At 73.8% G+C, this 45,307-nt stretch carries 42 protein-coding genes; 21 read left to right on the top strand and 21 right to left on the bottom strand.

Annotated elements, in window-relative coordinates; translation table 11 throughout:
- From G5C62_RS07205 to G5C62_RS07170, 8 genes are all read left to right on the top strand, one after another.
- Positions 1-683, top strand: a 683-nt coding sequence (locus G5C62_RS07205; protein ID WP_241175759.1) for a methyl-accepting chemotaxis protein, incomplete at its 5' end; no start/stop codon positions are given.
- Between the two features lie 153 nt (positions 684-836).
- Positions 837-1,748, top strand: a complete 912-nt coding sequence (locus G5C62_RS07200; protein WP_164700475.1) for a hypothetical protein — start codon at positions 837-839, stop codon at positions 1,746-1,748.
- Positions 1,749-1,857: 109 nt separating this feature from the next.
- A complete protein-coding gene (locus G5C62_RS07195) occupies positions 1,858-2,997 on the top strand; it encodes a chemotaxis response regulator protein-glutamate methylesterase (RefSeq protein WP_164700474.1) in 1,140 nt (379 codons plus the stop codon).
- Positions 2,994-3,818, top strand: coding sequence for a protein-glutamate O-methyltransferase CheR (locus tag G5C62_RS07190; protein WP_036336033.1), 825 nt, complete (start codon positions 2,994-2,996; stop codon positions 3,816-3,818). Before G5C62_RS07195 ends, G5C62_RS07190 begins: the two co-directional genes overlap by 4 nt.
- A gap of 2 nt (positions 3,819-3,820) precedes the next feature.
- Entirely contained in the window at positions 3,821-4,216 is a 396-nt protein-coding gene (locus G5C62_RS07185) for a response regulator (RefSeq protein ID WP_164700473.1), read from the top strand.
- Positions 4,213-4,713: a chemotaxis protein CheX gene (locus G5C62_RS07180; protein ID WP_164700472.1), complete on the top strand. Its 501-nt coding sequence runs from the start codon at positions 4,213-4,215 to the stop codon at positions 4,711-4,713. The genes G5C62_RS07185 and G5C62_RS07180 overlap by 4 nt, the downstream gene beginning before the upstream one ends.
- Positions 4,710-5,072, top strand: coding sequence for a response regulator (locus G5C62_RS07175; RefSeq protein WP_036336039.1), 363 nt, complete (start codon positions 4,710-4,712; stop codon positions 5,070-5,072). The genes G5C62_RS07180 and G5C62_RS07175 overlap by 4 nt, the downstream gene beginning before the upstream one ends.
- Positions 5,069-5,554: a hypothetical protein gene (locus G5C62_RS07170; protein ID WP_036336041.1), complete on the top strand. Its 486-nt coding sequence runs from the start codon at positions 5,069-5,071 to the stop codon at positions 5,552-5,554. The genes G5C62_RS07175 and G5C62_RS07170 overlap by 4 nt, the downstream gene beginning before the upstream one ends.
- Positions 5,555-5,645: 91 nt before the next feature.
- On the opposite strand, the gene G5C62_RS07165 is transcribed toward G5C62_RS07170, so the two are convergent.
- The 3 genes from G5C62_RS07165 to G5C62_RS07155 form a co-directional block, all read right to left on the bottom strand.
- A complete protein-coding gene (locus G5C62_RS07165) occupies positions 5,646-6,581 on the bottom strand; it encodes an alpha/beta fold hydrolase (RefSeq protein ID WP_036336043.1) in 936 nt (311 codons plus the stop codon).
- A 73-nt stretch (positions 6,582-6,654) separates the two neighbouring features.
- A complete protein-coding gene (locus G5C62_RS07160; protein ID WP_164700471.1) occupies positions 6,655-7,845 on the bottom strand; it encodes an ATP-binding protein in 1,191 nt (396 codons plus the stop codon).
- A gap of 204 nt (positions 7,846-8,049) precedes the next feature.
- Positions 8,050-8,784 (bottom strand): TVP38/TMEM64 family protein, encoded by a 735-nt coding sequence (locus G5C62_RS07155; RefSeq protein ID WP_241175758.1) that lies wholly within the window; start codon positions 8,782-8,784, stop codon positions 8,050-8,052.
- A 253-nt stretch (positions 8,785-9,037) separates the two neighbouring features.
- Here G5C62_RS07155 and G5C62_RS07150 point away from each other — a divergent pair, with 253 nt between their 5' ends.
- From G5C62_RS07150 to G5C62_RS07140, 3 genes are all read left to right on the top strand, one after another.
- Positions 9,038-9,427 (top strand): phage holin family protein, encoded by a 390-nt coding sequence (locus G5C62_RS07150; protein ID WP_231558187.1) that lies wholly within the window; start codon positions 9,038-9,040, stop codon positions 9,425-9,427.
- A gap of 146 nt (positions 9,428-9,573) precedes the next feature.
- On the top strand, positions 9,574-14,457 hold the full coding sequence (locus G5C62_RS07145) for an NAD-glutamate dehydrogenase (protein ID WP_164700470.1): 4,884 nt from the start codon (positions 9,574-9,576) through the stop codon (positions 14,455-14,457).
- 68 nt (positions 14,458-14,525) lie between these two features.
- Positions 14,526-14,978, top strand: coding sequence for a PGPGW domain-containing protein (locus G5C62_RS07140; protein WP_164700469.1), 453 nt, complete (start codon positions 14,526-14,528; stop codon positions 14,976-14,978).
- Positions 14,979-15,047: 69 nt separating this feature from the next.
- Here G5C62_RS07140 and G5C62_RS07135 read toward each other — a convergent pair whose 3' ends face one another.
- Both G5C62_RS07135 and yaaA read right to left on the bottom strand, forming a co-directional pair.
- On the bottom strand, positions 15,048-16,466 hold the full coding sequence (locus G5C62_RS07135) for an amidase (RefSeq protein WP_164700468.1): 1,419 nt from the start codon (positions 16,464-16,466) through the stop codon (positions 15,048-15,050).
- Positions 16,467-16,508: 42 nt separating this feature from the next.
- On the bottom strand, positions 16,509-17,267 hold the full coding sequence (yaaA, locus tag G5C62_RS07130; RefSeq protein WP_164700467.1) for a peroxide stress protein YaaA: 759 nt from the start codon (positions 17,265-17,267) through the stop codon (positions 16,509-16,511).
- A gap of 129 nt (positions 17,268-17,396) precedes the next feature.
- Here yaaA and G5C62_RS07125 point away from each other — a divergent pair, with 129 nt between their 5' ends.
- Positions 17,397-18,248, top strand: coding sequence for a PP2C family serine/threonine-protein phosphatase (locus G5C62_RS07125; RefSeq protein WP_052091170.1), 852 nt, complete (start codon positions 17,397-17,399; stop codon positions 18,246-18,248).
- 13 nt (positions 18,249-18,261) lie between these two features.
- Here G5C62_RS07125 and G5C62_RS07120 read toward each other — a convergent pair whose 3' ends face one another.
- The 3 genes from G5C62_RS07120 to G5C62_RS07110 form a co-directional block, all read right to left on the bottom strand.
- Positions 18,262-19,380 (bottom strand): spore photoproduct lyase family protein, encoded by a 1,119-nt coding sequence (locus G5C62_RS07120; RefSeq protein ID WP_241175757.1) that lies wholly within the window; start codon positions 19,378-19,380, stop codon positions 18,262-18,264.
- A gap of 70 nt (positions 19,381-19,450) precedes the next feature.
- Positions 19,451-20,002 carry a hypothetical protein gene (locus G5C62_RS07115; protein ID WP_164700466.1) on the bottom strand — a complete coding sequence of 184 codons (552 nt, stop codon included), beginning with the start codon at positions 20,000-20,002 and terminating at the stop codon, positions 19,451-19,453.
- Positions 20,003-20,115: 113 nt separating this feature from the next.
- Positions 20,116-20,391, bottom strand: coding sequence for a hypothetical protein (locus G5C62_RS07110; protein WP_164700465.1), 276 nt, complete (start codon positions 20,389-20,391; stop codon positions 20,116-20,118).
- Between the two features lie 276 nt (positions 20,392-20,667).
- Between G5C62_RS07110 and G5C62_RS07105 the strand changes: the two genes are divergently transcribed.
- The 4 genes from G5C62_RS07105 (at position 20,668) to G5C62_RS07090 (ending at position 24,108) form a co-directional block, all read left to right on the top strand.
- A complete protein-coding gene (locus tag G5C62_RS07105; RefSeq protein ID WP_164700464.1) occupies positions 20,668-20,934 on the top strand; it encodes a metal-sensitive transcriptional regulator in 267 nt (88 codons plus the stop codon).
- Between the two features lie 148 nt (positions 20,935-21,082).
- Entirely contained in the window at positions 21,083-22,459 is a 1,377-nt protein-coding gene (locus tag G5C62_RS07100) for a rhodanese-like domain-containing protein (protein ID WP_164700463.1), read from the top strand.
- 255 nt (positions 22,460-22,714) lie between these two features.
- Entirely contained in the window at positions 22,715-23,332 is a 618-nt protein-coding gene (locus tag G5C62_RS07095; RefSeq protein ID WP_164700462.1) for a rhodanese-like domain-containing protein, read from the top strand.
- Positions 23,329-24,108, top strand: a complete 780-nt coding sequence (locus G5C62_RS07090) for a sulfite exporter TauE/SafE family protein (RefSeq protein WP_241175756.1) — start codon at positions 23,329-23,331, stop codon at positions 24,106-24,108. The genes G5C62_RS07095 and G5C62_RS07090 overlap by 4 nt, the downstream gene beginning before the upstream one ends.
- A 1-nt stretch (position 24,109) precedes the next feature.
- Here the strand turns inward: G5C62_RS07090 and G5C62_RS07085 are convergent, their stop codons facing one another.
- Entirely contained in the window at positions 24,110-24,946 is an 837-nt protein-coding gene (locus tag G5C62_RS07085; RefSeq protein WP_164700461.1) for an exodeoxyribonuclease III, read from the bottom strand.
- Between the two features lie 31 nt (positions 24,947-24,977).
- A complete protein-coding gene (locus tag G5C62_RS07080) occupies positions 24,978-25,940 on the bottom strand; it encodes an acyl-ACP desaturase (RefSeq protein WP_036336051.1) in 963 nt (320 codons plus the stop codon).
- A gap of 244 nt (positions 25,941-26,184) precedes the next feature.
- Here G5C62_RS07080 and G5C62_RS07075 point away from each other — a divergent pair, with 244 nt between their 5' ends.
- Positions 26,185-27,774 (top strand): LCP family protein, encoded by a 1,590-nt coding sequence (locus G5C62_RS07075; RefSeq protein ID WP_164700460.1) that lies wholly within the window; start codon positions 26,185-26,187, stop codon positions 27,772-27,774.
- A gap of 5 nt (positions 27,775-27,779) precedes the next feature.
- On the opposite strand, the gene G5C62_RS07070 is transcribed toward G5C62_RS07075, so the two are convergent.
- From G5C62_RS07070 to G5C62_RS07055, 4 genes are read right to left on the bottom strand one after another with little or no spacing between them, the layout of a single operon-like run.
- On the bottom strand, positions 27,780-28,412 hold the full coding sequence (locus G5C62_RS07070; protein WP_164700459.1) for an LUD domain-containing protein: 633 nt from the start codon (positions 28,410-28,412) through the stop codon (positions 27,780-27,782).
- A 55-nt stretch (positions 28,413-28,467) separates the two neighbouring features.
- Complete coding sequence (locus G5C62_RS07065) at positions 28,468-29,949, bottom strand: LutB/LldF family L-lactate oxidation iron-sulfur protein (RefSeq protein WP_164700458.1); 1,482 nt, start codon at positions 29,947-29,949, stop codon at positions 28,468-28,470.
- Positions 29,946-30,719 carry a (Fe-S)-binding protein gene (locus G5C62_RS07060; RefSeq protein WP_164700457.1) on the bottom strand — a complete coding sequence of 258 codons (774 nt, stop codon included), beginning with the start codon at positions 30,717-30,719 and terminating at the stop codon, positions 29,946-29,948. The genes G5C62_RS07065 and G5C62_RS07060 overlap by 4 nt, the downstream gene beginning before the upstream one ends.
- A gap of 15 nt (positions 30,720-30,734) precedes the next feature.
- Positions 30,735-31,757, bottom strand: coding sequence for a LacI family DNA-binding transcriptional regulator (locus tag G5C62_RS07055; RefSeq protein WP_164700477.1), 1,023 nt, complete (start codon positions 31,755-31,757; stop codon positions 30,735-30,737).
- Between the two features lie 111 nt (positions 31,758-31,868).
- Here G5C62_RS07055 and G5C62_RS07050 point away from each other — a divergent pair, with 111 nt between their 5' ends.
- The 4 genes from G5C62_RS07050 to G5C62_RS07035 all read left to right on the top strand — a co-directional run bounded on the left by G5C62_RS07050 (position 31,869) and on the right by G5C62_RS07035 (position 37,050).
- Positions 31,869-32,228: an L-rhamnose mutarotase gene (locus tag G5C62_RS07050; protein WP_036336061.1), complete on the top strand. Its 360-nt coding sequence runs from the start codon at positions 31,869-31,871 to the stop codon at positions 32,226-32,228.
- Entirely contained in the window at positions 32,225-33,397 is a 1,173-nt protein-coding gene (gene rhaI / locus G5C62_RS07045) for an L-rhamnose isomerase (RefSeq protein ID WP_164700456.1), read from the top strand. The genes G5C62_RS07050 and rhaI overlap by 4 nt, the downstream gene beginning before the upstream one ends.
- Before the next feature lie 96 nt (positions 33,398-33,493).
- Positions 33,494-35,530, top strand: coding sequence for a bifunctional aldolase/short-chain dehydrogenase (locus tag G5C62_RS07040; protein WP_164700455.1), 2,037 nt, complete (start codon positions 33,494-33,496; stop codon positions 35,528-35,530).
- Between the two features lie 14 nt (positions 35,531-35,544).
- Positions 35,545-37,050 (top strand): rhamnulokinase family protein, encoded by a 1,506-nt coding sequence (locus G5C62_RS07035; protein ID WP_164700454.1) that lies wholly within the window; start codon positions 35,545-35,547, stop codon positions 37,048-37,050.
- A gap of 75 nt (positions 37,051-37,125) precedes the next feature.
- Here the strand turns inward: G5C62_RS07035 and G5C62_RS07030 are convergent, their stop codons facing one another.
- From G5C62_RS07030 to G5C62_RS07000, 7 genes are all read right to left on the bottom strand, one after another.
- On the bottom strand, positions 37,126-38,013 hold the full coding sequence (locus tag G5C62_RS07030) for a sugar phosphate isomerase/epimerase (protein ID WP_164700453.1): 888 nt from the start codon (positions 38,011-38,013) through the stop codon (positions 37,126-37,128).
- Positions 38,014-38,086: 73 nt separating this feature from the next.
- Positions 38,087-40,132 carry a bifunctional rhamnulose-1-phosphate aldolase/short-chain dehydrogenase gene (gene rhaD / locus G5C62_RS07025; RefSeq protein WP_164700452.1) on the bottom strand — a complete coding sequence of 682 codons (2,046 nt, stop codon included), beginning with the start codon at positions 40,130-40,132 and terminating at the stop codon, positions 38,087-38,089.
- Positions 40,133-40,187: 55 nt separating this feature from the next.
- The gene (locus tag G5C62_RS07020; protein WP_206330509.1) at positions 40,188-41,663 is read right to left on the bottom strand and encodes an FGGY-family carbohydrate kinase; all 1,476 of its coding nucleotides are present in this window, start codon (positions 41,661-41,663) and stop codon (positions 40,188-40,190) included.
- 2 nt (positions 41,664-41,665) lie between these two features.
- Complete coding sequence (locus tag G5C62_RS07015) at positions 41,666-42,361, bottom strand: HAD family hydrolase (RefSeq protein WP_164700451.1); 696 nt, start codon at positions 42,359-42,361, stop codon at positions 41,666-41,668.
- The gene (locus G5C62_RS07010) at positions 42,358-43,134 is read right to left on the bottom strand and encodes a class II aldolase/adducin family protein (protein ID WP_164700450.1); all 777 of its coding nucleotides are present in this window, start codon (positions 43,132-43,134) and stop codon (positions 42,358-42,360) included. Before G5C62_RS07010 ends, G5C62_RS07015 begins: the two co-directional genes overlap by 4 nt.
- Entirely contained in the window at positions 43,131-44,246 is a 1,116-nt protein-coding gene (locus tag G5C62_RS07005) for an ABC transporter permease (protein WP_241175755.1), read from the bottom strand. Before G5C62_RS07005 ends, G5C62_RS07010 begins: the two co-directional genes overlap by 4 nt.
- Positions 44,243-45,172: an ABC transporter permease gene (locus G5C62_RS07000; RefSeq protein ID WP_241175754.1), complete on the bottom strand. Its 930-nt coding sequence runs from the start codon at positions 45,170-45,172 to the stop codon at positions 44,243-44,245. Before G5C62_RS07000 ends, G5C62_RS07005 begins: the two co-directional genes overlap by 4 nt.
- Positions 45,173-45,307: the final 135 nt, after the last annotated feature.

Below are 45,307 nucleotides of genomic sequence, written 5' to 3'. Positions count from 1 at the left end.
TGTCCGCGGCGGCCGAGGAGGTCAGCCGGAACGTGGCGACGGTGGCGGCGGGCGCGGAGGAGATGGGGGCCTCGATCCGGGAGATCAGCCAGAACGCGAACGAGGCGGCGCGGGTGGCGGCGTCGGCGGTGAGCGAGGCGGAGGCGACCACGGCGACGATCACGAAGCTGGGGATCTCCTCCAAGGAGATCGGTGCGGTGGTGAAGACGATCACTTCCATCGCGGAGCAGACGAACCTGCTGGCGCTGAACGCCACGATCGAGGCGGCACGGGCCGGTGAGGCGGGCAAGGGGTTCGCGGTGGTCGCGAACGAGGTGAAGGAGCTGGCGCAGGAGACGGCGCGGGCGACGGAGGACATTGCGCGTCGGGTGGAGGCGATCCAGGGTGACACCGGGAAGGCGATCGAGGCCATCGGTGGGATCAGTGAGGTGATCGGGTCGATCAACGACTTCCAGCTGACCATCGCCTCTGCGGTGGAGGAGCAGACGGCGACGACGAACGAGATGTCCCGGTCGGTGCAGGAGGCGGCCGGCGGGTCGACGGAGATCGCCACGAACATCACCGGCGTCTCGGCGGCGGCCAGCTCCACCACCCAGGCGCTGGGGCAGACCCGGCAGGCCGTGGACGAGCTGTCCCGGATGGCCAGCGACCTGCGGGGGAGTGTGGCCCGCTTCACCTATTGAGCGAGCAGTTTGAACAATCCGTGACGGGGCACTGACCGTCCGGCTGCAACGCGCGGAGGTCACCCGCTCGCCGTCCCGCGAGCGGGTGACCTCCGCATGGCGTTGCGGCCCGGGCCCCCAGCACGATGGCCTGACCACTTCCTTGGAGGCGACGTGCCCTACTCCCTGGTCAGCGCTGCGACGCTCGGCTTCGACCTCGTCCGACTGCCCGCCGGTGGCCAGGTCGCCGACGTCCTGGTGACCGGCATCGGTGCCGACGCCGCCACCCTGCACCGGATCGCTGCCGCGCACCCCGCCGCCGGCCGCCCCGACGACGAACGCGCGGCCCTCGCCGTCCGCGCCCGCCGGGCCCACGAGCTCGCCGCCGGTGGCGTCCCCCAGCTGCGCGACCTGACCGACCCGGGTGGTGGCGAGGACCGGTCCGCCCGCCTCGTCGCCCTGCTCGAGCGGGGCACGATCGGCAACACCCCGGCCCTGGAGCGGCTGGTGCGCGACGACGTCCTCGGCCCGGAGCACCCCGTCGTGGCCGACCTCGACCCGGCCGTGGCCGCCCAGGCCGCCGACGTGCTGGCCGACGCCGCCACCGGCTGGTGGGCCTCGGACGCACTCGACGCCCCCACGCGGCAGGAGCTGACCGGCCCGTTCGCCACCGCGACCGCCTGGGAGCCCGGCCCGCGGCCCGACCTTGGCCCGGCTGCCCCCGGTGTCGCTGCGTTCTTCGCGGAGCTGCGCGACCTGGACGAGGCCGGCCGCCGGCGGTGGCGGCTGGCCGTCGACGCCGGGCGCGCGCAGCGCCGTCCCTGGGCCGCGGCGATGCACGGCGCCGCGTGGGCCGCGCACGTCTCCGGTCGCACCCGCACCCTCGCCGCTGTCCAGCTGATGACCGTCGGGGTCTTCGCCGAGGCCGGCTTCTCCCCGCGGGACGGCGCCGAGGGCGTCTGGAACGCGCTGGCCGGCTGCGTGCAGGGGCTGGCCATGGCCGACCTGCTCGACGAGGAGTCCCTCGCCGTGCTGGGTGGCCCGTGGACCACGGTGACCGGGCGGTCCCTCCCCCTCGCGGGGTGAATCCCGATCGATCCGTAGTACACGCCTGAATCCGCTCAAGGCCCGGCCCCCGATGCCGATACAGCTCTAGAGCGGCCCACCGGCCGGCACATCGGCTGCGGGGGAACGCGTGGAACAGATCAGGGTGATGGTCGTCGACGACTCCGTCGTCGTCCGCAAGATCGTGACGGACGTGCTGTCCGAGGACCCGATGATCACCGTCGTCGGCACAGCGCCGAACGGTCGGCTGGCCGTGGCGAAGCTCGAGCAGCTCAGGCCCGACCTGGTCACGATGGACATCGAGATGCCGGAGATGAACGGCATCGAGGCGGTGCGCGCCATCCGCAGTCGTGCGGGCGGCCAGACGTACAGCCGGGTGCCGATCATCATGTTCAGCACGCTGACCGAGCGCGGGGCCTCCGCGACCCTGGACGCGCTGTCCGCCGGCGCCAACGAGTACGTGACCAAGCCGGCCAACGTCGGCAGCGTCGCGCAGTCGATGGAGAGCGTGCGCCAGCAGCTCATCCCGAAGATCAAGGCCCTCACCGGCCGCCCGCAGACCAGTGGCCCCGCGGCCGCCGCGGTCGCGGCGCCGGTCGCCGTCCGCCCCCCGGTGGCGCGCACCCGCGCCCCCAAGGAGCCGGCGGTCCTGGTGATCGGCTCCTCCACCGGTGGCCCCGAGGCGCTGACCAAGGTGCTGCCGCTGCTGCCGGCCTCGCTGCCGGTGCCGGTGCTGCTGGTGCAGCACATGCCCCCCGTCTTCACCCGCCAGTTCGCCCAGCGGCTCGACCGGCTCTGCCCGCTCACCGTGGTCGAGGCCGGCGACGGCACTCCGCTGGCGCCCGGCACCGTGCACATCGCCCCCGGCGACTTCCACCTGACCGTGGGCACCAGCGGGGCCAGCAAGCGCACCGCGCTGAACCAGGCGCCGCCGGAGAACTTCTGCCGTCCGGCCGTCGACGTCCTCTTCCGGTCGGCCGTGGCCGCCTACGACGGCGCCGTGCTCGGCGTCGTGCTGACCGGCATGGGCTCCGACGGGCGCGTCGGCGCCGGCCAGATCCGGGACGCCGGCGGCACCGTCGTCGCCCAGGACCAGGCCACCTCCGTGGTCTGGGGCATGCCCGGTGCGGTCACCCAGGCCGGCTTCGCCGACGAGGTGCTGCCGCTGGGCCGGATCGCCGAGGCGATCGTCCGACTGCTCCCGACCCCCCGCCCGGCCGCCAGCTTCGCCGCTGCCCGGGCCGCTGCCCCGATGGGAGGCCGGCGATGACCCTCACCGCCACGAGCTTCGACTGGGTGCGCCAGCTGGTGCACCGCGAGAGCGCGATCGTCCTGCAGCCCGGCAAGGAGTACCTGGTCGAGGCCCGGCTGCTGCCGATGGCCCAGCAGCGCGGCCTGTCCGGGGTCAGCGAGCTCGTCGAGTCCGTCCGCAACCGGCCGGACCCGGCGACCACCCGGCGGATCGTCGAGGCGCTCACCACGAACGAGACGTCCTGGTTCCGCGACGGCGACCCGTTCACCTCGCTGACCAGCACGGTGCTGCCGCAGCTGCTGGCCGCGCGCCGGCCCGACGAGCGGCTGCAGATCTGGTCGGCGGCCTGCTCCAGCGGGCAGGAGGCGTACACGATCGCCATGCTGCTGGCCGACGCGATGCCCAACGCCGCCACCCGGGTGTCGATCACCGCGACCGACCTGTCCCAGAAGATGGTGGAGCGCACCCGCGCCGGCCGGTTCAGCCAGCTGGAGGTCAACCGGGGGCTGCCCGCCACCATGCTGGTGCGGCACTTCACCCGCAGCGGGAACGAGTGGGAGATCGCCCCGGCGCTGCGCCGGATGATCACCGCGACCGAGTGCAACCTGGCCGCTCCGCTGCCCCGGATGGGCCCCTTCGACGTGGTCTACCTGCGCAACGTCCTCATCTACTTCGACCTGCCCACCAAGCAGGCGATCCTCACCCGAGTCCGCCAGCTCATGCGCCCTGACGGGTGGCTGTTCCTCGGAGCTGCGGAGACCACGCTCGGGGTCGACGAGAACTGGGAGCGGGTCGTCCTCGGCCGCGGCTCCGCCTACCGCCCGCGAAAGGGAGCCTGACCGTGCGAGCTCTGGTGATCGACGATTCCCGCGCCATGCGGCGCATCGTCGGCAGCATCCTCAAGGACTTCGGATACGAGGTGCGTGAGGCCGGAGACGGCCAGCAGGCCCTTGACGCGCTGCGGCAGGGAAAGGCCGAGGGCTGGGTCCCCGACCTGTGCTGCATCGACTGGAACATGCCGGTGATGGACGGGCTGCAGTTCGTCATGGCCGTCCGCGCCAACCCCGACTTCCGCCAGGTGACGCTGATGATGGTCACCACGGAGAGCGAGACCGGCCAGATCGTCAAGGCGCTGGCCGCCGGTGCCCACGAGTACCTGATCAAGCCGTTCACCGCCGACGCGCTCCGCGACAAGCTGGCGCTGCTCGGCCTGCTCCCCGAGGAGGTGTCCGCGTGACCCTGCAGGAAGCCCAGCCGATCACCGCGCTGCTGGACCAGGAGACGGTGCAGAGCATCGCCGACGAGATCTGGCCGGCGCTGGTCGGTGACGGCGAGGCGTTCGTGCCCGTCCCGGTCGCACCGCCGGCCGAGGTCGTCAGCGCGTGGGTGACGATCAGCGGCCCGTGGGACGGCGCCGTCGTCCTCACCTGTGCGCCGGCCACCGCCGAGGCGCTCGCCGAGAGCGTCCTGATGACCCGGCCGCCCACGGTCGTGGACGACGAGGACGTCGCCGACGCGCTCGGCGAACTCGCCAACGTGCTCGGCGGCAACATCAAGTCCGTCCTGCCGGGGCCCTCGAGCCTCGGCCTCCCCCAGATCGGTTCCGCGCCCACCACCGGGCGGCTGGACGACGTCCGCCGTGTCAACGGTCAGTGGCGCGGACAGAGCCTGACCATCACCGTGCAGGGCGCCACCCCGGCGCTGCACCCGAGCGGAACTGAGGTGCCGCAGTGAAGATCCTGGTGACCGACGACAGCCGTGTCATGCGGCAGATCGTGATCCGCACCCTCCGACAGGCGGGCTACGACGACCACGACATCGTCGAGGCCGTCGACGGACGCGACGCGTTCGACAAGGTCGGTACGGAGAAGCCCGACCTGGTCCTCTCGGACTGGAACATGCCCGAGATGACCGGCATCGAGTGCCTGGAGGCGCTGCGCGCCTCCGGCTCGCAGGTGCCCTTCGGCTTCGTGACCTCGGAGGGCTCGCCGGAGATGCGCGAGAAGGCGGCCAACGCCGGCGCCCTCTTCCTCATCGCCAAGCCGTTCAACGAGGACACGTTCAAGGACGCACTGGACGGGGTGATCGCATGACTGCGCCCGCACCGGCGCTCCTGCCCAACCCCAAGCACGTCCGCGACCTGCTCGAGGGGCTGTTCGGCAAGGACGTCACCGTCGCCCCGGGCGACCCGGTGTCGCTCAACGACAAGCCGGCCGTCGCCGTCTACGTCGACCCGACGATGGCCACCACGGCCCTCTGCCTGGTCGACATCCGCCTCGCCGCCTGGCTGGCCGGGGCGCTGGCCCTGCTGCCCAAGGGCGGGCTCGAGGACGCCATCGACGAGGGCGAGCTCTCGGAGATGCACCTGGAGGTCGTCTACGAGGTGGTGAACGTGGCCGCCGCGCTCTTCAACGGCGGGGGCGTCAACCACTCGAAGCTGTACAAGCTGCACGCACCGGGGGAGTCGATCCCGGGGGACATCGCCGGCCTGGCTGCGGCGTTCAACCGGCTCGACCTCAAGGTCGACGTGGCCGGCTACGGCTCGGGCAACATGTCCATCGTGATGGCGCACTGAGCTCCACGTCCCACGAGCAGGACCCGAACGACCAGGGGAGCGGGACCGGTGCGCGAGCACCGGACCCGCTCCCCTGGTCGTCCGTCCGTGGTCAGCGACCGCGGGCGGCCGCCTCGCGCACCGCGTCGGTGATCGCCCGGATGCCCTCCGTCGTCCAGAGCAGGGAGTCGTGGTCGGTGCCGGGGACCTCGCGGGCGGTCACGTGGGTCTCGCCGAGCTGCATCGGCTCCAGCCGCACCTCGTCGTAGAGGCCGGGCACCTCGCCCTGCATGCCGCGGGTGGCCCAGAGCAGGGTCGCCGGCACCGGGAGGTCGGTGGTGGCCTCGAGCACCGCCTGGTTGCGGAGCATGTCTGCGCCGTCGACCCGGACCGCCTCGTGCACCACCGCGCTGCGCAGCTCCGGGGGCGTGCCGGTGAGGTCGCGGACGAAGAACGCGGACACCGGCGGGTCGTCCACCCAGCGGCCCACCGTCGGGTGCCCGGACCAGAAGTCCCGGACGGCGGGGAGGTCGGGGAACGTGCGGTCCAGCCGGTCCAGGGTCGGCCCGAGGAAGGCGCCCAGCATCGCGTCGGTGTCCGCGGCCGGCGGGACGGCGAAGGGGAGGCCGCCGTCGACCAGCACGAGCCCGTGCACCATGTCACGGGCCACCCCGGCGGTGGCCAGCGCGGCGACGAACCCGCCCATCGAGTGGCCGACGAGCACGGTCGCGTCCGCCCCGGCCTGGGCGTCGGCGCCGAACCGGTCGAGCAGCGCGGCGAGGTCCGCGGCGTGCACGGACAGGCCGTAGGGGCCGGGGAGCCCGGCGCTGCCGGCCCGTCCCCGCAGGTCGGGGGCGACCACCTCGCACTCACCGGCCAGGGCCGCCGCGACCGGGCCCCAGACCGCGGCGTTCCCGGTGATGCCGTGCACCAGCACCACCAGCGGGGCTCCCGGGGCGTCGGCCGCCCAGTACAGGGCGGCGAGGTCACCGCCCTCGACCGGGACGGTGATCTCCTCGGGGGAGCGGACGTCGGGAGGGGTGCTCACCCGAGCCACCCTGCCGTCCCGGCCCCGAGGTCGCACGTGGAACACCACCGGACCCCGACGCCGGGGCGCCCGGCTACTCGGGGGCGTGCCGGAGCAGGTAGCGGCCGAAGTGCGGGACGGTGAAGGCGATCTGGCCGCGCTCGGCGGAGTAGACCAGGCCCTTCTTGATCAGTGAGTCGCGGGCGGGGGAGAGGGAGGCGGGCTTGCGGCCGAGGGTGACCGCGACGTCGGAGGTGCCCACCGCGGCGCCGGTCGGCCCGCCGAGCTCGGCCATCGCGTGCATGTACTCCCGCTCGGCCGGGGTGGCCCGGTCGTAGCGGGAGCCGAAGAAGCCCACCGCGAGCTCGGCCTCGGCGGCCGGTGCGGCCATCGCCACGTCGTCGGCGGTGATCGGCGAGGCGGCGGCGACGTCCCAGGTGACCTTGCCGTAGGCCTGCACGAAGTAGGGGTAGCCGTCGGCGGCGGCGTAGAGGGCGTCCAGCGCGGCGGTGTCGAACTCGACGTCCTCCCGCTCGGCCGGCGCCAGCAGCGCCCGGTCGGCGGCGGACCGGTCCAGCCGGTCGATCCGCAGGTAGCGGAAGAGCCGTTCGGAGTAGCTCTTCGAGGCGCTCAGGACGGCGGGCAGGTGGGGGAGCCCGGCGCCGACGACGATCAGCGGCGAGCCCTGCTGGGAGAGCTCGTGGCAGGCGGCGCAGATCGCCGAGACGTCGTCGGTCTGCACGTCCTGCATCTCGTCGATGAACAGCGCGACGCCCTTGCCCACGTCGGCGGCGAGGCCGGCTACGTCGCTGAGCAGCTCGACCAGGTCGATCTCCATGTCGCCGGAGTCGGCACGGCCGGTGGTGGCCGGCACGTCGATGCCGGGCTGCCAGCGGTCGCGCACCTTCGCATCAGCAGGTGCCTGACGCTGGGCGAAGGCCTTGAGCGTGCCCAGGACGGCGTCGGTGGACTCCTGGTCGGGGTGGCGCAGCTCGCGCAGCGCCATGTGCAGCGCGGCCGACAGCGGCCGGCGCAGCGACTGGTCCGGGCGGGCCTCGATCTTCCCGGTGCCCCAGCCGCGGGTGATCGCCGCGGAGCGCAGCTGGTTGAGCAGCACGGTCTTGCCGACCCCGCGCAGCCCGGTGAGCACCAGTGAGCGCTCCGGCCGTCCGCGTGCGATCCGTTCCAGGACGACGTCGAAGGCCGACAGCTCGGTGTCCCGGCCGGCCAGCTCGGGCGGGCGCTGGCCGGCGCCGGGGGCGTACGGGTTCCGGACGGGGTCCATGTCGAGCACCCTATGCCGGTGTCTTGCTGTCGGGGTAGAGACCGTTAGACGACGGCATCGACCGCCGTCTCGACTCCCGTCTGACCGTCTCTAGCGACGAAGCTAGACAGGCCGATACGGCGTCAGACGGACCTCGAGGAGTCGCGGCGACGGCGATGACGCTACCACGGCGTTCGAACAGACGTTCGAACGAGCAGCTCCTCGTCAGGCTCCGGGCCCGCCGGCGTCGGCCGTCCGCCGACGACGCTGGGTGGCCACGCCGAGGACCACGAGGGCCACGGTGAGCGGGGCCAGGCTCGCCAGCAGTGGGACCCCGCCGCGCCCGGACGCGCCCACCGTCGCCCCGATCGACACGTGCAGCACGGTGCCCGGCACCAGGCCGAGTGCACTGCCGGCCAGGAAGTCGCGCCACCGCATGCCGGACAGTCCGGCGGCGTAGCTGACCACGGTGAACGGCACGATCGGCGTCAGCCGGCCGATCAGCACGGCGAGGAGCCCGCGCTCGGACAGTCGGGCGTCGGCCCGGGCCAGCCGCGGCCCGGCCAGCCGGGTGACCACCTCCCGGCCGAGCCGGCGGGCGAGCAGGAACCCGGCGGCGGCGCCGAGGACGCCGCTGGTCAGCGCCAGGGCGAGGCCGCCCCAGAACCCGGCGAGGACGCCGGCGAGCAGGGAGAGCGCGGTACGGGGCACCGGCGCGAGCGTGGCCAGCGCCAGACCGGCGACGAGGGCCGCCCAGCCGAGGAGGCCGATGTCGGCGAGCCAGTCGCGCAGGGTGGCGACGTCGGGGAGGTCGGCCATGAGCGCGACGGCGCCACCGGCCACGATCAGGGCGACCAGCAGCAGGGCGCGGCACAGTGTCCGGGCGGGCAGCCGGCGCAGCCGGGCGACCGGCCGACGGGACGGTGGCGCCGCGGCTGGGTCCTGCGGCGGCGCGCTCACCGGCCCAGTCTCCCAGCGCAGCGCCCCGCCGGGGGGCGACTTCCGGCGGGGCGCGCGATGACCAGTCCGGGCGGGCGCCTCGCGGCGACCGGACCGGCACCCAGGACAACGAGCGGCGGGCTCGGTTGTTCCCCACCGGATAGTGTGACATGCAGCTCTGTCGGGCCATCTACCGACGTCTAGCGGCGACGCGAGAATCGGTTAGACGGGGGGAGTCCCGCCGATCGTGATCAGTGCGCGTTACCGTGCCGCCGTGGCCACGATCGGCAAGTTCGCCGTCCGCGTCGTCGTGCTGGCGGCGATCATCTTCGCCGTGACCCGGCTCGTCGAGGGGATCGAGGTGATCGGCAACCCGACCGGCTTCTTCGGCGAGACCGGCACCTACCTCTGGGTCGCGCTGCTGTTCGCGCTGGTCAACTCCATCATCGGGCCGATCGTCCGGCTGCTGGCGCTGCCGTTCGTGATCCTCACCCTCGGCCTGTTCCTGCTGGTGATCAACGCGGCGATGCTCGGCCTCACCGCAGCGCTGTCCGACCGGTTCACCGTCGACGGCTTCCTGGCCGCTCTGTTCGGCGGGTTCCTCATCGCCCTCTTCAGCTGGATCGCCGAGCTGGTGCTGCCGTTGAAGGTGCGCGGCCACTAGCGTCGGTGAGCATGGCTCGTCTGGGTTCGGAGTCGGAACGGTCCACACGCATCCCGACCGGTCCGGGGGGTGACCGCGCCCACGTCCCCCCGGGTGACGGGACCGGTGACGCGCCCGTCGACGGCCTCGTCGACAGTCCCGGCGACATGGCCTCGCTGGAGGCAGCGCAGGAGGAGAAGCGCCGGCTGCTGGACCGGGCGGCCACGGCGGCACGCGGGCTGCTGACCGGCCAGGGCGCCCTCCCGGCCGGCGTCCAGTCGGCCGACACCCCGGTCCTGCTGCACCGCTTCTACGCCGGTGAGCCGGCCGCCGAGGTCGTCGGCCACGACCCCGCCGACCTGGCCGCCCTCGCGCTGGGGCACCTCCGGCTGGCGGCCTCCCGCCGCCCGGGCACCCCGGTCGTCGACGTCCACCGCACCGACGGCGGACGGGCCGTGCTCCGCGTCGTCGTCGACGACATGCCCTTCCTCGTCGACTCGGTGACCGCCGAGGTGACCCGGCAGGGCATCGCCCCCGACCACGTCGTGCACCCGGTCGTGGTCGTCCGGCGGGACACCGACGGCGGGCTGGTCGCCTTCTGCGACAGCGCCGACGCCGCCACCTGCGGTGCCGACGCGATCGCCGAGTCCTGGATGTCCGTCGTCCTCTCCGGGCAGGTCGACGAGGAGGCCGCCACCGACCTGCTGGCCGGCATCCGTACGGTGCTCGACGACGTCCGCCGCGCGCACACGGACGCCGCCGCGCTGGCCGAGCGGGCCGAGGAGATCGCCGACGTCCTGGACCGACTGCCCGCCCCCGAGGACGCCGGCCACCCCGCCGACGACCCGGCCGAGGCCGCGGCGCTGCTCCGCTGGCTGGCCCGGGGCAACTTCCTCTTCCTCGGCGCCCGCGCCGTCGAGCTGGTCGGGGACTCCGCCGAGCCGGCGGTCGACGTGGTCGCCGGCTCCGAGCTCGGCATGCTGCGCAGCTCCCCGGACCGCGCCACCTCGGTGGCGCCGGCCGCGCTGGCCGCGCCGGGTGCGAGGACCGCCCGCCGGGTCCGGATCACCAAGGGCGACGCCCGCTCCACGGTCCAGCGCCCGGCCTGGCTGGACCTCGTCGTCGTCGACCTGCCCAGCGACTCGCCGGGCAGCCGCGGCCGCCTCCACCTGCTGGTGGGCCTGTTCCCGAACGAGGCGTACACCAGCAGCGTCCGGGACGTGCCGCTGGTCCGGCGGACCGCCGCCGCCGTCCTGGCGCGCTCGGGGGTGCCCGCCGACAGCCACTCGGGCAAGCAGCTGCTCGACGTCCTGGAGACCTACCCGCGCGACGAGCTGCTGCAGGTCGACGTGGACGAACTGCTGCCGGTGGCGCTGGCCGTGCTGCACCTGCGCGAGCGCCGGCAGACCCGGTTGTTCCTGCGCCGCGACCCGTTCGGCCGGTTCTTCTCCGCCCTCGTCTACCTCCCCCGCGACCGGTACACGACGCAGGTCCGGCTGACCATGCAGCGGTTGCTGCTGGAGCACCTGGGCGGCACCCACGTGGAGTTCACGGTCAGGTCCAGCGAGTCGGTGCTCACCCGCCTGCACTTCGTCGTCCGGGTGCCGGTGAGCCGGCGGGGTGGCCCGTCGCTGCCCGACGTCGACGTCCCGGCGCTGGAGGAGGCGCTGGCAGCGGCCGCCCGCAGCTGGACCGACGACTTGGCCGACGCCCTGGTCGCCCGGCACGGGAGCGACGCACCCCGGCTGCTGGCCCGGGTCGCCGACGCCTTCCCCGCGGCCTACCAGGAGGACTTCCCGGCGGAGGTCGCCGTGGAGGACCTCGCGCGGCTGGACCGGCTGGCCCCCGGTGGGCTGGACCTGCGGCTGCGGGCGCCGGTCGGCCCGGAGGGCGAGCGCCGGCTGACCGTGTACCGGGTGGGGGAGCGGCTGCTGCTGTCCGACGTGCTGCCGGTGCTGCAGCACATGGGCGTGGACGTGCTCGACGAGCGGCCCTACGAGGTCGACCGGATCGGCGCCCCGCTGGCCTGGGTGTACGACTTCGGCCTGGCGTCGCCGACCGTCGAGGTGCCCTTCGCCGGCACGCTGCCCGAGCGCTTCACCGACACGATCACCGCCGTCTGGGCCGGCCGCGCGGAGGACGACGCCCTGAACTCCCTGGTGCTGCTGGCCGGGCTGACCTGGCGGCAGGTGGCCGTGCTGCGTGCCTACGTGCAGTGGCTGCGCCAGGGTGGGCTGCCCTTCGGCCAGTCCTACGTGCAGGAGACCCTCGCCGCGCACCCGGGGATCGTGGCCCGGCTGGTCGCGCTGTTCGAGACCCGGTTCCACCCCGACCGCTCGGCGGGCCGCGAGGCGCGCACCACCGCCCTGGTCGAGTCGCTGACCACGGCGATCGGCGAGGTGGCCTCGCTGGACGCCGACCGGGTGCTGTCCTCGCTGCTGGCCGCCGTCCGGGCGACCCTGCGGACGACGGCGTACACGGCCGGCGTCTTCACCGAGGGCGCCCCGCTGGCGCTCAAGCTGGACCCCTCCGCCGTCCCGGACCTGCCCGAGCCCCGCCCGGCGCGGGAGGTGTGGGTCAGCTCGCCGCAGGTGCTCGGGGTGCATCTGCGCTTCGGTGCGGTGGCCCGCGGCGGGCTGCGCTGGAGCGACCGGCGGGAGGACCTGCGCACCGAGGTGCTCGGCCTGGTCAAGGCGCAGACGGTGAAGAACACCGTGATCGTGCCGACCGGGGCCAAGGGCGGCTTCGTGGTGCTGCGGGGACCGGGGGAGGGCGCGTCCCGCGACGAGGTGCTCGCCGAGGGCAAGGCCTGCTACACCCAGTTCATCGGCGCGCTGCTGGCCCTCACCGACAACCTGGTCGACGGGGCCGTCGTCCCGCCGCAGCGGGTCGTCCGGCACGACGGCGACGACACCTACCTGGTGGTCGCCGCCGACAAGGGGACGGCGACCTTCTCCGACCTGGCCAACTCGGTGGCGATCGAGCGCGGGTTCTGGCTGGGCGACGCGTTCGCCTCCGGTGGCTCGGTCGGCTACGACCACAAGGCGATGGGCATCACCGCCCGCGGCGCCTGGGAGTCGGTCACCCGGCACTTCCGCGAGCTCGGCGTCGACGTGCAGGCCCAGGAGGTGACCGTCGTCGGCATCGGCGACATGTCCGGCGACGTGTTCGGCAACGGCATGCTGCTGTCCGAGCAGCTGCGGCTGGTGGCCGCCTTCGACCACCGGCACGTCTTCGTCGACCCGACCCCGGACGCCGCCGTCTCCTTCGCCGAGCGCCGGCGGCTGTTCGAGCTGCCGCGTTCCTCCTGGGCCGACTACGACCGCTCGCTGATCAGCGCCGGCGGCGGGGTGTGGCCCCGGACGGCGAAGTCGGTGCCGGTGTCCGCGCCGATGCGCGCGGCGCTGGGCCTGGCCGACGACGTGGAGGCCCTGAGCCCGCCCGAGCTGGTGCGCGCGGTGCTGCTGGCCCCGGTCGACCTGTTGTTCAACGGCGGGATCGGCACCTACGTGAAGGCCGCCGGGGAGAGCGCGCTGGACGTGGGGGACAAGGCCAACGACGCGGTGCGGGTCGACGGCGGCCAGCTGCGGGTCCGGGTGGTCGGGGAGGGCGGCAACCTGGGCCTGACCCAGCGGGGGCGGATCGAGTACGCGCTGGCCGGGGGGCGGGTGAACACCGACGCGATCGACAACTCCGCGGGCGTCGACACCTCCGACCACGAGGTCAACATCAAGATCGCGCTGAACCGGGTGGTGGACGACGGCCGGCTGGACTCCGACGGCCGGGCCCGGCTGCTGGAGGAGATGTCCGACGAGGTCGCCGCGGCCGTGCTCGGGGACAACTACGCGCAGAACGCGGCGCTGGCCACCGAGTGCGCCGCGTCCCGCGGGCTGCTCGACGCCCACCAGCGGTACCTGCGTGCCCTGGAGCGCTCCGGCCGGCTCGACCGGGCGGTGGAGCACCTGCCCGACGACCGGGCGATCGCCGAGCGTCGCCGCGACGGTCAGGCCCTGACCGGCCCCGAGCTGTCCGTGCTGCTGGCCTACGCCAAGATCGAGGCCGGCGACGCGGTGCTGGCCTCTGGCCTGCCCGACGACCCGGCGCTGGCCGAGCTGCTGGAGGAGTACTTCCCGACCGCACTGCGCGCCCGGTTCCCCGCCGCCCTGGCCAGTCACCCGCTGCGCCGGGAGATCGTGGCCACGGTGCTGAGCAACCGGGCGGTGAACACCGCCGGGGTCACCGGGTTGTTCCGGCTGGGTGAGGAGACCGGTGCCCCGGTCGCCGCGGTGGTGCGGGCGCACACCGTCGCCCGGGCGGTGTTCGACGTCGACCGGCTCTGGGACGCCCCCCGGGACCTGGACAACCGGGTGCCGGCCGCCACCCAGGTGCACCTGCGCACCGAGGCCACCCGGCTGGCCGAGCGGACCACCCGCTGGCTGTTGCGGATCCCCGAGCTCACCGCGGAGCCGGCCGCCACGCTGGCCCCGGTGATCGAGCGGTTCGCCGGGCAGGTCGCCGAGGTGCGCGCCGGCCTGCCCGGCTGGCTGCTGGGCGCCGACGCCGAGGCCTACGCCGAGCGGGCCGCGGAGCTGCGGGCCGCCGGCGTCTCGCCGGAGCTGGCCGCCGAGGTCGCCGCGGCGCCGCTGCTGCCGACGGCGCTGGACCTGGCGGTGGTGGCCGAGGGCACCGGTGCGCCCATCGCGCTGGCCGCGCAGGTGTCGCAGTGCCTGGCTGAGCGGCTGGGCCTGGTGCCGCTGCGGGAGCTGGTCATCGAGCTGCCCCGGGACCGGCGCTGGCCGTCGATGGCCCGGGCGAGCCTCCGGGACGACCTGGCCACCGAGCAGGCGACGCTGACCGCCGACGTGCTCGGCCTGCGGAGCTCCGACGGCGAGGAGGCGGCCGAGCTGGTCGAGCGGTGGGTCGACGCCTGGGACGTCGCCCAGCAGCGGGCCGCGGCGCAGCTGGCCGACCTGGCCTCCGGTGACCGCCACGAGCTGGCCGAGCTGCTGGTCGCCGTCCGCACGCTGCGCGGGCTGCGCAGCCGCCGCTGAGGCCCCGCCTGCTCGCGACACGCCGAGGAGAGTGAGTGGAGCACTGATCGGTGGGGCACAACCGGCCCGTGAAGACCGTTGTGATCGCCGCCCTCGGCGGACTGCTGACCCTCGCCGGCATCGCGCTGCTGGTGCTGCCCGGCCCGGGGTTCGTGCTCGTCGCCGCCGGGCTGGCGGTGCTGGCCACCCGCTTCGCCTGGGCGAAGAAGCCGCTGGACTACGCCCAGGACAAGGCCGTGGCGGGCGTCGAGGAGGTCGGCCGCAGCCCCTGGCGGGCCGCCGGCGCCGTCCTCGCCGCCCTCGCCCTGGTCGCCGTCGGGGCGCTGGTGCTCGCCGGGGTGGAACTGCCGTTCACCAATGCCTTCACCGCCCTCGTCCTGGTGATCTCCGGGCTGTTCCTCGTGGGCACGGTGGTCTTCGCCCGCCGGCACGAGAAGGTCATGGTGGCCCGGGCGCACCGCCCGGCCGGGGTGGCAGGCGCCGACGGCGCCTACCGCGTCGCCCCGTCCACCCAGGACTGACCTCCGGCAGCGTCTCGCCCGGGGGTGAGGCGCTCCAGCGTCAGGCCGCCCGGCTCGACCCGGCCGGGGTCAGAGCTCCGGACGACGCCGGCCGAAGCCGGTGGCCTGCTCGAACGCGTGCCCGACCTCCAGCACCCGACGGTCGGCCCGGGGTGCACCGATGACCTGCAGGCCCACCGGCAGCCCGTCGGATGTGAACCCGCCGGGCACCGACAGTGCGGGGCACCCGGTCGCCGAGATCAGCGTGCAGGAGCGCATCCAGCCCAGGTAGTCGTCCTGGGGGACGCCGGCGACCTCGGTCGGGTACTCCTGCTCGACCGGGAACGGCAGCACCTGCGTGGTCGGCGCCAGCAGCACGTCGTAGCGCTCGAAGAACGCCACGACCCGCTCGAAGAGCGCCGTGTGCGCCACCTCCGCGCGGCCGACGTCGGCGCCGGTCAGTGCGGCCCCGCGGGCGGCGTTCCAGCGGATCGTCTCCTTCACCTGGTCCGGGTGCTCGCGCACCAGGTCACCGAAGCTCGCCTCGAACAACCAGGCGCGCAGCACGCCGAACGCCTCGTCGGCGCCGGCCAGGTCGGGACAGTCCTCCTCGACGGTGGCGCCCAGGTCGCGGAACACCCCGAGCTGCTCCATCAGCACGGCGGTGATCGCCGGGTCGACCGGCACCTGACCGCCCAGGTCGGGGGCCCAGGCCACGCGCAGGCCGGTCAGCTCGGTCGGCAGCGGAGCGGCGAACGGGGCGCCGGGGTCGCTCAGCGAGATCGGCACCCGCGGGTCCGGGCCGGCCAGTGCCGACAGCCCCAGGGCGACGTCGGCGACGGTGCGGCCCATCGGCCCCTGCACCGACAGCTGCGACCAGCCGATCGCGGCGGGGTGGGTGGGCACCCGGCCGGGCGTGGGGCGCAGGCCGACGACGTTGCAGAACGCCGCCGGGTTCCGCAGCGAGCCGCCCATGTCGCTGCCCTCGGCGATCGGCACCAGGCCGGCGGCCAGCGCTGCGGCCGCACCGCCGGAGGAGCCGCCGGCGGTCAGCCCGTGCCGGTAGGGGTTGTGCGTGGCCCCGAAGAGGGTGTTGAAGGTGTGCGAGCCGGCCGCGAACTCCGGCACGTTCGTCTTGCCGACCCGGATCGCCCCGGCAGCCCGCAACCGGGCGACCACCAGCTCGTCGCGGGCCGGGACCGTCTCGGCGTGCAGTGGCGAGCCCCAGGTGGTGCGCATGCCGCCGGTGGCGTGGGTGTCCTTGTGCGCGACCGGCAGCCCGTGCAGCGGGCCGACCGGTCCACCCGCGGCGAGTCGGGCGTCGGCGGCGTCGGCCGCGGCTCGCGCGCCCTCGGCGTCCAGGGTGACGATCGCGTTGAGCTCCGGGTTCAGCCGCTCGATCCGGTCGAGGTGGGCGTCCATCAGCTCCCGGGCGGAGACCTCCCGGTCGCGCACCAGCGCGGCCAGCTCGGTCGCGGGACGGGTGCACAGGTCGTCGAGGTCACTCATCCCAGCGACCGTACTGGGTGTCTCAGCGCTGAGGAACCTCGGTCAGCGGGTCACGGCAGCCGCCGGGACGACGAGGGTGAGATCGGTGCCGCCGTCGTGTTCCACGTGCAACCCCGCGCGGCGCAGCAGCGCCCGCAGCCGGACGACGGAGTCCGGCTCGGCCGTGGTGGTCGCCAGCAGCCGCGCCAGTCGGCCCTTGTGCGCCTTGTTGAAGTGGCTGACCACCGCACGGGTGCCGTCGGGGCGCTCGCTGAGCACCTGCACGGTGACCGCGTCCGGGACGGGGGCCAGCTCGGCGTAGGCCCCGGAACGCAGGTCGACCACCAGGTCGTCGACGCCGGCCAGCACGTCGGTGAGCACGGGCTTCCACAGCGACCGCAGCGTCGGCAGCCCGGGCAGGGAGCTGCCCGCGGACAGCCGGTAGGCGGGGACGGCGTCGTCGGCGCGCAGCAGGCCGAACAGCGCCGACCCGACCGCCAGTCGCCCGGCGGCCCGGCGGCGCTGCGCGCGGGTGAGCGACCGGACGTCCAGGGCGTCGTAGAGGACGCCGGTGTAGCGCTCGATCGCCGGCATGGTCGGGCTGGACCGCAGCGCGGCGTTGCGGGCGATCTCGCCGTCCTGGGCGGGGGAGAGGCCGAGCGCGGCCCGGGCAGCGGGGACGTCGGCAGCGAGGCCCACCACCGCCGCCACCAACTGCTCCCGGAGGGGGTTCAGCTCCGGGGTGCCGAGGGCACTCAGGTCCAGCGGGGCGCCGCCCCCACCCGGGTGCTTGGTCTCCGACGGTGGCAGCAGGACGAGCACGAGGACGAACGGTAGGTGACCGCGCCCGCCGTGTTCGTGGGCGGTCCCAGGGTGCGTGATCTACCGTTCGGCGACCGCTGCGTTCGCAGTGCAGGTCGGTGGGCCGGTGAGGACAGGGGGTGACGGCAGGTGCTCGTGCTCGACAGTGCTGCCGTCTCCACCCGTGGGCCCCGCCCGGACAACCAGGACTCCGCGGTCGCCGGCCCCCAGCTGATCGCCATCGCCGACGGGGTGGGCGGCAACGTCGGCGGCGCGGTCGCCTCCTCGCTGGTGGTCAACTGGCTGGCCCCGCTGGCCACCGGCAGCACCGGCGAGGGCGCCGACGACCCGGTGCGGATCGTGGCGAGCGCGAACGAGCGGATCCGAGCGGCCTACACCGAGCGTCCCCGGCTGCGGACGATGGCGACCACGATGACGGCGCTGCACGTCGACGCCCAGGGGCTGGCGCTGCTGCACATCGGCGACTCCCGCGGCTACCTGCTGCAGGACGGCGAGCTGCAGCAGGTCAGCACCGACCACACGCTGGTCCAGGCGCTGATCGACGCCGGCTCGCTCACCCCCGCAGAGGCGAAGGTGCACCCGCAGCGCTCGGCGGTCTACGCCGCACTGCACGGCGCGGACGACGACGTCGCCGCGGTCGACGTGCTTCGGCTGGACGCCCGCCCCGGTGACCGGGTGATGGTCTGCTCCGACGGGCTGTCCGACGTCGTCCCGCCGGCCGTGCTGTGCGACCTGCTGGCCGCCGACGGCACGCCCGCCCAGGCCGCCGCGCGGCTGCGGGACGCCGCGCTGGCCGGGCCGCCCACCGACAACATCACCGTCGTCGTCGCCGACGTCCTGGAGGCCGGGCCCGACGGCGGGCCGGTCCGGGTGTGCACGTTCGGCGCCGCCACCGAGCTCCGTGAGGAGACCGCCGAGGCGCTGGAGGCCGTCTGGCCCGGCCCGGTGCCGGTCGGCCTGGTCCAGCACCGCCCCCGCTGAGCGGGGTCCTCCCTCAGGTCCAGTAGAGCAACTGGGCGGCGGGGAGCCGGTCGGCGATCGCGCCGGTGAACCAGCTGCGCAGCTCGCCCATGGTGTCGCGCGGGTAGACGTGCTTCACGGCCCCGTACTTCCCGCGCTTGGTGGTCCGCACGGCCTCGTCCATCTCCAGCTTCGTCCGCGGGTACCAGTCGGTCAGCGTCGCCTTGCTGCCCGGCGTGAACCGGTGGGTGATGCACTCGACGGTGAGGTCGGTGCCGGGAGGGAGCGCCGCGGCGACGTCGTCCAGCAGCTGGCCGTACTCCTCGCGCCAGCCATCGGTGGGCATGATCGGCGCGATGGTCAGCCCGACCGGGTAGCCGGCGGCGGCTACCGCGCCCAGGGCGGCGATGCGACCGGCGACGGGCGAGGTCGCACCCTCGAAGCGGCGGGCCACCGAGGCGGCGTTCACGGAGAAGCGCAGCCGGGTCCGGCCGCCGTGCGGCAGGTCGAGCAGGCCGGCGACGTCGTCGAACTTGGTGGTCGCCCGCAGCTGGACCGGCCCGGCCCAGGAACGGGTGCCGAAGTGCTCGATCGCGGTGGCCAGGCCACCGGTCAGGTGCTCGATGGCCAGCGGGTCGGTGTAGCAGGACGCCTCGAACGTCGTCCCCTCCGCGCCGCGCGCCGCCGTGCCGGAGGTGACCGCCCCGCGGCCGACGTAGGTGTCCAGCCCGGCCAGCAGCTCGTCGAGGTCGGCGAACACCCGGGTGATCGGCGGGCCGGACAGCGAACCGGCGAGGTAGCAGTACTGGCAGTGCGCCGGGCAGCCCTCGGCCAGGTCCATCCGCCAGTCGGCCGACGGCGGGATCGGCTGCAGGCGGCGCTTGGACGGCGGGGGGACGACCACGGCCATCGTCTGCTTGGCGGCCATGAACGCCGCCCGGTCACCGTCGCCGCGCAGGTTGGGCAGCCGGTCGCCGGGCAGCAGTTCGATGTCGGACACCCCGGCCGCCTCGAGCCGGGCGAGGACGCGCTGCCCGTGCGGGCGCTCCGCGGCCGACCGGGTGACGAGGACGCGGGACGGCGTCCACAGGCGGGTGGGGGCGGGGGCGACGAGCGCGGTGATCATCACCTGGTGCAACGACCGCCGGCGCATCGCCCTTCCTGCTCAGACGGCGTGTCGCTCGGCAGCACCCTCGCCGGGCAGTCGGCTCACGACCGTCGTCTCACGGCCGCACGTCGACGTCCTGGGCCGCCGGGCGCTGGTCCCGGTCGGACGGCACGACGGCCGTCTCCGCGGTGTCGTCGTCGCCGAGTCGCTGGTCGTCGTCGACCCGCTCGTCGTCGTCGCCGAGCTGCTCGTCGTCGCGAGGGTCCGCGTCGTGCACGATGCCGGTGCGCGCAGTGTCCGTGTCCGTGTCGGTATCGGTGTCGCGCTCGATCCGGTACTCGTGGCTCCCGGACTTCGCCAGGCCGCGGGCGACCAGGTAGCCGATCGTCAGGAACGCGATGTAGCGGAGGGCGGACTCGGCCCCGAAGGGGTCGTCGCCCCCACGGCCGTCGGCGTCGACGGCGAGCGCGGTGATGACGACGCCGAGCACGGCGGCCGCGTACGCGATGAACTCGGTCGTCCTCAGCGCGGACTTGGTCTCGGTGCTCGGGCGGAGGTGGACCGCCTCGGCAGACGGGCCCCTGGTGTCGTTGCGGTCCCCGTTGCGATTCGCCCTCTGGCTGTTCGCTGCCTTGGCGCGCTTCTTCCGGCGCTGGTTGCGGGACATGGGTGGTGCTCCGATCCGTTGTGGCGCTGTTGCTCGTGGCACGCGACCGGGGCCGGTCGAGCCGGCGGATCAGCGGTCCGCGGCTGCCGCAGCTCGTCCGTTCCCCGCAGGGGTCAGTTCCCGTGCTCGTCGTAGAAGTCGCGACTGCCCGACTTGGCCAGCCCGCGGGCCACCATGTAGCCGATGGTCAGGAAGGTGATGTAGCGGATGGCCTCGGAGGCGCCGAAGGGGTCCCCGCCGCCGTCTTCGCCGTTCCCGACGACGAAGGCGGTGATCACCACGGCCGCCACTGCGGCGACGTAGGCGTACAGCTCGGTGGTCTTCGTCGACGCCTTCGTCTCGGTGCTGAGACGACGGTCGCGGATGGTGCGCTGGGCGGTGTTCGCCACGGAGTTCTCCTGGAGGTGTGTCGAGTGGGCACGGGCAGAGCGCACGCGGTCGCAGCCATGGCAGGAGGCGCGCCGACATGGGGCTCGTGGGGATGGCTGGAGAGCGGGTGGTGACGTGCTCGTCGCTCGCCGGTCCGGCAACGCACGGATGCAGGAGTCCGCACTGCTGGAACTCTCCCGGCGCCATTCCTACGGCACCTGCGGTCCACCCGCCACTTGAGAGCGGCGGAACAGGTGGGTTGGCACATACCCGGGGGGGTATGTACGCTGCAGTGCGTGGACATCCCCCAGGGCGAGCTCGCCGACGTCGTGAAGCGCCTCAACCGCATCCAGGGCCAGATCGGCGGCATCGTCCGGATGATCGAGGACGGCCGCGACTGCGCTGCGGTGGTCACCCAGTTGGCGGCCGCGTCCAAAGCGTTGAACAAGGCGAGCTTCGCCGTCGTCAGCACGGGGATGCGGTACTGCTCGATCAACTCCGCGGAGGAGACCCGCGAGGTCGACCTCCGTGAGCTCGAGCGCTTGCTGCTCTCGCTCGCCTGATGTCCACGACGCCCGAGGGAGAGGCCCATGGCGCCCATCCAGGTCGCCGGGGCCCGGGAGGGCGAGTCGGCCGTGTGAGCGACCGGAGCGCCGATGCCCTCATCTGATCGTCACATACCCCTACCCGGTACGGTACAAGGAGAGCACCATGCAGATCGACATCATCGAGACGACCAGTCTCGGGGACCGCAGCTACGTGATCAGCGACGCCGGGGTGGGCGTGGTCGTCGACCCTCAGCGAGACATCGACCGTGTTCAGGCCTTGGTCGCCGACCGGGGCGTCGCCATCAGTCACGTGCTCGAGACCCACGTGCACAACGACTACGTCACCGGCGGGCTCGAGCTGGCCCGGGTGACCGGCGCGGCTTATGTCGTCCCTGCCGGGGACAGCGTGTCCTACGAGCGGGTCCCGGCGTCTGATGGCGACGTGCTGGTCGCCGGGCCGATGCGGCTGCGAGTGCTGCACACGCCCGGGCACACGCACCACCACGTCTCCTACGTGCTCGCCGACACGGAGGGCGCCGTGCAAGCGGTCTTCACCGGCGGCTCGATGCTCTACGGCGCGACCGGCCGCACCGACCTGGTGGGCGCCGAGCACACCGACACGCTCACCCACGCCCAGTTCCACTCGGTGCGGCGCCTGGCCGACGAGCTCCCGGCCGGCACTGCGGTTTTCCCCAGTCACGGCTTCGGCAGCTTCTGCGCCGCGACCCCGACCAGCGGGACGTCCTCCACCGTCGGCGAGCAGCGCAGGGTCAACCCCGCGCTCACCCAGGACGAGCAGGCATTCGTCGACCAGCTCATCGCCGGTCTCGGCGCCTACCCGGCCTACTACGCCCACATGGGCCCGACCAACGCGGCCGGCCCCGATCCGGTCGACCTGTCCTCCCCGCGAGCGGTCGATCCGGAGGAGCTGGCCACCCGCCTGGCGGCGGGTGAGTGGGTGGTCGACCTGCGGGCTCGCACCGCCTTCGCCGCCGGCCACCTGCCTGGGGCGTTGAACTTCGAGCTGAGCACCAACTTCGTGACCTACCTGGGCTGGCTCTACGACTGGGGCGCCCCCCTGACGCTCATCGGGGAGTCCGAGCAGCAGGTCGCCGATGCCCGCCGCGAGCTGGTCCGCATCGGCATCGACCGCCTGGCCGGTGCCGCTGTCGGAAGCCCGGAGGCGCTGGCTGCGGGCCGGGAGCTGGGTTCCCACCCGGTGACGGACTTCGCCGGTCTGGCCGCTCAGCTCGGCGAGCACGAGGACACCGTCGTCCTGGACGCCCGCCGCGACGACGAGCGCGCCGCCGGCGGCGTGCGGGGTTCCATCCACATCCCGATCCACGAGCTGCCCGGGCGGATCGACGAGGTCCCGGCCGGGGAGGTCTGGGTCTACTGCGGCTCGGGCTACCGCGCCTCGATCGCCGCATCGATCCTGGCTCGCGCCGGCCGTCGTCCCGTGCTGGTCAACGGCGGCTACGGCGACCCCGACACCGGTTCCGCCGCTGTCGGGCTGCACACCACGTCGGTCCCGGCCTGAGGAGCGAGCTCCGATGTGTCGAGCAGTTGCCTGTCGGACCTGCGGTCTGACCACCTGGGCCGGCTGCGGCCAGCACGTCGACCGGGTCCTCGCCGGCGTCCCGTCCGCGGAACGCTGCCCCGGCCACGCGCCCACAGCCACGGCCACCACTGCCGGCCGGCTCCGCCGGCTGCTGCGCCGCTCCTGAACCCCGGTCGCCACCGGTGCCCCCGCTCGGTGGCGACCGGCCCCTCCTCGAGAAGAAGACACCACCAGATGACCAGCCCTCTCCGCATCGCTCCCGACGCCGTGGCCGCCCAGCTCGACGACCCGGTCGCCCCCACCCTCCTGGACGTCCGCACACCGGCTGAGTACGAGACCGCGCACGTGCCCGGCTCGATCAACGTCCCCCTGCCCCTGGTCCACGAGCACGTCGAGACCCTCGCTGCCGCCCTGGACGGCCCGGTCGTGCTGATCTGCCAGGCCGGCAACCGCGCCCGCACCGCGCACGACGCGCTGGCCGCCGCCGGTGCCGAACAGCTCTCGGTCCTGGACGGCGGCATGAACGCCCACACCGCCGCCGGGCATCCGGTCCGCCGCGGCCGCCGGCGGTGGGCACTGGAGCGCCAGGTCCGCCTGGTCGTCGGCGGCATCGTCGCCGGGAGCGTCCTGGCCTCCATCCGCTTCCCCAAGGCCCGCTTCCTGGCCGGGGGCATCGGCGCGGGTCTGACCCTGGCTGCGGTGACCGACAGCTGCGCCATGGGTGCAGCCCTCTCGGCCCTGCCCTACAACCGGGCTGATCAGCCGGTCCGCCTGGACGACGTCCTGGACGTGCTGCGGCCAGCCACCACCGGACCCGCCCGCGCCACGGCGAACGCCACCGCGAACTCGTGATCGCCGCAGCGATCGGTCTCGGCCTGGTCATCGGCGCCCTCGTCGGGCTCCTCGGCGGCGGCGGGTCGATCCTGGCCGTGCCCGCCCTGGTCTACGTCGTCGGGCAGCCGCTCCCCCAGGCCGTGGCCACATCGCTGCTGGTCGTCGGCATCACCGCCGTCGTCGCCCTCCTGCCCAGACTGCGCGCCCGCCAGATCGCCTGGCGGATCGCCCTGCTCTTCGGCGCAGCCGGAGCGGCGACGGCCTTCGCCGGGGCCGCGGTCAACCGACTGTTGCCCGGCGACGTCGTGCTCGCGATCTTCGCGCTGCTGATGATCGCGGCCGGCCTCCGCATGCTGCAGGACAGGCCCGCCACCGGAGCCGCCTGCGCCACTGGCCACGGCGCCGTCAACTGGCGCCGCTGCCTGCCCCGGACCATCGCCGGGGGACTCGTCGTCGGTTTCCTCACCGGGATGCTCGGCGTCGGCGGCGGGTTCCTGATCATCCCCGTGCTGGTCGTCGCACTCGGCCTCCCGATGACCACAGCCATCGGCACCTCGCTCGTCATCGTGGCCGTCAACTCCGCCGCCGGATTCGCCGCCCACGCCGGCGACGCCCCCATCGACGTGCCCATCACCGCCGGCTTCACCGCAGCGGCAGTCGTCGCCGCTCTCGTGGCGGGGCGCCTGGGCGCGCACCTGGACACCGGCCGGCTCAAGCGCTGGTTCGCCTGGCTCGTGTTCGCCGTCGCCGCCCTGGTGCTCGGACAGGTCGGCATCAGCGCCGCATCGGCCTGACTCAGGGCTCGAGAGCCGGCTCCCGGCAGAGCAGCTGGTCGGCCAGGTCGACGACGACCGGTGCGTGGTCGCTGGCGCCCTTGCCCTTGCGCTCCTCGCGGTCGATCCGGGCGGCGGTGACCCGCTGGGCCAGCGCCGGCGAGCCGAGCACGAAGTCGATCCGCATGCCCTCGCGGCGGGGGAAGCGCAGCTGGGTGTAGTCCCAGTACGTGTAGACGCCGGGCCCGGGCGTGTACGGCCGGACGACGTCGGTGAACCCGGCCTCGACCACACCCCGGAAGGCGGCCCGCTCGGGCTCGGAGACGTGCGTGGAGGAGCTGAACACCGAGATGTCCCAGACGTCGTCGTCCTGCGGGGCGATGTTCCAGTCGCCGACCAGCGCGACCTGCGCCTCCGCGTCCTCGGTGAGCCACCCGCCGGCGTGCACCCGCAGCGCCTCCAGCCACTCGAGCTTGTACTGCAGGTGCGGGTCGGTGAGCGTGCGGCCGTTCGGCACGTACAGGCTCCACACCCGCACGCCGCCGCACGTGGCGCCGAGCGCCCGGGCCTCCTGGGCGGGCTCGACGCCCTCCTTCGACGACCACGAGGGCATCCCCGGGAAGCCGACCTGGACGTCGCTGAGCCCGACCCGGGACAGCAGGGCGACGCCGTTCCACTGCGAGTGGCCGACGTGCGCGACGTCGTAGCCCAGCGCCCGGAACCGGTCTGAAGGGAACTGCTCGTCCTTGCACTTGGTCTCCTGCAGCGCCAGGACGTCGACGTCACTGCGCTGCAGCCAGGCCTCCACCCGGTCGACTCGGCTGCGGATGGAGTTGACGTTCCAGGTGGCCAGGCGCACGGACGCCGAGCCTAGGCGAGCGCCGTCTCCCTCAGGCTTGGGGGAGCGGGGTGAGCTGGGTGTCCTGGCGGGCCTGCATGCGGGTGCGCATCCGGTCCCGGCTCTCCACGAACTTGGTGGCCTGGGCGTCCAGGCCGACCAGGAACTGGGCCAGCTCCTCGCGGGCCTGCTCGCCCTCCGGCCCCAGGTTGGTGCGCTCGAACACCTGCCACGCACGGAGCACGGGCTGGATGACCTCGTCGTGGTGCAGCCGCAGGTCGTAGATGCCGGCCTTGGCGATGAGCACGGAGTTCTTCCGGAAGCCGGCCATGGTGGCGCCGGGCATCTCGAAGCGCATGACCTCGTCGGCGACCGCCCGCATGGTCTTGTCGGGCTCGATCTCGAACGCCGCGGAGACGATGTTCCGGTAGAAGACCATGTGCAGGTTCTCGTCCTTGGCGATCCGGGCGAGCAGCTTGTCGGCGATCGGGTCACCGGTGGCCTTGCCGGTGTTGCGGTGGCTCACCCGGGTGGCCAGCTCCTGGAAGGAGACGTAGGCGACCGCCTCGAGCGGGGTCTTGTCCCCGGAGTCGTAGCCGGAGGTCATGTAGTCCATCCGGGCCCGCTCGAGCTCGACGGGATCGACGCCGCGGGTGACGACGAGGTAGTCGCGCAGTGCGATGCCGTGCCGGTTCTCCTCCGCCGTCCACCGGCCGACCCAGGTGCCCCAGGCGCCGTCCCGGCCGAAGCGGGTGGCGATCTCCCGGTGGTAGCTGGGGAGGTTGTCCTCGGTGAGCAGGTTGGTGAACATGGCCGCCTTGGCGGTCTCGTCCAGCCGGGACTGCTCCGGCGACCAGTCCTCGCCGCCGAGGAAGGCGAAGTCCCGACCCTCCGACCACGGGACGTAGTCGTGCGGGTGCCATTCCTGGGCCAGTCCGATGTGCCGGTTCAGGTTCTCCTCGACCACCGGCTCGAGCTCGGTGAGCAGTGCTGCCTCGCGGGACGTGTGGGACACGATCGACCTCCTCGGTCTGGTACCTGCGTTGGGGTGACCTGCGGGACGGTGACGGCGGCGCAGCCGATCGCGATCACACCTGACCCTTCCGTACCCGAGGACGCCCACACCAGACATCCGGGTGTGACCGGCCTCACGACCTGGCTCTCCCGGGGGGTGAGGCCGTCCCGCAGCCCCGTGATGGGTGGCCGAAACGGTGCGATCATGGCCAGATGACCGGATCCGGGACGCGTGGGGCTGCCGCGTGAGCGACGACTCAGCGACCCAGCAGGGCCGACGGCGCGGCCGGCACACCGTCCGCGGCTTCGGACCGGCCCTGCTGCTCACCGTGGTCGGTGCGCTGGTGCCCGGGTCCGCCTTCCTGGCCACCGGGCGGCGACGCCTCGGTGCGGTGGTCGTCGTCGTGTTCATGGTGCTGCTCGGCGCCGTGGCCTACCTGGCCACCACGGGCCTGCGCGACGTGATCCAGGTGGCCGTCGACTCCGCGGCCCTGCGGTGGGTGGTCGGCGGCATCATCGCCCTCGCGGTGGCGTGGCTGCTCGTCGTCCTGATCGGTTACGCCCTGCTGCTGCCGCGCCGCACCCGGGGCTGGCAGCACGTGGTCGGTGCGGTCGTCGTGCTGGCCCTCTGTGCGGCGGTGGTCGTCCCCGCCGTGTGGGCGGTCCGCATCGCCAACGCCCAGGCCGAGCTGCTCGACAGCGTGTTCGCCGACCGGGACAGCGCCACCGTCACCGACTCGCCCGACGGGGCCGACCCGTTCGGCGACCGGGAGGAGGTCAACTTCCTGCTGCTGGGCGGGGACGGCGGCGAGGGCCGCGACGGGGTCCGCACCGACACGGTGATCGTCGCGAACGTGCAGACCGACACCGGCGAGACCACGCTGTTCAGCCTGCCCCGCAACCTGCAGGAACTGCCGTTCCCCGAGGACAGCCCGCTGGCCGAGGTGTACCCCGACGGGTTCTACGCCGGGAGCGAGAGCGAGAGCCTGCTCAACGCCGTCTACCGCAACGGCCCGGCCTGGTACCCCGACGTCCTGGGCCCCACCGACGACCCGGGCGCCGACTTCCTGAAGCTCGGCGTGGGCGAGGCGCTCGGCCTGCAGATCGACTACTACGTGCTGGTCAACCTGGACGGCTTCAGCCGGCTGGTCGACGCGCTCGGTGGCATCGACGTGAACGTGAACTACTACGTGCCGATCGGTGGCGAGCCCACGCTCGGGATCCTGCCCGACGACTACATCGAGCCGGGCCCGGACCAGCACATGGACGGCCAGCGCGCACTCGACTACGCCCGTGGCCGGTTCGGCCTCACCGACTACCAGCGGATGGACCGCCAACGGTGCGTGATCAGCGAGATCGTCGAGGCCGCCGACCCGATGACCCTGCTCAGCCGGTTCCAGCAGCTGGCCGCGACCACGCAGGACATCGTGTCCACCGACGTGCCGCAGTCCCGGCTGGACGACCTCGTGGACCTGGCGTTCAAGGTGAAGGACGCCGAGATCCGCAGCGTCGTCTTCGACGACACGGTGATCGACCCGGCCTACCCGGACTACGACCGGATCCGGGCGCTGGTGCAGCAGGCGCTGGGCAACTCGTCGGACGCCCCGTCCGCGGACACCTCGCCGGGCCCGAGCACCCCGGCCGAGAGCACCCCGGCCGAGGAGGACGCGACCGAGGACGGGGCGGCGCCGTCCCCCACGCCGTCGGCCGGCGCGACCAGTGCCGCGCCGGCGGAGCCGGACCCGGCCGCCGAGGTCGGCGACGCCTGCGCCTACGACCCGGCGCAGGCGCGGGCCGCCCGCGCGGAGGGGGAGCCCCCGACCCGCAGCGGCTGACCCCGTCAGCCGGCGAGCACGACCAGCAGGGTGCGCGGGCCGTGCACGCCCTCGACCCGCTGCAGCTCGATGTCGCTGGTGGCCGAGGGGCCGCTGACCATCGTGAGCGGGCGCAGCGGGTCCAGCCGGGCCAGCCCCTCGGGCACGCTGCCCACCACCTGGTCGGCGGTCACCACGCAGACCAGGCAGTCCGGCAGCAGCGACAGCGCCCGCCGCCCGCAGGCCGGTGAGCCGTCGAGCACCAGGGTGCCGGTCTCGGCGATCGCCACGGCCACCGCGGTGACCGAGGCGGCCCGGTCGGCGAGCTGCACCGCGGGACGGTCGTCGTCGACGTCGCAGCCGGCCGGCCGGCAGTCCTCGGCCAGCCCGGGGGCGACGACGACGTCGCCGGCCGCCCACCCGGCGCCCAGCCCTTGGTCCAGGGCGGCCCGCACGGTGGCGCCCACCTCGGCGGGGGAGCAGCGCAGCACCGTGGCCCGGTAGTCCTCCACCCGGTCGACCAGCAGCTCCAGCAACTCGGGGTCGCCGGCCGGGCGGCCGTCGGTCTGCCGGTAGTCGCGGACCACCTCGTCGGGTGTCGTCCGGTCCGCGCCCAGTGCCTGGCGCACCCGGGACAGCACCTCGTCGCGGGCGCTCACCGTCGTCCGCCGGCGGTGTTGCACGTGGAACGTCGGCACGTGGGAGCCCGCCCGCTCATGACCCGTGCTCCCGGACCCAGGACTCCACGAACGTCTCCTTCGGCGGGGTGGGCAGGTCGCGGCTGCGGGTCCAGCCGGAGACCGGCGGGGGCAGCGCGTTGGGCAGCGTGGGCCTCCCGCGGGCGATCAGCCGGCCCAGCCGGGACGCCCGCTGGGCCAGGTGCCACAGCCGGGGGTGCGACATGACCTTCGCCAGACCGCGGAAGGCCACCGCCTCCGCCGTCGGCCGTTCCTGGGCCTCGACGTGCTCGGCGCGCAGGTGCACCAGGATCGACGGGATGTCGATCGCCACCGGGCAGACGTCGTAGCAGGCGCCGCAGAGCGAGGAGGCGTACGGCAGCGAGGCGTTGTCCTCCACTCCGGTCAGCATCGGGGAGAGCACCGCGCCGATCGGCCCGGGGTAGACGGAGCCGTAGGAGTGCCCGCCCGCCCGCTCGTAGACGGGGCAGACGTTCAGGCAGGCCGAGCAGCGGATGCAGTGCAGCGCCTCGCGGCCCACCTCGTCGGCGAGCACCGCGGTGCGGCCGTTGTCCAGCAGCACCAAGTGGAACTCCTGCGGCCCGTCGCCGGGGGTCACGCCGGCCCAGGTCGAGGTGTAGGGGTTCATCCGCTCGCCGGTGGAGGAGCGCGGCAGCAGCTGCAGGAAGACCTCGAGGTCGCGCCAGGTGGGCACCACCTTCTCGATGCCCATGACGGTGATCAGCGTCTCCGGCAGGGTCAGGCACATCCGCCCGTTGCCCTCGCTCTCCACCACGGTGAGCGTGCCGGTCTCGGCGACGGCGAAGTTCGCGCCGCTCACCGCCACCCGGGCGCGCAGGAACCGCTCGCGCAGGTGGGTGCGGGCGGCCATCGCCAGCTGGCGGGGGTCGTCGGTGAGGGCGGGGTCGACGCCGGGGATGGTGCGGGCGAAGATTTCCCGGATCTCGGCGCGGTTCTTGTGGATCGCCGGCACCAGGATGTGCGACGGCTTGTCCTCCCCCAACTGCACGATCAGCTCGGCCAGGTCGGTCTCGAAGACGTCGAGCCCGGCGGCCTCCAGCGCCTCGTTCAGGCCGATCTCCTGGGTGGCCATCGACTTGACCTTGACCACCTCGGTGGTGCCGGTGGCCTGCACCAGCCGGGTGACGATCTCGTTGGCCTCGTTCGCGTCCCGGGCCCAGTGGACGACGCCGCCGCGGGCGGTGACCTGGCGCTCCAGCTCCTCCAGGTGCTCGTCGAGCCGGGCCATCGTGGCGGCCTTCAGCGCCCGCCCGGCCTCCCGCAGCTGCGCCCAGTCGGGCAGCTCGTCGACCACCTTGGCCCGCTTGCCGCGGATCGTGCTGGTGGCGTGGCCGAGGTTGGCCCGCAGCTGCCCGTCGCGCAGCGCGCCCCGGGCGGCGTCCGGGAAGGACTGGTCGCCGCGCAGGTGGCCCACGCCGCGGGGGGCGGTCGGGAGGCCGAGGAACGTGGGCGCCTTCGGGGGGACGGTGGCAGTCATGCGGACACCGCCGGGCTCGTGTGCTGGTCGGGGGTCACGGCTTCCTCCGTCGAGGCGAGGATCTCGGCCAGGTGCACCGTGCGGGTGCCGGCCCGGAGCCGGGAGAGGCCGCCGCCGATGTGCATCAGGCAGGAGGCGTCCCCAGCGGTGCAGACCTCGGCGCGGGTGCCGAGGACGTTGGCCATCTTGTCGGTGAGCATCGCGGTCGAGGTGTCGGCGTTCTTCACCGCGAACGTGCCGCCGAAGCCGCAGCACTGCTCCGCACCGGGCAGCTCGACCAGCTCCAGCCCGCGCACCGCCCGCAGCAGCTGGTAGGGCCGGTCGCCCACCTTGAGCAGCCGCAGCGAGTGGCAGGTCGGGTGGTAGGTGACCCGGTGCGGGTAGTAGGCGCCGACGTCGGTCACCCCCAACACGTCGACCAGGAACTGGGACAGCTCGTAGGTGCGCCCGGCCAGCTCCTCCGCCTCGTCGGCCAGCCGGTGCTCCCCGGCCCGGCGGGCGACGGCGGCCTGCTGGTGGTGGATCGAGGCCACGCAGGACCCTGAGGGCGCCACGATCGCCTCGGCGCCGGCGAAGGCCCGCACGTGGTTGGCGACGATCGGGACCGCCTCCCGGCGGTACCCGGTGTTGACGTGCATCTGCCCGCAGCAGGACTGCCCCGGCGGGACCACGACCTCGTGTCCCAGCCGTTGCAGCAGCGTGGCGGTGGCCCGGGCCACCGAGGGGGTCAGGGTGTCCACCAGGCAGGTGGCGAAGAGCGCGACCTTCACGGGCGGCTCCTCCTCTCAGCTCGCGACGGTCGGGCGGAGTCGCCGGACCGCGCTGGACTCGCGGACGACGAGCATCGGCTCGAAGACGGGTTGGTCGTGCTGGTGGCCCTCGGCTGCAGCCTCGTCCAGCAGCAGCTCCGCCGCGCGGCGGCCGAGTTCGTGGCGGGGCTTGCGGACCGAGGTCAACGGGACGGCGGCGGCTGCGGCGTAGTCGATGTCGTCGTAGCCGACGATGGCGAAGTCGTCTGGCACCCGGACCTGGTGGCGCACCATCTCCTGGAGCACCCCCATCGCCAGCAGGTCGTTCGCGCAGACGGCGGCGGTGGGGCGGAGCCCGGCCGGCAGGCCGAGGATGCGGGACGCGGCCTCGCGGCCACCGGCGACGGTGAGCGTCCCGGGGGTGATCACGGCGAGCGCGTCGTCGGACCCGGTGCCCTCGCGGACGGCGGCGACGACCCCCTGGTAGCGCTCCTGCAGCTGGGGCAGCCCCTCGGGGCCGCCGATGAAGGCGATCCGGCGGTGCCCGCGCTCGAGCAGGTGGTCGGCGGCCAGCCGGCCCCCGAGGACGTCGTCGACGGCCACGGCGCACTGGTCGGGGCCGGCTGCGCGGCGGTCGAGCAGCACGACCGGGACGCCCCGTTGCCGCAGCGTCTCGATCTGCGGGGAGAGCTCCGCGGTGGGGGTGAGGACGACCCCCCGCACCCGCTGCTCGGTGAGCACCTCCAGGTGGGCGGCCTCCTTGGCCGGCCGGCCGTCGGAGTTGCAGAGGATCACCGACAGCCCTTGCGCGTTGGCCACCTCCTCGACCCCGCGGGCGACGTCGGTGAAGAACGGGTTGGCGATGTCCAGCACGACCAGCCCGATGGTGCGGCTGCGGCCGGCCCGGAGGTGACGGGCCGACTCGTTGCGCACGAAGCCCAGCGCGGTGATCGCGCCCAGCACCCGTTCCCGGGTGCCGGGGCTGACCGTGTCGGGCCGGTTGAGGACGTTGCTGACCGTGCCGACCGAGACGCCGGCGTGGACGGCGACGTCCCTGATGCTGGCGGTCAGCGCTGCCCCCTCGGTTCCCGGTCGGCCCGTTGACCGCTCGCACGCAGCATCCTACTGTGGCCCACAGCACCTTGTGAATCGTTTCAGCGAGGAGGGTCCGTGCCCCGCGTCTGCTTCACCCTCCAGGTCAGGCCCGACCGGCTCGAGGAGTACCGCGAGCGGCACGCCGCCGTGTGGCCGGAGATGCTCCGCGCGCTCCGGGACGCCGGCTGGCGCGACTACCAGCTCTTCCTGCGCGAGGACGGGCTGCTCGTCGGCACCGTCGTCACCGACGACCTCGACGCCGCCCAGGCCGCCGTGGACGCCGCGGAGGTCAGCGCCCGCTGGGAGGCCGAGATGGCCCCCTTCTTCGAGACCGGGGACGGCCGCGGCAAGTCCTCGCTCGACCTCGTCTTCGACCTCGACGCCCAGCTGCGGGCCGCCGGGGAGCACACCACCACGAACGGAGAGACCCCGTGACCACCGACTTGCGCGCCCAGACCCTCGCCGCCCTCGCCGAGCAGACGATCGAGCTGCCCTCCTGGGCGTTCGGCAACGCCGGCACCCGCTTCAAGGTCTTCAGCACCCCCGGCGTCCCGCGGGACCCGTTCGAGAAGATCAGCGACGCCGCCCAGGTGCACCGGCACACCGGCGCCGCGCCGCGGGTCTCGCTGCACATCCCGTGGGACCTGGTCGACGACTTCGGGAAGCTCGCCCAGCACGCCACCGACGAGGGCGTCTCCATCGGCGCGATCAACTCGAACCTGTTCCAGGCCGACGAGTACAAGCTCGGGTCGCTCACCCACGCCGACCCAGCCGTGCGGGCCAAGGCCGTGGCCCACCACGTGCAGTGCATCGACGTCATGCGGGCCACCGGCTCCACCGACCTGAAGATCTGGCTGCCCGACGGTACGAACTACCCGGGCCAGGACGACATCACCGACCGCCAGGAGCGGCTCGCGGAGTCGCTGCAGCAGATCTACGCCGAGCTGGACCCCGAGCACCGGCTGATCCTCGAGTACAAGTTCTACGAGCCGTACTTCTACACGATGGACATCCCCGACTGGGGCACCTCGCTGCTGCACTGCCTGGCCCTCGGCGACCAGGCCAAGGTCGTGCTGGACACCGGCCACCACGCGCCGAACACCAACATCGAGTTCATCGTCGCCCAGCTGCTGCGGGTCGGCCGGCTCGGTGCGTTCGACTTCAACTCCCGCTTCTACGGGGACGACGACCTGATCGTGGGCGCGGCCGACCCGTTCCAGCTGTTCCGGATCATGAACGAGATCGTCCGGGCCGACGCGCTGCGCCCGGACTCCGGCGTCAACTTCATGCTCGACCAGTGCCACAACATCGAGCCGAAGATCCCCGGCCAGATCCGCTCGGTGATGAACGTCCAGGAGGCCACCGCCAAGGCGCTGCTGGTCGACCGTGAGGCCCTGCGGGCCGCGCAGCGCAGCGGTGACGTGCTCGGCGCCAACGGCGCGCTGATGGACGCCTACAACACCGACGTCCGCCCGCTGCTCGCCGAGCTGCGCGAGTCCAAGGGCCTGCCCGCCGACCCCTACCGGGCCTACGCCGCCTCCGGCCACGCCGAGAAGACCGCCGCCGAGCGCGTCGGCGGCCAGCAGGCCTCCTGGGGCGCCTGAGCAAGGCCCCTGCTGCCCCCCACCACTCGCTCCGCTCGCGGCGGGCCCCTGCAGCAGGGCCGCGCGAGGACCCTCAGCGCCGAAAGGACCCACCTCATGACGAACCCCGTGGTCAGTGACCTGCTCGCCCGCTCCAACCGGCTGGGCGAGGACCCGCGCAACACCAACTACGCCGGCGGCAACACCTCCGCCGCCGGCACCGAGACCGACCCGGTGACCGGGCAGCCCGTCGAGCTGCTCTGGGTGAAGGGCTCCGGCGGCGACCTCGGCACCCTGACCGAGGGCGGCCTGGCCGTCCTCCGGCTGGACCGGCTGCGCTCGCTGGTCGACGTCTACCCGGGCGTCGACCGCGAGGACGAGATGGTCGCCGCGTTCGACTACTGCCTGCACGGCCGGGGCGGCGCCGCGCCGTCCATCGACACCGCGATGCACGGCCTGGTCCGGGCCGCGCACGTCGACCACCTGCACCCGGACTCCGGCATCGCGCTGGCCACCGCAGCCGACGGCGAGGCGCTGACGGCTGAGTGCTTCGGCGACCGCGTCGCGTGGGTGCCGTGGCGCCGTCCCGGCTTCCAGCTCGGCCTGGACATCGCCGACATCGCGGAGAAGAACCCGCAGGCCATCGGGGCCGTCCTGGGCGGGCACGGCATCACCGCCTGGGCCGACACCAGTGAGCAGTGCGAGGCCAACTCGCTGGAGATCATCCGGACGGCGGAGCGGTTCCTCGCCGAGCGCGGCCGGCCGCAGCCCTTCGGTGCGCCGCTGCCCGGGTACGAGGCGCTGCCGGAGGCCGAGCGCCGGGCCAAGGCTGCTGCCCTCTTCCCGGTGATCCGCGGCCTGGCGAGCACCGACAAGCCGCAGGTCGGGCACCTCACCGACTCCGACGTCGTGCTGGACTTCCTGGCGTCGGCCGAGCACCCGCGGCTGGCCGCGCTGGGCACCTCCTGCCCCGACCACTTCCTGCGCACCAAGGTGCGCCCGCTGGTGGTCGACCTGCCGGCGTCCGCCCCGGTCGAGGACGTCGGGACCCGGCTCAAGGAGCTGCACGAGGCCTACCGCGCCGACTACGCGGCCTACTACGAGCGGCACGCGAGCCCGGACTCCCCGCCGATGCGCGGCGCGGACCCGGCGATCGTGCTGGTGCCCGGCGTCGGCATGTTCAGCTTCGGGGCGAACAAGCAGACCGCCCGGGTCGCCGGTGAGTTCTACGTCAACGCGATCAACGTGATGCGCGGCGCCGAGTCGGTCTCCACCTATGCGCCGATCGACGAGAGCGAGAAGTTCCGGATCGAGTACTGGGCGCTGGAGGAGGCCAAGCTCGCCCGGATGCCGAAGCCCAAGCCGCTGGCCACCCGGGTCGCGCTGGTGACCGGCGCGGCGAGCGGGATCGGCAAGGCGATCGCCCAGCGGCTGGCCGCCGAGGGCGCGTGCGTCGTCGTCGCCGACCTCGACCTGACCAAGGCCGCCGACGCCGCTGCAGAGATCGGCTCGGCCGACGTCGCGGTGGGCGTGGCGGCCGACGTCAGCGACGCCGAGGCGGTGGCCGCGGCGTTCCGGGCGGCCGTGCTCGCCTTCGGCGGGGTCGACCTGGTGGTCAACAACGCCGGGCTGTCGATCTCCAAGCCGCTGCTGGAGACCACCGAGCAGGACTGGGACCTGCAGCACGACGTGATGGCCAAGGGCTCGTTCCTGGTCTCCCGCGAGGCGGCCCGGATCATGATCGAGCAGGGCATGGGCGGCGACGTCGTCTACATCTCCAGCAAGAACGCGGTCTTCGCCGGGCCGAGCAACATCGCCTACTCCTCGACCAAGGCCGACCAGGCCCACCAGGTGCGGCTGCTGGCCGCCGAGCTCGGCGAGCACCAGATCCGGGTCAACGGGATCAACCCCGACGGCGTCGTCCGCGGGTCGGGGATCTTCGCCGGCGGCTGGGGCGCCAAGCGGGCCGCGGTCTACGGCGTCCCGGAGGAGGAGCTGGGCAAGTACTACGCCCAGCGCACCCTGCTCAAGCGCGAGGTGCTGCCCGACCACGTCGCCGACGCCGTCTTCGCGCTGACCGGTGGCGAGCTCACCCGGACGACAGGGCTGCACGTCCCGGTCGACTCCGGCGTCGCCGCCGCCTTCCTCCGCTGACGAAGTCGACAGAAATGGCCATTTCTGCCGCTGCGGGGGGTGGGGGGCGGGAGCTGACGCTGGCCGCTGTCGACCTCGGGGCCTCGAGTGGCCGGGTGATGACGGCGCGGGTCGGCCCCGGGCGGTTGGAGCTGCACGAGGTCAACCGGTTCGCCAACCGACCGGTCCGGGTCGCCGGCACGCTGCACTGGGACGTGCTGGCGCTCTACGCCGGGGTGCTCGACGGCCTGCGGGCCGCCGGCCGGGACGTCGGGCCGCTGGACGGCGTCGGCATCGACAGCTGGGCGGTCGACGTCGGGCTGCTCGACGCCGACGGCGCGCTGCTGGGCAACCCGGTGCACTACCGGGACGCCCGGCACGCCACCGCCGTCCCCGGGGTGCACGAACTGGTGTCACCGGCCGAGCTCTACCGGGTCAACGGCCTGCAGCACCTGCCGTTCAACACGGTCTTCCAGCTCGCGGCGATGCGGCAGCTGGCCGGGTTCGGGCTGGCAGGGCACGCGCTGCTGATCCCCGACCTGCTGGCGTACTGGCTCACCGGGGCCGTCGGGGCCGAGCTCACCAACGCGTCCACCACCGGGCTGCTGGACGCCACCACCCGGCAGTGGTCGACCGACCTCGTCGACCGGCTCCGCCTCCCGCACGAGCTGTTCCCGCCGTTGCGGCAACCCGGGGACCGGCTCGGCGAGCTCACCGCTGACGTGCTCGCCGAGACGGGGCTGACCGGGCCGGTGCCGGTGACGGCGGTGGGCTCGCACGACACCGCCTCCGCGGTGGTCGGGGTGCCGGCGGAGTCCGCGCGCTTCGCCTACGTCTCCTGCGGCACCTGGTCGCTGGTCGGTGTGGAGCTGCCCGACCCGGTGCTCACCGAGGCCAGCCGGGAAGCGGGGTTCACCAACGAGCTCGGGGTGGACGGAACGGTCCGTTACCTGCGCAACGTGATGGGGCTGTGGCTGCTGCAGGAGTCGTTGCGCACCTGGCAGTCGGCCGGCCTGCCGGCCGACCTCACCGAACTGCTGCACGCCGCGGCCCGGGAGCCGGCCTTCGGCGCGGTCGTCGACTGCGACGACGACCGCTTCCTGCCGCCCGGTGACATGCCGGCCCGGATCGCGGAGGTCTGCCGGGAGACCGGGCAGACGCCGCCGCAGAGCCAGGCCGCCACCGTCCGCTGCATCCTGGACAGCCTGGCGCTGGCCTACCGGCGCACGGTGCGCCAGGCGGCCGAGCTCTCCGGGCGGTCGGTGGACGTCGTCCACCTGGTCGGCGGCGGCGCTCGCAACACGCTGCTCTGCCAGCTCACCGCCGACGCCTGCGGGCTGCCGGTGCTGGCAGGCCCGGTCGAGGCGGCGGCGCTGGGCAACGTGCTGGTCCAGGCCCGCGCCGGGGGCGCCCTCAGCGGGGGGCTCGCCGAGCTCCGGACGCTGCTGCGGGCCACCCAGCAGGTCGTCCGGCACGACCCCACCCCGTGCCAGGAGGCCGCGTGGCAGGCCGCGGAGGACCGGGTCCGGCGCACCCGCTGAGCGCGGCCAGGAGTCCCGTCAGCAGCCCCGCCAGGGAGCCCGGCCCGGCGATCGGGCTCCCTGGCGGTCAGCGCCTCAGCCCGGTGCGCCCCGCCGCGCCGCCGCCTTGGCCAGCCCGGCCTTGGTGAACGCCAGGGCGTCGCGGGCCAGGGCGTGGTTGTCCGTCCACAGGTTGCGCCAGATCGCCAGGTCGTTGGAGAGCGTGCGGTGCACGACCTCCGAGGAGAACGACTCGAACGTCACGATGCCGTCGTAGCCGACCTCGTCCAGGGCGCCGAAGAACTCCGCCCAGGGGATCGAGCCGGTGCCCAGGGCCCCGCGGTGGGACTCCCCGACGTGCACGTAGCCCAGTCGCCCCGCCGCTGCGGCCGCCCGCACCGCCTCGGTGAACGAGTGCTCCTCGATGTTCATGTGGTACGTGTCGAGGTGGGCCATGACGTTGGGCCGGTCCACCGCGGCGATGAAGTCCAGCGTCTGCTGCGTGGTGTTGAGGACGTTCGTCTCGTACCGGTTGCAGAACTCCAGCGCGAGGGTGATCCCCGATGCGGCGGCCTTGTCCGCCAGCCAGGCGATCGCCTCCTGGGAGTTCGCCCGGCCGCGCTCGGTCGCCGGCGCGTCGTACTTGCCCAGTTTCGAGTAGAGCACCCCGCAGAGCGTCGTCCCGCCGCTGTCCCGCAGCACTCCGAGGGCGGTGGCCAGCCGCTCCCGGCCACGGGCCACCGTGTCGGGGTCCTCGCTGGACACGTCGGTGTCCGCGCCCAGCCCGAGGGAGGCGCTGACCTGCAGGCCGTGCTCCTGCAGCAGCCGCGCCGTCAGGTCGGCGTCGTACCCGGTCGGGTCGATCGGGGCGATCTCGATCAGGTCGTACCCGGCCTCGGCGCTGGCGGCGACGGCCCGGCGGGCCTCCTCCGGGGACCAGCCCCCGGTCCAGACCAGGGCGTGGACACCGTGGGTGACAGGCATGGGACTCCTTCCTCGTGCCCCGGGACCGGGGCGTGCGACAGGTGGTGCGTCAGGTCGTCCTCGCTCCTGACGGTCAGCGCAGGAACGCGGCGGCCACCCCGGAGTCGACCGGGATGAGCAGGCCGGTGGTCACCGCGAGGGTGCCGTTGGTGAGCGCGAGGACGGCGCCGGCCACGTGCTCGGGGAGGACCTCCTCCTTGAGCACGGTGCGCTGGGCGTAGAACTTGCCCAGGTCCTCCTCCTCGACGCCGTAGGTCTTCGCCCGGGAGGCGCCCCAGCCGCCGGCGAAGATGCCCGAGCCGCGGACCACGCCGTCGGGGTTGATCCCGTTGACCCGGATCCCGTCCTCCCCCAGCTCGGTGGCCAGCAGCCGCACCATGTGGGCCTGCGCGGCCTTGGCCGAGGAGTACGCCAGGTTGTTCGGCCCGGCGAACACCGCGTTCTTCGAGCAGATGTTGATCACGTCGCCGCCCAGCCCCTGGCCGCGGAGCACCCGGGCCGCGGCCTGGGTGACCACGAAGCTCCCCCGGGTCATCACCGCGAACTGGGCGTCCCAGTCGCCGAGGGTGGTGTCCTCGAGGGAGCCCGGCTTCACGAACCCGGCGTTGTTCACCACGATGTCGAGGCCGCCCAGCCGCAGCACCGCCTCCTGCACCGCGGCGGCGACCGCAGCGGGGTCGGAGACGTCCATCCGCACCGCGACGGCCCGGTCCGGGCCGCCGAGCTCGGTGGCGACCTCCTCGCTCTTGGCCAGGTCCAGGTCGGCGATGACGACGTCGGCACCGTGCTCGTGCAGCAGCCGGGCGGTGGCCAGGCCGATCCCGGAGGCGCCGCCGGTCACCAGCGCGACCCGGCCGGACAGTGCCTTCGGCTTCGGCCGGCGCTTGAGCTTGTCCTCCTCCAGCTGCCAGTACTCGACGGCGAACTTCTCCGCCTCGCTGATCGGGGCGTAGGAGGAGACGCCCGCCGCGCCGCGCATCACGTTGATCGCGTTGACGTAGTACTCCCCCGCGACCCGGGCGGTCTGGTGGTCGGCGCCGAAGGAGAACATGCCGACGCCGGGCACCAGCACGATCGCCGGGGCCGAGCCCCGCATCGCCGGGGACCCGGGGGTCGCGTGCCGGGAGTAGTAGGCGCTGTACTCCGCCTGGTACTCCGCCAGCAGCTCGGCCAGCCGGGCGTCGACGTCGGCCAGCGGCGCGTCGACCGGGACGTCGAGCACCATCGGCCGGATCTTGGTGCGCAGGAAGTGGTCGGGGCAGGAGGTGCCCAGCGCCACCAGCTCGGCGAGCTTCTCGCGGGACAGGAAGTCCAGGACGACGTCGGAGTCGGTGAAGTGCCCGACCTGCCGGCTGCTGGCCGAGGCGACCCGGCGAAGGGACGGGAACAGCTCGGCGGCTCGGGCCTGCCGCTGCGCCTCGGGCAGCGCGACCCGGTCGGCCACCACCGCGCCGAACGGCTCGGGTACTGACCGGCGGGCCAGGAACTCGGCCGCCTCGTCGATGATCCGCAGCGCCCGCTCCTGCGCCTCCGCCGAGGTGGCACCCCAGCTGGTCAGCCCGTGCCCGCCGAGCACGGCGCCGATCACGGTCGGGTCCTGGGCGAGCTGCGACACCTGCCGGCCGAGCTCCCACCCGGGCCGCTTCCACGGCACCCAGGCCACGGCGCCGCCCCACAGCTCCTGGACCAGGGCGGGCCCGTCCGCGGCGCAGGCCAGGGCAGTCACCGAGTCCGGGTGCAGGTGGTCGACGTGCGGGCAGTCGACCAGGCCGTGCATGGGGGTGTCGATCGACGGGGTCGCCCCGCCGGTGCCGAACGCGGCGTGCGGGAAGAGGCCGACCATCTCGTCCTCGTGCTCGACGCCGCGGTAGACGTCGTCCAGGGCCAGGAAGGGCTCCCGCTGCAGGACGGCGAGCCCTTCCGCGCGCAGGGTGCCCAGGTCGCCGCCGGAGCCCTTCACGTAGACCAGCTCGACGTCCTTCCCGGTGGCCGGGCTGGGGACCGTGACCTTGACCGACGTGTTGCCGCCGCCGTAGTTGGTCACGGTCGGGTCGCTGCCGTAGCGGTGCGACCGCTCGAGCAGCTCGCGGACGCCCTGGGGCAGGTCGGTGTCGCTCATGGGACGGGGTCTCCGTTCTGGCAGCCGGGCTGCCGCTGGTGCTGATCAGGGGTGGTCATGCCGCGCCGGCGGCGGGCAGGAGGGCGCGGCGGCGGAGCTCGGCCAGGAACCGCTGGTAGCCCTCCTCCAGCTGCGGCACCTCGGCCGGGTCGGGGTCGACGACCAGGTCGGGGTGGACGGCGCGGGCGACGACCTCGGCCAGCAGGTCACCGAGGTCCTCGGTTCGCGTGGTCGCCGTCCAGCCGGTCGCGGCCAGCAGCGCGGCGCCGACGCCGCTGCTGGGGTCGCGGGGCCGGGCCACCGGGCGGTCCAGGGTGCTGGCGCGGACCTGCAGCCAGGGGAGGGAGCGGCTGCCGCCGCCGGCCACCCGGTGGTCGGTCGAGGCGATCCCCAGCTCGGCGAGCCGGTCCAGGCCCAGCCGCTCGACGAACGCCACCCCGTCCAGCTCCGCGCGGTGGCGCTGTACCGGTGACGGAGGCGGACCCGGTGGCCGCCGGGGGTCGACCAGGAAGCCGACGGCGTCGGGGTCGGCGAAGGGGAAGCGCTCGCCGGTGCGCGGGGGCGGGGGCAGTGGGTAGGCGATCAGCGGCGACGGACCGTCGGCCAGGGCCGCGGCGTCGAGCCCGGGCAGGTCACCGGTGGCGGTCAGGACGCCGGCGCCGGAGTTGGAGGCGCCGCCGGGCCACCAGCGGCCGCCGGGGGCCAGGTGCGAGTAGACCGGGCCGGCGTCGATCCGGTGGTCGCTGACGCCCTTGAGCACCAGGGTGGTGCCGAGCACGCCCATCGTCTGGCCCGGCCGCACGGCACCGGCGGCGACCTGCGCGGTGCAGCCGTCGGTCATGCCAGCGACCACGGCCACCCCGGCGGGCAGCCCGAGCCCGGCGGCGACGTCGGGCAGCACGGTGCCGACCACCGTGCCCGGGTGCACCAGGGGAGGCAGGGTGCCGGCCGGGACGCCGCCGTCCGCGAGCAGCTCCGGCCAGCGGGCGGCGGCGGGGTCGATCCCGGCCTTGAGGGCGTGGGAGGTGTCGCTGACCAGCTGCCCGGTCAGCGCGGCGACCACGACGTCGGCGCTGTGCAGGTAGTGCCGGCCCGGGGCGGGCGCTGTGTCCGGCTGGCCGGCGAGCCACAGCAGCCGGCCGACCGTGCCGGCCGAGCCGAGGCGGGCGCCGGTGCGCTCGGCCAGCGCCGCGGTGAGCGCCAGGCCGCGGTCGTCGGAGTAGAGCAGCGCCGGCCCGACCGGCCGTCCGGCGGCGTCCGCGGCCACCACCGTGCCGGAGGTGCCGGTGACCGACAGTGCGCACACGGCGGCGGCCCTCGGGCCCAGCGCGGACACCACGTCGGCCGTCGACCGCAGCGCGGCGGCGGCGTGCTCGGGACGCTGTTCCACCCAGCCGGGCCGGGGGGTGACCGGCGCGGGCAGCGCGGTGTCGGCGGTGGCCAGCACCTGGCCGGTGCCGGCGTCCACGGCGACCACCCGCACCGCGGCGGTGGCCAGGTCGATGCCGAGGACGACCGGGTCGGTGCCCACGATCAGACCGCCGTGCCCGCCAGCAGCCGGGCGGCCAGGCCGTCCAGACCGCGGACGGCGAGGTCCGGTTCGGCCAGTTGCGCCGGGGTGGGCTCGTCGGGGGCCTCGCCGCGCAGCACCCACACGGTGCCCAGGCCCAGCGCCGCGGCGGGCCGGACGTCGGTGTCCAGCCGGTTGCCGATGTGCACGGCCTGCTTCGGGCGCGCCCCGGCCTGCGCCAGGCACCAGGTGAACAGCTCGGGACTGGGCTTCTCGTGCCCGACGATGGCCGAGACGCCCCAGACGTCGACGGAGTCGGCCACCCCGTCCCGGGTGAGCGCGTCGACGACGGCCCGCTCCTGGTTGGCCAGCACGCCGACGGTCACCCGGCCGCGCAGCTGGGCGAGGAAGGGCAGCACGTCGGGGTAGAGCGTGCCCGCGGGGTGGTGCCAGTGCGCCCGGGTGCGCTCGTGCAGGGCGTCGCGCAGCTGCGGGTCGCCCAGCAGCTCGGCGGCCAGCGCCCGGCGCAGGGAGCCGCCCTGCTGGGCCCGGATCCGGTCGTAGACGGCGCGGAAGTCGCTGCGCTCCACCGGTCCACGGCCCTGGTCGGCGCGCAGCTCGTCGAGCGCCTGCAGCACGGCGGCGACGAAGTTCTCGTCGTCGTAGACCGGTCCACCGACGTCGAGGAAGACCGCGCGCAGGTCCTGCGGCAGTGTCATCGGGAGCCGCCGGCCAGGATCCGGCGCCGCTCCTCGATGTCGTCGCGGGCGAAGAACGTCTCCACCGACGTGGCCGGCAGCGGCACCACCCCGCCCATGGCGTAGGCCGCCGAACGGACCTGGGCGCCCTTGACGGCCATCTGGGAGACGCCCTCCACGCCGGCGGTGCTGGGGGCGTTCACCACGATCCCGTGGTTGCCCAGCAGCACCAGCTGCGGCAGCTCGCCGTGGGTCTCCCAGTGCCGGGTGAGGCCCTCCAGGTAGACCCGGCCGAGCTCGACCCCGGGCTGGGCGTAGGGCACGAACAGCGGCCGGCCGATCACGACGGCCTCGTCGGAGTAGACGTAGGTGTCGTAGGCGGTGGCCGCGTGAACGCTGGCCAGCAGGGCCACCACCGCAGTCGGGTGGGTGTGGCCGACGAACGGCGTGGGGGTGAATGCCTGGGCGGCGACGTGCACCAGCGTCTCGATGGAGGCCCGCCGGCGCCGGCCCTCGTGCTCGCCGGCGTCCAGCGCCGCGGTGAGGTCGGCCTGGGTGCTCCGCGGGTCCCGGATCAGCTCGACCAGCGGGTCGACGTCGACGACGACGAAGTCCTGCGCATCGACGTCCCGCATGCCCGACCCCGAGGCCTTGACGACCACCCGGCCGTCGTCCAGCAGCTGCGAGGTGTTGCCCTCGGCGAGGATGGCCAGGTCCCGGCCCGGCTCCCCCAGGGCCCGGGTGAGCTGGACGAGTTCGGTGCTGACCAGGGACGGGTCCCAGGTGGCGGTCATGAGGTTCCTCCGTAGCGTCGGTTCGAGAAGCCGTTCAGCAGGGCGGCGAAGATCAGCACGACGCCGAGGGCGAAGAGCTGGAACTGGCTGCCGGCGTTGCCCGGGACGGCCAGCAGGATCCCGGCGTTGAGCCAGACGATCAGCAGCGCGGCCAGCACCACCCCGGCGACCCGGCCGATGCCGCCGGTGATGGCCACCCCGCCGAGGACGGCGATGGTGATGGCCGGCAGCGCCATGCCGTTGCCGGACACCCCGGAGTCGGGGCGGGCGGAGGCGAACTGGGCGACGGTGACCACCGCGACCAGACCCGAGATGGCGCCGGCGGCCACGTAGGCGGTGAAGCGGGTACGGGCGACGTTGATGCCGGTCCACTCGGCGGCGACGTCGTTGGTGCCGATCGCGTACAACCGCCGGCCGTAGGTGGTGCGGGCCAGGACCAGCCACACCACGAGGGCGGTCGGGATGAGGAACGTGAAGACGCCCAGCGGGATGCGGGGGAACGCCTCGGGCAGGAAGGGCAGGGAGACCGCCGAGGCGGTCGAGTACAGGTCCTGGACCGGCTGGCTGTTGATCGGCCGCTGGTCGTTGACCACCAGGGCCAGCGAGCTGAAGCCGTAGTACGTGGCCAGCGTGGTGATCAGCGCCGGGAAGCCCAGGTAGGCGATCAGCGCGCCGTTGACCGCCCCGCACAGGCCGCCGAAGACCACCGCGAGCACGATCGCGGTCGACAGCGACCAGCCCCACTCGCCGTAGGCGAAGCCGAAGACCATGCCGGTCAGCGAGACGATCGCCCCGACCGAGAGGTCGATCCCGCCGCGGCCGGAGGTGATCACCAGCAGCTCGGCCAGCCCGAGCATCACCAGCGGGACGGCGTTGATCAGCGTGGCCGCCAGGTAGGAGGTGCTGTACGGCGCGCTCAGGTAGTTGTTCGCGCTGAGCTGCGACATGGTGATCAGCACCGTGGCCAGCAGCAGGACCAGCAGGGCGATCCGCTGGGTGAGCAGGATCCGCAGCACCTTGGCCGGGAGGCTCTCGGTGCCGCCGGCGGTCGGTTCGACGGTGCTGCCGGAGTCCGCGCTGGGCTCCGTTCCGGGGGTGGTCTGGGTGCTCACGAGGCCCTCCGGGTCCGCTGGCGGATGAGGTCGGCGCCGACGGCGATGAGGATGAAGAGGCCGACGAACAGGTCGGACAGCTGCGAGCGCCAGCCCAGCTGGGTGACCCCGGTCGCGACGGTCTGCACGAGCAGCGCGCCGAGCACGGTGCCGAGCACCGAGCCGCGGCCGCCGATGATCGACGTCCCGCCGATCACCACGGCGGCGATGACGGCGAGCTCCAGGCCGGACCCGACGTTCGCCGCCAGGCTGGAGGTGCCCTGGGCGAGCACGAAGCAGGAGGCGAGCCCGGCGAGCAGCCCGGTGACGACGTAGGCCATCAGCACCCGGGTGCGCACGGAGATCCCGGCCAGCCGCGCGGCCTGCTGGTCGTTCCCGATCGCGTAGAAGTGCCGCCCCCCGGCGGTGTGCCGCAGGTACCACCAGACAAGCGCGGCGAGCACCAGCATGATCACGAAGCTGTGCGGGATGCCCAGGGTGCGCCCGGCCTCGCCGCGCCCGAAGAAGTTGAGCGTGCGGGGGATGCCCTCGACGGTGGAGGAGTCGAAGACCTGCAGCCCGATGAACCGGAAGAGGTTCAGCGTGCCGAAGGTGATGATGATGGCGTGCACCCGCCCGTAGGCGATCAGCACGCCGTTGACCAGGCCGAGGACGCCGCCGATGGCGACGGCCAGCAGCACCGCCAGCGGCAGCGGGAGCCCGCTCCCGACCATCGTCTGGGCGACGATGACCGAGCAGACCATCACGATGCTGCCCACCGACACGTCGATGCCGCCCGTGATGATCACGATCGTCATGCCGATGCCGATGAGCGCGATCGGCGTCATCCCGACCAGCAGCGGGACGATCGAGCCGGACGTGAAGAACGCCGGGGTCGCCAGGCTCAGGGCCAGCCAGAGCAGGGCGATGACGACGATGAGCACCATCTCCTGCCCGGTCCTCGTGGACGGGGAGGAGGTGCGGCCGCGCTCACCGCGAGAGGCCAAGGACCTCGGCATCGCCCTGCTCCCGGCCAACCGCAAGCAGCAGGGGCTGTTCAGCTTCCAGCCGATCTCGTTCAA

It is taken from the genome of Modestobacter sp. KNN46-3 (assembly GCF_011039295.1).
Note: the sequence above shows the minus strand (reverse complement) of the source record. Positions and strands in the feature narration are given on the sequence as shown.

Coding starts and splice junctions, on each gene's coding strand:
- G5C62_RS07190 (WP_036336033.1), top strand. CDS start 2,994: ATGACCCTCACCGCCACGAGCTTCGACTGGGTGCGCCAGCTGGTGCAC.
- G5C62_RS07170 (WP_036336041.1), top strand. CDS start 5,069: ATGACTGCGCCCGCACCGGCGCTCCTGCCCAACCCCAAGCACGTCCGC.
- G5C62_RS07160 (WP_164700471.1), bottom strand. CDS start 7,845: ATGGACCCCGTCCGGAACCCGTACGCCCCCGGCGCCGGCCAGCGCCCG.
- G5C62_RS07145 (WP_164700470.1), top strand. CDS start 9,574: ATGGCCTCGCTGGAGGCAGCGCAGGAGGAGAAGCGCCGGCTGCTGGAC.
- G5C62_RS07135 (WP_164700468.1), bottom strand. CDS start 16,466: ATGAGTGACCTCGACGACCTGTGCACCCGTCCCGCGACCGAGCTGGCC.
- G5C62_RS07120 (WP_241175757.1), bottom strand. CDS start 19,380: ATGCGCCGGCGGTCGTTGCACCAGGTGATGATCACCGCGCTCGTCGCC.
- G5C62_RS07115 (WP_164700466.1), bottom strand. CDS start 20,002: ATGTCCCGCAACCAGCGCCGGAAGAAGCGCGCCAAGGCAGCGAACAGC.
- G5C62_RS07100 (WP_164700463.1), top strand. CDS start 21,083: ATGCAGATCGACATCATCGAGACGACCAGTCTCGGGGACCGCAGCTAC.
- G5C62_RS07095 (WP_164700462.1), top strand. CDS start 22,715: ATGACCAGCCCTCTCCGCATCGCTCCCGACGCCGTGGCCGCCCAGCTC.
- G5C62_RS07065 (WP_164700458.1), bottom strand. CDS start 29,949: ATGACTGCCACCGTCCCCCCGAAGGCGCCCACGTTCCTCGGCCTCCCG.
- G5C62_RS07040 (WP_164700455.1), top strand. CDS start 33,494: ATGACGAACCCCGTGGTCAGTGACCTGCTCGCCCGCTCCAACCGGCTG.
- G5C62_RS07035 (WP_164700454.1), top strand. CDS start 35,545: ATGGCCATTTCTGCCGCTGCGGGGGGTGGGGGGCGGGAGCTGACGCTG.
- G5C62_RS07030 (WP_164700453.1), bottom strand. CDS start 38,013: ATGCCTGTCACCCACGGTGTCCACGCCCTGGTCTGGACCGGGGGCTGG.
- rhaD (WP_164700452.1), bottom strand. CDS start 40,132: ATGAGCGACACCGACCTGCCCCAGGGCGTCCGCGAGCTGCTCGAGCGG.
- G5C62_RS07015 (WP_164700451.1), bottom strand. CDS start 42,361: ATGACACTGCCGCAGGACCTGCGCGCGGTCTTCCTCGACGTCGGTGGA.
- G5C62_RS07010 (WP_164700450.1), bottom strand. CDS start 43,134: ATGACCGCCACCTGGGACCCGTCCCTGGTCAGCACCGAACTCGTCCAG.
- G5C62_RS07000 (WP_241175754.1), bottom strand. CDS start 45,172: ATGGTGCTCATCGTCGTCATCGCCCTGCTCTGGCTGGCCCTGAGCCTG.